Genomic DNA, 49573 nt, shown 5'->3' with positions numbered 1-49573 from the left:
CTTCATAAAGCACCTGGCCCAGAGCGTCTTCGCCTGCGACCTGAAAGACCTGCTTGGCAAGATCGACCGCCACTGTCGTACAGGCCGACACATCGGTTGAAGACAGGGACTGTTTAAGCGTCGTATTCTTTTTCATGGACTCGCCCTCGCTGCCGTTGGCTTCTTAGACTGCCACCGTGGCGCATTGACGCCTCGGCGTGGGCGAGTCCATCCAATTACAGGGGTATCCGGTCATCTGTAGGAGCATGGCTTGCCCGCGATGGGGCCAGAACATATTTAGAAGGAGGGGGCCTGCTGCCGGCGTTTCCACTGACTCAGCCGCTGTTGCAGGTTCTGCGGGCTATGAATCTGCTGCTGCCGCGCCCGGCTGAACAGGATCAATGCCAATTCGGCCGTCGCCAAGGCGTCGGCACTGGCGTTATGTCGTTCGAACACTTGCAGTTTGAACCAGTCGATCCACTCATCCAGCCCGGCGTCTCGAATGTGAGCCTGTGGACACAGCAGCGGGGCGATGTCTGCCACATCCAGAAACGGATGGACCAACTTGTAGCCCAAGTGGTCTTTCAGTGCCCGGCCAAGCATGTGCTGATCGAAGGGTGCATGAAACGCCAGCACCGGGCTGTCGCCGACGAATTCCATGAATTCGAGCAAGGCTTGCGCCGGGTCGCTGCCGGCCGCAATGGCACTTGGGCCCAAGCCATGAATCAGCACGCTGGGTGCGAGCTTCATGTCGGCGCATCGCAGCGTGCGTTCGAACTGCTGGCTGAAGTCGATGGCGCCGTCCTCAATCACCACGGCGCCGATGGACAACACCCGGTCCTTGTTCAGGTTCAGCCCGGTGGTTTCCAGGTCGAGCACCACCCAGCGCTGTTCACGCAAGCTGCATTCACCCAGGTCGGCCACTGCTGGCAAGCGCTTGAGTCGTTGTTGCAACTCTTCCGTCAGGAGTGGGGTGACCGGGCGCAGCCACGAAAACAGGCTCATAGTTGGTACCGCAGGGTCAGGCTGCTTTGCAGGCGTTGCGCCTGGCGCAGGGATTCACGCAGGATCCGTCGGTCTAGATGATTGAGGATGTCCGGATCGACCCGGTTGGAATAGGGCAAGTTCTCCCGGGTCTGTAACTGATGCTGCTGCATGCGGGTTTGCTGAATGAAGTGGTATGCCTCTTCATACGCCGCACCGTCCAGCGGCTGAATGATTTCCTTGGCCACCAGTTGGCGAAATCGCTCCAGGGTATTGTTGGTCTCGATGCCGTGAGCCAATGCCAGTAACCGTGCGCCGTCGACGAAAGGCGTCAACCCCTGAACCTTCAAGTCCAGCGTGGCTTTTTCACCGTTTTTGCGCGCCAGTACGAACTCACGAAAACGCCCCACAGGGGGACGATTGCGCAAGGCGTTCTCGGCCAACATCCGCTGGAACAACCGGTTATCGCCGACCTGATCGAGAATCCCGCGGCGCAATTGCTCGCACTCTTGCTCGTCACCCCAGACCACGCGCAAGTCGAAATAGATGCTCGAACCCAGCAGGTTCTCCGGCGTCGCCTCGCGGATAAACGCCGCAAACCGTCGCGCCCATTCGGCACGCGACAAGCACAGCTCCGGGTTGCCCGCCATGATGTTGCCCTTGCACAGCGTGAAACCGCAGAGCGCCAGGCTCTGGTTAATCTGCTGGGCAATCGGCAACAATTTTCCGCGTATCTCAGCCGCATGCGCGGCGTCCCGTGCCTCGAACAAAATGCCGTTGTCCTGATCGGTGTGCAGTGTCTGTTCGCGACGGCCCTCACTGCCGAAGCACAGCCAACTGAACGGCACACCGGGGTCACCTTTTTCGGCGAGGGTCAACTCGATCACCCGGCACACGGTGTGGTCGTTGAGCAGGGTGATGATGTGAGTGATCTGTGTCGACGACGCGCCGTGCGCCAGCATGCGTTCGACCAGTTGGCCGATCTCGCCGCGCATCAACACCAGGTTTTCCACACGCTGGGCACTGCGAATCGTCCGTGCCAGGTGCACCAGATCAACCCGCTGCAGGGAAAACAGGTCACGCTCCGAGACCACGCCGCACAGGCGGTGATCTTTCACCAGGCAGACGTGGGCGATGTGCCGCTCGGTCATGGCGATGGCCGCGTCGAAAGCGCTGTGGTCCGGCGACAGGAAAAACGGCGCCTGGGTCATGTGCCGCTCGATGGCTTCGTTGAAGTCGTTGTTACCCTCGGCCACGACATGGCGCAGGTCGCGCAGGGTAAAAATCCCCAGCGGGGCTTTGTGCTCATCGACCACGACGATGCTACCGACCTGTTGCTCGTGCATCAGCTTCACCGCTTCACGTAGCGGCGTCGCCGGGCTGCAAGTCACCGGGTGGCGCATGGCCAACTCGCCCAGGCGCGTGTTCAACGAATACTGAGTGCCGAGGGTCTCCACGGCTTTTTGCTGGACTTGCTGGTTGATCTGATCCAGCAAGCTACTGACGCCACGCAGGGCAAAGTCGCGAAAGGTGCTGGAAAGCGCGAACAGTTTGATGAACGCCAGCTTGTTCAGCTGAAGGCAAAAGGTGTCTTCGGCGGCGAGGTGTTCAGTGCGGGTCGCACGCTCACCCAGCAGCGCAGCGAGGGGGAAGCACTCGCCGGTGGTGATTTCGAAGGTGGTTTCGGTGCCGCCCTTGGCGGTGTGCGGGCGCTCACCGACGACGCGGCCCTGTTTGACGATGTAGAAATGCTCAACCGGGCCATCGGCGGGTTTGATAATGCTCTCGCCGGGGGCATAAAAACGCAGCTGACATTGCTCAACCAGATACGCCAGGTGAGCGTGTTCCATCTGATTGAAGGGCGGAAAACGCTGAAGAAATTGCAAAGTGCCCTGGATGTTCTGCAACACCGCGGTTTTCCCTGCCTGTGTGAAGGCGTCCGCTTTACTCATAACCATTACCGCAGTCGTTGGAGTTATTGTTGTCGGATGACCCAGCCATGGTCGGCCCCTGCGCGCAGGGTGCCCATTGGACGTAAGTCTAGGTAGGCAATGCAGGTGTCGGAAGTTAGGAAATGTTTGACACGACTGTGAGAAAAAACACCTACATTGACTATAGGAAAATTTTCCGACGAAGTGCACATTGAAGGTCTGCTTAGCGATATCTGACGGATGTGCTAAGGAATTGAAATGAAAACGTAGAGAACGCCATGTCCGACCACGATATTTTGAGTGATGCCGAGCGCGAAGCGCTGAGTGCCGTCATGCTCGAACCCGATTTGCCGCTGCAACGGGTGCTGATCGTCGATGACGATAAAGACGCGCGCGAGTTGTTGACGCAAATTCTTGGATTGGACGGTATTCGCTGCATCACCGCTGCCAGCGGTGAAAGCGCACTCAAGCTGCTGGTTGCTGAAGAAGAAGTGAAAAAGCTTTCAATCGGTCTGGTGATCACCGACTTGCGTATGGGCAATGTCGATGGCCTGGACCTTATCCGTCAGGTACGTGAGTCGGTTCGGGCGGCCTTGCCGATCATCATCGTCTCTGGTGACGCTGATGTAAAAGACGCCATCGCGGCCATGCATTTGAGCGTTGTGGATTTTCTACTCAAGCCTATAGATCCCGACAAACTGTTGGCGCTGGTCAAACATGAGTTGGGGGCGAAGCCTTAGTTCAGACCTGTCAGGTTTGCACATTCCCCTGTGGGAGCGAGCCTGCTCGCGATGAGGGCGTGTCAGTCGATATGAATGTTTACTGACACACCGTCATCGCGAGCAGGCTCGCTCCCACAAGGGATCACATTCACAAATAAAAAAGCCCTGATCCAAAGATCAGGGCTTTTTCATGTCCGGTGTCAGCGATCAGTTACAGGCCATTGGCAGCCTTGAACTCGCGACGACGACGGTGCAGAACCGGCTCGGTATAGCCGTTCGGCTGTTTAGTGCCTTCGACCACCAGTTCGACCGCCGCCTGGAAGGCGATGTTGCTGTCGAAGTTCGGTGCCAGCGGACGGTACAGCGCGTCATTGGCGTTCTGACGGTCAACCACCGGCGCCATGCGCTTGAGGCTTTCCATCACTTGCTCTTCGGTGACGATGCCATGGCGCAGCCAGTTGGCGATGTGCTGGCTGGAAATACGCAGCGTCGCGCGGTCTTCCATCAGGCCGACGTCGTTGATGTCCGGCACTTTCGAGCAACCGACACCCTGGTCGATCCAGCGCACTACATAACCGAGAATGCCCTGGGCGTTGTTGTCCAGTTCGTTCTTGATCTGCTCTGCGGTCCACTGCGGGTTCACCGCCAATGGAATGCTCAGGATGTCGTCCACCGAAGCACGAGCACGTTTGGCCAGTTCAGCCTGACGGGCGAACACGTCAACCTTGTGGTAGTGCAACGCGTGCAGTGCAGCGGCGGTCGGCGATGGAACCCAGGCGGTGTTGGCGCCGGCCAGCGGGTGAGCGATTTTCTGTTCGAGCATCGCGGCCATCAGGTCGGGCATGGCCCACATGCCTTTGCCGATCTGCGCGCGACCTTGCAGGCCAGTGCTCAAACCGATGTCGACGTTCCAGTTTTCGTAGGCACCAATCCACTTCTCGGCCTTCATGTCGGCCTTGCGCACCATTGGGCCGGCTTCCATGGAGGTGTGGATTTCATCGCCCGTGCGGTCGAGGAAACCGGTGTTGATAAACACTACGCGCTCGCTGGCAGCCTTGATGCAGGCCTTGAGGTTGACCGTTGTGCGGCGCTCCTCGTCCATGATCCCGACTTTCAGCGTGTTGCGCGGCAGACCGAGAACTTCTTCGATGCGACCGAACAGCTCGTTGGTGAACGCGGCTTCTTCCGGGCCGTGCATTTTCGGTTTCACGATGTAAACCGAGCCGGTGCGGCTGTTCTTGCGTGAACTGCTGCCGTTGAGGCTGTGAATCGCCGCGAGGCTGGTCACCAGGCCGTCGAGAATGCCTTCCGGCACTTCATTGCCGTCTTTGTCGACGATGGCGTCGATGGTCATCAGGTGACCGACGTTACGCACGAACAACAGTGAACGACCGTGCAGGCTCAGTTCCTTGCCATCGACACCGGTGTAGGTGCGGTCGGCGTTCATGGTGCGGGTAAAGGTCTGACCTCCCTTGGAGACTTCTTCCGACAGGTCGCCCTTCATCAGGCCGAGCCAGTTGCGGTAGATCACCACTTTGTCATCGGCATCGACGGCGGCGACGGAGTCTTCGCAGTCCATGATGGTGGTCAGCGCGGCTTCCATCAGAATGTCTTTGACGCCGGCAGCGTCGGTCTGGCCGACCGGGGTGCTGGCATCGATCTGGATTTCGAAATGCAGGCCGTTGTTCTTCAGCAGGATCGCGGTCGGAGCGCTAGCGTCGCCGTGGAAACCGATCAGCTGAGCGTCGTTGCGCAGGCCGGTGTTGCTACCACCTTTAAGGGCGACCACCAGTCTGCCGTCAACGATTTTGTAGCCGGTGGAATCGACGTGGGAGCCGGCAGCCAATGGCGCGGCTTCGTCGAGGAAAGCACGGGCGAAGGCAATGACCTTGTCGCCGCGAACCTTGTTGTAGCCTTTGCCTTTCTCCGCGCCGTCAGCTTCGCTGATGGCGTCGGTGCCGTAGAGCGCGTCGTACAGCGAACCCCAACGGGCGTTCGAAGCATTAAGCGCGAAACGGGCATTCATCACCGGAACCACAAGTTGCGGACCGGCCATGCGGGCGATTTCGTCATCGACGTTTTGCGTCGTTGCCTGGAAATCGGCTGCTTCTGGCAGTAGATAACCGATGTCTTGCAGGAAGGCTTTATAGGCCACGGCGTCGTGCGCCTGACCGGCACGCTGTTGGTGCCAGCCATCGATACGAGCCTGGAAATCATCGCGTTTGGCGAGTAGGGCTTTGTTCTTCGGGGCCAGGTCATGAATGACCTTGTCGGCACCGGCCCAGAACTTATCGGCGGTGAGGCCGGTACCGGGAATGGCTTCGTTGTTCACGAAGTCGAACAGGACTTTGGCGACCTGCAGGCCACCGACTTGAACGTGTTCAGTCATTGCTTGCCTCACTCTGCTCAGCTATTTCGCTTTTCAGCTCTTCAATTTTGACAATGAAGCCTATGGCCATTTAAACCACAAACCCGTCCGCCAGTACATGCCCTTGCGGGCGGCTGGGTTCGGTCCGATCAACGGCTTGTAGGCCTTGCTGATGGGGCTTTTCAGGGTTGCGAGTGTGCCTGTGGCAGACATCGATCCAACGTTATGTAGTGCGCGCTGCGGCATACTACATGATGAATTGCGCTTGTGAAAATTAGACTAATTACGTCGTTCTGCGACCCCATGACGCATTGCAGTCACGCTGGGGTGTGGGATGTTCTCAAAAAACTATTGGATTGTTCCAGTTAAATATAAAAAGTTGTACACGATTTGTTGTCGGCAGGTTTATCGGCGGCGCTCCAATCGCGAGCAGGCTCGCTCCCACAGGTGCAGCGCAAGACTTGTGGGAGCGAGCCTGCTCGCGAAGGCGTCAGACGATTCATCGCAGGATCAAGCCTTGCCTATACTTCTGTTTCTATAACAAAAGAGGGCTGCGCCATGGACCACCTCGTACTCACAGTATTTGCTCCAGACAAGGCCGGGCAGGTCGAGCGCATCGCCCAGTGCATTGCCGAGCACGGCGGCAACTGGCTGGAAAGCCGTATGTCGCGCATGGCTGGACAGTTCGCCGGGATTCTTCGAGTGGGCGTACCGGCCGAGGCCTACGATGAATTGGTCGATGCCCTGCAAGCGTTGTCCGCCCAAGGCATTCGCGTGCTGATTGCCGAAAGCGGCATCGAACAGTCCTGCACCTGGAAACCCATTGCGATGGAGTTGGTGGGTAATGATCGCCCGGGAATCGTGCGCGACATCACCCGTCTGCTCAGCGAACAAGGTGTGAACCTGGAAAGGTTGGTCACTGAAGTGCGCCCGGCGCCGATGAGCAGCGAGCCACTGTTTCACGCTGAAGCAATCCTTGCGGTGCCGCTGACCTTGTCGCTGGACGTATTGCAGTCGCGCCTGGAAACCCTGGCAGACGATCTGATGGTCGAGTTGGTGCTGCGTAGTGAACCTTGACAGGGTTATCCAAGTTAAACGTGCACCTGCCTGTGGATAACCTGTAGAGACAGCCCGCCAGCCCACGCCGGCCGGGCTTCTTCAGGATCTGATCAAAAAATCATCAGTTTCAACAAGTTGCGCACATACGACGGGGATCACGCTGTGGATAACCTTGGGAAGGATCGATGCAGGCCACGAGGGACGCGGCCTGTAGAGGTTTGTGTGTTTTTTGATCAGCGGCGGCGGCGCAGACTTATCCACGCATCGACGCTGTAAACCGCCAGGCCCGCCCAAATAAAGATGAACGCCACGAGCGTGCTGGACGACAGGTGTTCGCCAAACAGCAGGACGGCTTGCAACAGCACCAGCGTCGGCGCCAGGTACTGAAGGAATCCCAGTGTCGTGTAGGGAATATGCCTTGCGGCGGCGTTAAAACAGATCAGCGGTACCAGCGTGATCGGACCGGCGGCGACCAGCCACCAGGCTTCGGAGGTGGTCCAGAACTCGGGTTGCGCGCTGGCCGCCGTCGGGTTGAACAGCAGCCACGCGACTGCAATCGGCACCAGCATCCAGGTTTCCACCACAAGACCGGGCAGCGCTTTGACGGGCGCCTGCTTGCGGATCAATCCGTAGAAACCGAAGGACAACGCCAGTACCAGCGACACCCATGGCAGGCTGCCGACTTGCCACACCTGTTGCGCCACGCCGACTGCCGCCAGACCCACGGCGATCCACTGCATGCGCCGCAATCGTTCGCCGAGGATCAGCATGCCCAGCAGGACGTTCACCAGCGGGTTGATGTAGTAGCCGAGGCTGGCTTCGAGCATCCGCCCGTTGTTCACCGCCCACACGTAAGTCAGCCAGTTGGCCGCGATCAGCGTGCCGCTGAGGGCCAGGATCGCCAGGCGTTTGGGGTTGTCACGCAACTCACGCCACCAGCCTGGATGTTTCCAGACCATCAGTAGCAAGGCGCCGAACAGCGCGGACCAAAGCACGCGATGGATGATGATCTCCGCGGCGGGCACGCTGGCGATGGCTTTGAAGTAGATCGGGAAAAGTCCCCAGATGATGTAGGCAGTAAGGCCCAAAATGTACCCGCGACGCGGGTTGGCGGCTTGCATGCAGAATCCTTGCTTAGGCAGCTAACAAAGAGGGGATTGTAAGGAGATTTGTCTTTGAATGTCCTGCCTGAATAGGTTGGGCAATTGTGAACACAATCCCTGTAGGAGTGAGCCTGCTCGCGATGGCGATTTCACATTCAGCACATCAGTGACTGACAGGCCGCTATCGCGAGCAGGCTCGCTCCTACAAGGTGGGCTGTGTGGGTCAGAAGAGTTTTAGCGGTTCTTCATTGAGTGCTGCCAGTTGCTCACGCAACGCCAACACCTGATCACCCCAATACCGCTCACTGCCGAACCACGGAAAACTGTGCGGGAACGCCGGGTCGTCCCAACGACGGGCGAGCCAGGCGCTGTAGTGCATCAGACGCAAAGCGCGCAACGGTTCGATCAACGCCAGTTCTCGCGAATCGAAATCGTGAAATTCGTTGTAGCCGTCCATCAGTTCCGACAACTGCCCGAGACATTCCTGGCGGTCACCGGCCAACATCATCCAGATGTCCTGCACCGCCGGGCCCATGCGGCAGTCGTCGAGGTCGACGATGTGGAACATTTCGTCGCGGCACATCATGTTGCCGGGGTGGCAGTCGCCGTGCATGCGGATGTTCTGGTGCGGCGTCGCCTTGTAGACCTCTTCTACTCGCTTGAGCAGGTCGCGGGCCACGGACTCGTAGGCCGGCAGCAAACTTTTGGGTACAAAATTGCCTTCGAGCAAGGTGGTCAGCGAGTCGTGACCGAAGTTCTTCACGCCCAGCGCTTCACGGTGGTCGAACGGTTTGGTGGAACCCACGGCATGCAGGCGACCCAGCAACTGACCCAGGCGATAGAGCTGATCGAGATTGCCCGGCTCCGGCGCACGGCCACCACGGCGGGGGAACAGGGTGAAACGAAAGCCGTTGTGTTCGTGCAGGCTGGCGCCGTTGTGGATCATCGGCGCGACCACTGGCACGTCGCATTCGGCGAGTTCGAAGGTGAATTGATGCTCTTCGAGAATCGCTTCGTTGGTCCAGCGCTGCGGACGATAGAATTTTGCGATCAGCGGCTCGGAGTCTTCGATACCGACTTGATAGACGCGGTTCTCGTAGCTGTTGAGCGCCAGAATGCGCGCGTCGCTGAGAAAGCCGATGCTTTCGACGGCATCGAGCACGAGGTCTGGGGTGAGGGTTGCAAACGGGTGGGCCATGCTGACTCCTGCGCGCAGCAGGCTGCCGCGTCCGGCCAAGCATGGTAGCGCAGACGGCCGAATATAGGTGGTGACTGTGCGGACGCTTTCGCGAGCAGGCTCGCTCCCACAGGGGATTTGCGATGTGACACAGATCCAGTGTGGGAGCAAGGCTTGCCCGCGATGGGGCTTTATCAGGCGCCGACGATCCCGCCATCTTCACGGGAAATCGCCATCACCGAGGACCGCGGCTTGCCATTCGGCAGATGCTCAGGGAATGTCGACCCACCGTTCTCCCCCGGATGTTGAATCCCGACAAACAGCGTCTTCTGATCCGGCGAAAAGCTGATCCCGGTGACTTCGCAACCAACCGGCCCGACCATGAACCGGCGAATTTCCCCGGTCGCAGGGTCCGCACACAGCATCTGATTGTTGCCCATGCCCGCAAAGTCACCGGCATTGCTCGAATCGCCATCGGTGAGAATCCACAACCGCCCGGCCTTGTCGAAGCCCAAACCATCCGGGCTGTTGAACATATTTTGCGGCGTGATGTTGGACGAGCCACCCTTCGGCGTGCTGGCGTGAACCCCTGGGTTGCCGGCGACCACAAACAGGTCCCAGGCAAAGTTTTTCGAGCCATGATCATCGCGGTCAGTGCGCCAGCGCAGAATCTGCCCGTAGACGTTCTTCTCGCGCGGGTTTGGCCCGCCTACCGGTTGGCCGTCTTCACCACGCTTGGCGTTGTTGGTCAGGGTGCAATACACCTGGCCATCCTTGGGGCTGACGACGATCCATTCCGGACGGTCCATGCGCGTGGCTTTTACTACGCTGGCGGCGAGGCGCGCGTGGATCAGCACTTCGGCCTGATCGGCAAAACCGCTGCTGGCGTCGATGCCGTTTTTGCCGTGAGTCAGTTCGACCCACTCGCCTTGGCCTTTCGGGTGATCGGTATTGCCGTCGCCGGTATCGAAGCGCGCTACATACAAGGTGCCGTGATCCAGCAGGTCGCGGTTGGCCTTGGGGTTTTTATGGTTGATCTTGTCGCGGCTGACGAACTTGTAGATGAACTCGCCACGCTCATCGTCGCCCATGTACACCACTGCGTGGCCGTCATGGGTTTCTGCCAGCGCGGCGTTCTCGTGCTTGAAGCGGCCCAGGGCCGTACGTTTGATCGGGGTCGATTGCGGATCGAACGGGTCGATTTCTACCACCCAGCCGTGACGGTTGAGTTCGTTGGGATTCTTCGCCAGGTCGAATCGCTCATCGTGCTGATGCCAGTTGATCTCTTTGCTGGTTGCCACCGCGCCGTAGCGTTTCTGTGCAGTGTCGAATTTCTGCTCGGCGTTGCTGCTGCCGAAGCAGTCGGTGAAGTTCTCTTCGCACGTCAAGTACGTACCCCACGGCGTCTTGCCATTGGCGCAGTTCTGGAAGGTGCCCAGGACATTCTTGCCGTGGGGGTCGGCGCTGGTTTTCAGCAGTTCATGGCCGGCGGCCGGGCCGCTCAGGCTGATTGGTGCGTTGCCGTGGATACGACGGTTGTAGCGCGAGCCCTGGACGAACTGCCACTGGCCGTTCTTGCGCTGCACTTCGATCACTGTCACGCCTTCGCAAGCCAGCGCCTTGCGCACTTCTTCGGCGGACTGCGGCATGCCGCCATGCGGATAGAGGTAGCGATAGTTGGTGTATTCGTTGTTGATCGCCATCAGCGCCCGGTCTTTTTCACCGGGAAACTCGAACAGGCTCATGCCGTCATTGTTGTCGCCGAACTGGACTTCCTGTTGCTCGGCCGTGCCGTTGCCGCTGGGGTCGAACGCCGGGCCGCTATTTTGCAGGGGCTGGCCCCAGCTGATCAGCACCGAGGATTTGTAGCCCGCCGGCAAGGTAATGGTGTCGCTGGTGGCGGCGGGGATGCTGTCAAAACCCAGCAGTTTGCTGGTGCCGGCGCTGACACTCGCGGCCAGCACGCTGCGGCTCAGCAGGTTGCCACCGAGGAACATGGCGGCACCACAGAGGGCACCGGCGCTGATGAAACCGCGACGGCTGAGGCCGACCATCTTTTCGAGGTCGGTGGACTGGTTTTCTTCTAATAGGCTCACATCAGGCTCCCTGCGGGTTTTTGCAGCCACCTTAAAGAGCATTGATGAAGCTTTTGTTTCAGAGCGGTGTACCGAGCAGCACGTTGGATGGCGCGAACTGCACCAGCACCGGTTTGGCAGCGGTAAGCCCCAGCGTTCTCAAGTGCAGCGGCTCGGCCAGTGCGCAGAGTGTCTGGCCATTGGGCAGGCCGATGCGCACTTCGCTGGGGCCGTCTTCGGCGTCGAGAATGGTTTCGATGATGCCTTTCAAGAAGTTGTTGCCGGGTGTTGCTTGTTGATCGATACCCAACAATTCAAGCCAACCGGCCTTGATCAACGCAACCACTTCGGTTCCGGTTACCAACTCCAGGCGCAGGGTGCTGTCGTGGGTGATCTGCGCATTGATCGTCAAGCCTTCGGCCAGTTCAAGACGGATCCGGTCGTTGCGCCCTTGAGCTTCGATCCCTACCACTGTGCCGTGCAGTTGATTGCGCGCGCTGGTCCGGAGCATCAGGCGGCCGAGCAGGTCCAGATCGCTGGCATCTTCGGCAGCTTCCAGCACCTGGGCCTGCAAAGCTTGCAGCTTTTGATAAAGGCGCAACACGCGCAGGCCTTCGCTGGAGAGTTTGGCGCCACCGCCGCCCTTGCCGCCGACGCTGCGCTCCACCAGCGGCTTTTGCGCCAGGTTGTTCAGCTCGTCGATAGCGTCCCATGCGGCCTTGTAACTCAGGCCCGCGCTTTTCGCGGCGCGGGTGATCGAGCCTTGTTCGGCGATGTGTTGCAGCAACGCAATGCGCTGCGGACGACGGACAATGTGCTGGGACAACAACGTAGGCAAGGACATGGCAGGGCGCTTTGGGCTGTGGCGATGTAGAGGACGTTGGCTTCTGAAAGCCTGGGAGTCAAGTCAGGCCATATCCTTGTGGGAGCGAGCCTGCTCGCGATGGGGCCATCAACTTCACCATAGATGTGACGGATAAACCGTCATCGCGAGCAGGCTCGCTCCCACCCTGAATGCCACTAAATCAGGCCATGTCGCCCGGTTTGGGTGTGCGGGCGAGGCAGTAGACGTCAACCCGCGCAGCGCCTGCGTCCATCAACAGCCGGGCGAGGGCTTGCGCCGTGGCTCCGGTGGTCAGCACATCGTCGACCAACGCCAAATGACGGTCCTTGATGCGTGCGCCGGGCGCCAGGGCAAAGGCGTTGCGCAGATTCTTTTTGCGGGCGTCGGCATTCAAGTCCTGCTGCGCGCTGGTGTCTTGAGTCCTCAACAGCAGCGTTTCGTCGCAAGGCATGTCCAGACAGGCGCCGAGCCAGCGGGCAAGCAGGGTGGCTTGATTGAAACCCCGTTGGCGCAGACGTTTAGAGGCCAGCGGCACCGGAACGAGCGCGTCGGGACGATTCAGGTCTTCGTCGAAGCGATGTTGCAGGAATTGCGCGAGAAGTTCGGCGAGCAGCCGACCAAATGGCCACTTTGCAGAGTGCTTGAAACGTGTGATCAGGGTGTCCACCGGGAAGCTGTAAGTCCACGGTGCGGCGACTTGCTCAAAGGCGGGCGGTTGATTCAGGCACTGGCCGCAGGTCAGCCCGGCGCCCGATAAGGGCAGGGCACAAGTTTGGCAGTGATCCCCAAGCCAGGGCAGCTCCGTCTCGCAAGCCATGCAGATCGGGATGTGTTCATCGGCCGGTTCAGCACAGAGCAGACAGTGCTGTATGTTTTTTAACCAGATGTAAACCGATCCTTCGTAACGTGGTTGACAGCGCATGAGTCTTCCTTAAATATGCCGAACATCCGTGTCGCGTCTGTGGGTATTCCATCCCCCAGACGCTTGCCAAGCATAAAACAAAGGAAACGCCCATGAGCGCCAGCACCTCTGCAACCCTGCGTCATGACTGGTCTTTGGCCGAAGTCAAAGCACTCTTCGTTCAGCCATTCAACGACCTGTTGTTCCAGGCACAGACGGTGCACCGCGCGCATTTCGACGCCAACCGCGTCCAGGTTTCCACGCTGCTCTCGATCAAAACCGGCGCCTGCCCGGAAGATTGCAAATATTGCCCACAGTCCGGTCACTACAACACCGGCCTGGAAAAAGAAAAGCTGATGGAAGTGCAGAAGGTCCTCGAAGAGGCCGCTCGCGCCAAGGCCATCGGTTCGACTCGTTTTTGTATGGGCGCGGCGTGGAAGCACCCGTCGGCCAAAGACATGCCGTACGTGCTGGAAATGGTCAAAGGCGTAAAAGCCATGGGCCTGGAAACCTGCATGACCCTGGGCCGTCTGGACCAGGACCAGACCGAAGCGCTGGCTCAGGCCGGACTCGACTACTACAACCACAACCTCGACACCTCACCGGAGTTCTACGGCAGCATCATCACCACCCGCACCTACAGCGAGCGCCTGCAAACCCTGGCGTACGTGCGTGATTCGGGGATGAAGATCTGCTCGGGCGGTATTCTCGGCATGGGTGAGTCCCTTGATGACCGCGCCAACCTGCTGATCCAGTTGGCCAACTTGCCGGAGCACCCGGAATCGGTGCCGATCAACATGCTGGTGAAAGTCGCCGGTACGCCGCTGGAAAATGCCGAAGAGATCGATCCGTTCGACTTCATCCGCATGCTCGCCGTTGCCCGCATCCTGATGCCGAAATCCCACGTGCGCCTGTCCGCTGGCCGTGAAGCGATGAACGAGCAGATGCAGGCCCTGGCATTCTTCGCCGGCGCCAACTCGATTTTCTACGGCGAAAAACTGCTGACCACTGCCAACCCGCAGGCCGACAAGGACATGCAACTGTTCTCGCGCCTGGGGATTCTGCCGGAAGCGCGCGAGGAGCACGCGGACGAGGTGCATCAGGCCGCCATTGAGCAGGCACTGGTTGAGCAGAAGAGCAGCGAGCAGTTCTACAACGCCGCTGTTTAAGTCCTCTGTCTTGTAGGAGCAAGGCTTGCCCGCGATGGAAACACCTCGGTCTGTCTGAATGACTGCGGCGATCCTATCGCGAGCAAGCTTTGCTCCTACAGGGGCGGTACCCCATTCCCACTCGCGAGGCCTGCATGTCTTTCGATCTCGCCGCACGCCTTGCTGCCCGACGTGCCGAAAATCTCTACCGCCAGCGCCCGTTGCTCGACAGCCCTCAAGGCCCGGAAGTGGTGGTCGATGGCCAGCCGTTGCTGGCGTTCTGTAACAACGATTACCTGGGCCTGGCCAATCACCCGCAAGTGATCGAAGCCTGGCGCGCCGGCGCTGCTCGTTGGGGCGTGGGTGGCGGGGCGTCGCACTTGGTCATCGGCCACAGCACGCCCCATCACGCGCTGGAAGAAGCCTTGGCTGATCTGACCGGCCGCCCGCGTGCGCTGTTGTTCACCACCGGTTACATGGCCAATCTTGGCGCGGTCACGGCGTTGATCGGGCAGGGCGATACGGTGCTGGAAGACCGGCTCAATCACGCCTCGCTACTCGATGCCGGTTTGCTGTCCGGCGCACGCTTCAATCGCTATCTGCACAACGACGCGGTCAGTCTGGCCAAGCGCCTGGAGAAAGCCACCGGTAATACGCTGGTGGTCACCGACGGCGTGTTCAGCATGGACGGCGACATTGCCGACCTGCCGGCGCTGGCCCGCGAAGCCAAGGCTAAAGGCGCGTGGCTGATGGTCGATGACGCTCACGGCTTTGGCCCGCTGGGTGCCAATGGCGGCGGGATCGTCGAGCATTTCGGACTGAGTCAGGAAGACGTGCCGGTTTTGGTCGGAACGCTGGGCAAGGCTTTCGGTACGGCAGGGGCCTTTGTCGCGGGCAGCGAAGAGTTGATCGAAAGCCTGATCCAGTTCGCCCGCCCCTACATTTACACCACCAGCCAGCCACCGGCGCTGGCTTGTGCGACGCTGAAAAGCCTCGAACTGCTGCGCACCGAACATTGGCGACGTGAGCATCTGAAAACGTTGATCCGCCAATTCCGCCAAGGCGCCGAGCAAATCGGTCTGGAACTGATGGACAGCTTCACGCCGATTCAGCCGATCATGATCGGCGATGCCGGGCGTGCGGTTCGCCTGTCGCAGATGCTGCGCGAGCGTGGGCTGATGGTGACTGCGATCCGTCCGCCGACCGTGCCGGCCGGCAGCGCCCGTTTGCGGGTGACCCTGACCGCCGCTCACAGCGAGGCACAGGTGCAACTATTGTTAAACGGACTGGCCGATTGTTTCGCACAACTGAAATCGGAGCCAAGCCATGCGTGATCGACTGATTCTGTTGCCCGGTTGGGGCCTCGGCGTTTCGCCGCTGGAACCTTTGGCGGCAGCTTTGCAGGGGCTGGATGAACACCTGCGAGTCGAGATTGAGCCGTTGCCGGAACTGGAATCGAGCGATCTTCAAGAATGGCTCGATGAACTTGATTCGACAGTGCCGCAGGATGCCTGGCTCGGTGGCTGGTCCTTGGGCGGCATGCTGGCGGCCGAATTGGCGGCGCGTCGGGGTGATCGTTGCTGCGGCTTGCTGACCCTGGCGAGCAGTGCCTCATTTGTCGCTCATGAGCAATGGCCGAACGCGATGCCCGCCGAGACGTTCGATGCGTTCCTGGCCGGCTGCAAGGCAGATCCACGCATGACGCTGAAACGGTTTTCGCTGTTGTGTGCCCAAGGCGCGCAAGACCCTCGCGGGTTGTCGCGGCTATTGCTTGGCGGTGCGCCACAGACTTCTGCCGCGGCGTTGATGAGTGGTCTGGAAGTTCTTGCACAACTGGACACTCGCCAAGCTTTGCAGGCGTTCCGCGGTCCGCAATTACATCTATTCGCAGGCCTCGACGGCCTGGTCCCGGCCGAAGCAGCAGGGGACTTGCTGGCGTTGCTGCCAGATGTCGAAATTGGTCTGATTGAACAGGCCAGTCACGCGTTTCTTCTGGAAGACCCCCACGGTGTGGCGGGGGCGATTCAGGCCTTTTTGCACGAGTCCGGTGATGACTGATTTATCCCTTCCCAGCCTGCCTGGCGGTTTGCCCGACAAGCGCCAGGTGGCAGCCTCCTTTTCTCGCGCGGCGGCGAGCTACGACAGCGTGGCCGAGTTGCAGCGTGATGTTGGCAGCCAGTTGTTGAGTCGTTTGCCGGATGATTTTGTCCCGAGTCGCTGGCTGGACCTGGGCTGCGGCACCGGATATTTCAGTCGCGCGCTGGGTGAGCGGTTTCCGACCGGTCAAGGTGTCGCCCTCGATATCGCCGAAGGCATGCTCAATCACGCCCGGCCATTGGGTGGTGCCAGCCATTTCATCGCGGGCGATGCGGAGCAGTTGCCGCTGCAGGGTTCGACCTGCGATTTGATCTTCTCCAGCCTTGCTGTGCAATGGTGTGCGGATTTTGAATCGGTGCTCAGTGAAGCGAATCGGGTGCTGAAGCCGGGCGGGATTTTCGCGTTTGCTAGTCTGTGTGTAGGGACATTGTTTGAGTTGCGTGACAGTTGGCGTCAGGTGGATGGCATGGTGCACGTCAACCGCTTCCGCGAGTTGGGTGTTTATCAGCAACTGTGTGCGACCAGTGGCTTGAAAACGGTCAGCTTGCAAACGCGTCCTCACGTGTTGCATTACCCGGATGTGCGTAGTCTGACTCATGAACTCAAGGCATTGGGTGCGCACAACTTGAACCCTGGACGACCGGGTGGTTTGACGGGGCGGGCGCGGATCCTTGGCTTGATCGAGGCTTATGAGCAATTTCGTCAGGCCCAAGGATTGCCAGCGACTTACCAGGTGGTTTACGCCGTGTTGGAGAAACCTATATGAGCGCAGCCTATTTCATCACCGGTACTGACACTGACGTCGGCAAGACCACCGTTGCCGCCGGTTTATTGCATGCCGCGCGGTCGGCGGGCTTGAGTACGGCGGCGGGAAAACCGGTGGCCTCTGGCTGCGACGTGACGCCCAAGGGATTGCGTAACGCCGATGCGCTAGCGCTGTTGGCCGAGTGCTCTTTGTCGTTGACGTATGCACAGGTCAACCCGGTCGCGTTCGAGCCGGCCATCGCTCCGCACCTGGCCGCGCGGGAGGCCGGCGTGGCATTGACGGTGCTGTCGCTGTTGACGCCCATGCGCGAGATTCTCGATTTGCAGGCAGATTTCACCTTGATCGAAGGGGCGGGCGGCTGGCGCGTGCCCTTGGCGGATCAGGCCAATCTGTCTGACCTGGCGATAGGGCTGGGTTTGCCCGTGATTCTGGTGGTCGGTGTGCGGTTGGGTTGCATCAATCATGCGCTGCTGACGGCAGAGGCGATTGCCAGGGATGGATTACAGTTGGCGGGCTGGGTAGCCAATATCATTGATCCCAAGACCTCGCGCCTGGAAGAGAACCTTGCGACTCTCGCCGAGCGTATCCCCGCGCCCTGCCTCGGGCGAGTACCGAAACTCAAATCGGTCACGGCAGAATCCGTGGCGGAGCATTTGCAGCTGGATTTGCTGGACTAGGTTTTGCCTATGACAAGGCACTGTGCCATTAGTGTTTTTATCGGGCATTTTGCCATCATGTCTGATTCAATGACCGCTATTGATCCCTTGCAGGACGACGTCTCCCCATGGAAATCTCAGGAAACACCGCTTTTTATGCTGGTCTGAGCACTATTCAGACAGGGCAGAACCGCGTTGATCAAGCGTCCGGGCAGATCGCCAATATCACCATCGAACGTTCAGTGGCCAGCCAGTCTTCCGAGGCTCAGGTGGATCGTCTGCGTTCGGTTGACCGCAGTCAGCAATCCGACCCGGCCAGCAATGTAATCGACATGGCCCAAGGTAAATTTCAGGTTGAAGCGGGTGCCAAAGTGGCCAAGGCTTCGGATGAAATGCTCGGAACGTTGATCGACACATTCGCTTGATCCCTCGCTGAATTGTTCACTCGACGCTGCGACAGTTCGCAGCGTTTTTCTGCGTAAGTCCTTCTCCCTCAACTAATCTTTTCTACACAGCGCCTGGCTTGTTCAGCGGTGGTGCGCTGCTGCGTGTCCGGTAGATCAACGATGTGATGACAAACGGCTAAAGATCGATGCTTGACAAGATTTAGGCGTAAACGTATGTTTCAAACAACTGTTTGACCGCCACAGCAAATCAACGCGGTCGTTCATTCCCGGTTACATCAGCAGAGGTTTTTCGCTATGCCTGACTACAAGGCCCCCTTGCGTGATATTCGCTTCGTTCGTGACGAACTGCTCGGCTACGAAGCGCACTATCAGAGCCTTCCGGCTTGTGCGGACGCAACTCCGGACATGGTTGACGCCATTCTTGAGGAAGGCGCCAAGTTTTGTGAGCAGGTACTGGCCCCGCTGAACCGCGTGGGTGACACCGAAGGCTGCACCTGGAGCGAGTCCGGCGTTAAAACCCCGACTGGCTTCAAAGAAGCCTACAAGCAATTCGTTGAAGGCGGCTGGCCAAGCCTGGCTCACGACGTAGAGCACGGTGGCCAAGGCCTGCCGGAGTCCCTGGGTCTGGCAGTCAGTGAAATGGTTGGCGAAGCCAACTGGTCGTGGGGCATGTACCCAGGCCTGTCCCATGGCGCGATGAACACCATTTCCGAGCACGGTACGCCTGAGCAGCAAGAGGCTTATCTGACCAAACTGGTTTCCGGTGAGTGGACCGGCACCATGTGCCTGACCGAACCGCACTGCGGCACCGACCTGGGCATGTTGCGCACCAAGGCTGAGCCTCAGGCTGACGGTTCCTACAAAGTCTCCGGCACCAAGATCTTCATTTCGGCCGGCGAACACGACATGGCCGACAACATCGTCCACATCGTACTGGCCCGCCTGCCGGATGCACCGGCTGGCACCAAAGGCATTTCGCTGTTCATCGTGCCGAAATTCATGCCGAACGCGGACGGTTCGATCGGCGCACGCAACGCTGTGAGCTGTGGTTCCCTGGAACACAAGATGGGCATCCACGGTAACGCCACTTGCGTGATGAACTTCGACGCGGCCACCGGTTTCCTGATCGGCCCGGCGAACAAAGGCCTGAACTGCATGTTCACCTTTATGAACACCGCACGTCTGGGCACCGCGCTGCAAGGTCTGGCTCACGCCGAGATCGGCTTCCAGGGTGGCCTGAAGTACGCTCGTGATCGCTTGCAAATGCGTTCGCTGACAGGCCCGAAAGCGCCGGAAAAAGCCGCTGACCCGATCATCGTTCACCCAGATGTACGTCGCATGCTGTTGACCATGAAGGCATTCGCCGAAGGCAACCGTGCAATGGTTTACTTCACTGCCAAGCAAGTCGACATCGTCAAGTACGGCGTGGACGAAGAAGAGAAGAAGAAAGCCGACGCACTGCTGGCCTTCATGACGCCAATCGCTAAAGCGTTCATGACTGAAGTCGGTTTTGAATCCGCCAACCATGGCGTGCAAATCTACGGCGGCCACGGCTTCATCGCTGAGTGGGGCATGGAGCAGAACGTTCGCGACAGCCGCATTTCGATGCTGTACGAAGGCACCACCGGTATCCAGGCGCTCGACCTGCTGGGCCGTAAAGTGCTGATGACCCAAGGCGAAGCCCTAAAAGGCTTCACCAAGATCGTCCACAAGTTCTGCCAGACCAACGAAGGCAACGAAGCCGTTCAAGAGTTCGTCGCACCGTTGGCGGCACTGAACAAAGAATGGGGCGAGCTGACCATGAAGGTCGGTATGGCCGCCATGAAAGATCGCGAAGAAGTCGGCGCGGCCTCCGTGGATTACCTGATGTACTCCGGTTACGCTTGCCTGGCCTACTTCTGGGCTGACATGGCGCGTCTGGCGGCCGAGAAACTGGCTGCCGGCACCTCCGAAGAGGCGTTCTACACCGCCAAGCTGCAGACTGCGCGCTTCTACTTCCAGCGTATCCTGCCGCGTACCCGCACTCACGTTGCAACCATGCTGTCGGGTGCCAACAACCTGATGGACATGAAAGAAGAGAACTTCGACCTGGGCTACTAAGCCTTAACGCGGTCCTTCAAAAAAAACCGCCGCTTCCTCTGGGAGCGGCGGTTTTTTTTGCGCTGTGGTCAGGCCTTGATCACCATGGCGTCGGATCCAGGGGGCCGACGCCAGTCGGGGTGCTCACGCCTTCGCCGTTACGTATGAACGGCAGGTGCCAGAAGTCGTTAGGCACCACCGGATCGCCAGGCTTGACGCCTTCCGGAAAGATGAACTCAAACACCGGCGCCACATACTGTCCGGCAATCAGTCCATTGGCGACGGTCAGCCTGCCCGCATTCTGGATGCAACTGTCCACGGCGGTCTGGGATAGGCTCTGCTGTGGAACGCAAAGTGACCGCGCAACGACGCGCAAGGTACGTGTCGGTTGGCTAAGAAGCCCAGAGGGCGCTTTGGTCGCACGTAATCTGGCGCGTTGTGGCTGAGGACCTGTGTTCTGTGTGGTAATACCACCCGAGGCTCCCAGGCAACTGGCCGCAAGGCCCAGCGCAGGGTTGCATTCACCCGTCATCTCATAGGGTGTAACCCAGCGATTGGTTTGCACACCTGTCGATGGATTGACATCTATCAGATAGATGTCGACCGGGGTCTTGATGTCGGTGGTCGAAGCTTCAAGGAAAATCCGGTCCTGCGTCTCTTGGGCTGCACCGCCGATGGCTGTTGCTGCCGGGTCGGCTGTGCCGATGCCAAATTCCCCGATTGCCAGGTAGCTGGGCTGCGAACCAGGTTGAGTGTAGATCCCGACATTCGCCTCGATCGTGTGTGCAGAGATGAAATCCGGGAGGCCCGCTGTTGCTGACTTGAATAGAGTGCCGGACCAACTGATGAAGTCGCCGACTTCGAAGGGTGCCTGTTGTGTCGGGTCGGGGTCCGTCGCCGTGCGGCTAGCATCGCCGAATCTCTTCATGACGTACTGGCTGCAATAGACCTGCCCCACCGCTGGACCCGAGAGCTCCCCACTGGCCGGAGGCGTGACACCAGCCTGGCTGAAATTGCGACAGTTGTTGGTCGTGGTCGGGGTGACCACTTTTGGCCGGTTTTTCTCTGGGCAGAGTGCATCATCCCCGGAAATCGTGCGTGGCACGCACATCGGGTAGCCGGTGGCGGCATGGATGGTCGGGTTGGCATCATCGACGGAGAAGCGCGGGTCGGGGCTTTGGGCGCGGCCAAAACGTCCGTTCGGGTCGTTGATCTGAATGATCGTGGGTTGCGTCGGGTTTCCGCTGTCAACTTCGAGGTTGCCGTTGGTGTAGTCGATCCGGGTGATGAAGCCGCTCCCCGCGTTGACTGATTGCTGGGAGACAAAGATCAGCCCGGCAATCTGCTTGTTGGAGACGCTATTGCCTACCACATGGATCTCGAACGAGGGATAGGCCGCCGCTGATTTTCCGAGCGCCAGGGTTCCACCCCTGACGAAGTCGGCCCAGGTCAGGGTGTTGGCCGGCATCTGCATAACGGTGTTGCAAGGGACAACAATCGTGACGCCGTTCAACTGGACGGTCCCCCCAAAGCGGCCCGGGTCGCTGGTATTGGGGCAATTCGCATTGGAGGTGTCCAGGGTCATGTTTTGGATAAAGCCGGTAACGTCAAACCCATGAATCGCAGTCGGGTCTGTAAAAATCGGATCGGGCAGTGTGGGTGTCGTGAACGGCGAGGGCAAACCCGGGGGCTTGGCAGTCCCGCCACCACCGCCGCCGCCTCCACCGCCAACTCCGTTTTTGGCAAATGCATCTCCACCACCACCAATGGCCAGTGCGACAGCGACGGCACTGGCGAGCAGAGCATGGCGACTGAAGATGCCGTTGAATCGTTTGTGAGGCAGCAGCGGTATGGCGAGCGTTTTTTCGTACAAAGATAAGCTCATGGCTCACTCCAGAATCTTGCAGGACCAATTGCCGGCCGATCGAGATCGCGGATCTGCTGATGCGCTGAATCCTGCGCAGGAAAAACGCAAAGCCGTGAATGTCGAATTGGGGCTCGATCCGGCGGGATAAGTGCCTGTGTACGGTCGACACTTGCCGTTCGGATGCTTTCACCTGCGTTGCGTTGGCCGGTTACGGACGCAAACGCGAGAGACATTTCCTTGAGCCTGAGGAGCTCATAGCAGTAGCCGTGCCTGATTTGCACAATCGCTTGTTAGCCAGCAAACATGCGGGTTGCGCTGAGGTTGGTGATATACACATAGTTATATGTTGTGTGGTTAGTACCGAAGTAGGTGGGGATATACACCCAAGTTTGGAGTGTTTTGAAAAGTTATAGTGGGTGTGACTTATTAGTAGTAGTTGAGAAGTGTTGTCTATTAAATACTACTAAGGTCCTAGGCGTGCAAGAGGGGGCTGAAGAGGATGGCGATAAAACAGTCTTGTATGGGAGGTATAAATAAAAAGGCAATAGCTTGCGCAGTGCAGCTTGCACACGAATGGATTTTTATAATTGATGGATGTTTCTATTGCCTGAAGGTGCGGGTTTAAAGGCGCTGTACGAGCCAGCAAATACTCTGTCAGCTTGCCAAAAACGAAGTCTGGTGGCGTGGCGCCCTTTAAGTGCTGGCTTTTAGAGGTCCTTGGTGATCGCCTGTTGCGGGCTGTTTGGGGAATGACACCCAATAATGGGGCGAAGTTTAACCAGAACTGAGGAATAGCGCGCAGTTGCTGTTATTAGTAGGGTTTCTTGATGTTGATTAAATAAAAATATTGAAATTTTCATGTTGAAATGTTTTGTTGCAGCTAGAGTTTCATCAAGCGCTACCCAGTAGCGCGAAATATCTTTTTTTTAAAAATGCCTGAGCCACGAGAGTGCTTTGCCAGTTAGGTCTCGCATTGCCCATGCAACTTCAAGTTGATGTGGTTACTCAAGCGAGCAGCAAGATTCATGGCGATGAGCTCATCTCGCAACAGGGCAACCGCGGAGCCTGACTACTCCGTACTGAATCGGGAACGTCGTCATGTTTAAGTATTTGAGCATCTTTCGAACCACCTGCTTGCCCCGTGTGATGGTGATGACACTGTTAGCCATTGGCCTGCCCGTCATGAGCGTTTGGGCCGCAGACCCGGTCGAGGTCGTTCCGGCCGTACCGGACGTGCCCAGCCTGCAGTCGCTGCGCGGCATGACGCCACCCGACCCTTCGGGAACCGAAGGCGGGCGCAAAGTCGACCTCATGACTGACTACGTGCTCAATCGCTCAGCGGCGGTTCTCTTGGGCAAGGCGCTGTTCTGGGACATGGAGATCGGCAGTGACGGTTCCACCGCTTGTGCCTCCTGCCACTTCCACGCGGGTGCCGATCACCGCACCACCAACCAGATCAACCCCGGTCAGGCGAACACCAACGCGAACGTCTCGTCGATCTTCAACAAGCCGTTCATCGCCTCGGACATTCCAGGCGACGTGCCGAGCTACACCACCAAATCAGGAGGCAAGGGCGGCCCGAACTACCTGCTGAAGAAAGACGACTTTCCGACCCATGTGCTGGCTGATCCGCTGGATCGCAATTCGGCGATTGTCTATTCGACTGACGATGTGATCGGTTCCCAGGGCGTATTCGACGCCAACTTCGTCAAGCCCCATCAGTCGCGGTTCGACAAGTGCATTCAGCAACCGGACGGCATCTTCCAGGTAGGTGGCATCAATGTTCGCCGCAGCACCGGGCGCAACGCACCCACGGTGATCAATGCCGCGTTCAACGTGCGTAACTTTTGGGATGGCCGCGCCAATAACGTCTTCAACGGCTTCTCTCCATTTGGCAATCGCGACCCTGACGCCGGGATTTTCGTGACCAGCGATCGCAGTGGCGTGGCGACCAAAGTCAGGCTGGCGCTCAAGGATGCTGCCGCCGCTTCGCAAGCGGTAGGGCCTCCCGGCAGTCCGGTGGAAATGTCCTGCGGCGGTCGTACCTTCGCCGATATTGGCCGACGCATGCTCGACACCTTGATGCTCAAGCAGCAACGGATCTCGTCCACCGATTCGGTACTCGGGCCGGTATCCGGTGGTCATCGGCCGACCTACCGTGAACTGATCAAGAACGCGTTCCAGCCGCGCCTGTGGAATGCCACGCAGCAGGTCTCGCTGGGCGGGGCGCCATACACCCAGATGGAGGCGAACTTCCCGCTGTTCTTCGGGCTGGCGATCCAGATGTATGAGTCCACGCTGATCTCGGACCAGGCGCCGCTGGATGCCTATTTGCAGGGCGATCACACAGCCATGAATAACCAGCAGGTCCAGGGCATGAACCTGTTTCTGGGCAAGGGCAAGTGCATCAGTTGCCACGGCGGCGCGGAATTGACCAACGCCGGCAGCCGCTTGCTGTTCCATCCTCAGGAACGGATCGAACGCATGGTCATGGCCGACAACCTGACCACGCTGTATGACAACGGCTTCTACAACACCGGGGTGCGTCCAACGTCGGAAGACCTGGCGCTCGGTGGCTCGGATGCCTGGGGCAATCCATTGTCCTTCACTCGCGAGTACAACACCGTACTCCAGGGCGGCCAGATCCCTGACCCGCTGGATGTCGATGTGTGCACCTTCGAAGCGCGTTTGAGCCCGGCGATCCCTTGTGATGCGACGCTCAAGCCGAATGTCGGTTTCCGCGACGCGGTCGATGGCGCCTTCAAGACGCCGACCCTGCGTAACATCGCGTTGACCGGACCGTATTTCCACAATGGCAGTCGCGCAACGCTGCAACAGGTGATGGAGTTCTACAATCGCGGTGGCGACCGGCGTGGCGAAGATGCCAGCAACACCAGCGGCTTCGAGCACCCGGCGGTCAATCAGCACAATGGCTCAAACCTCGATCCGGATATGACCCGGCTGAACCTCACTCCGGATGAAGTGGATGCGCTGGTCAAATTCATGGAAGTCGGGCTGACCGATCCTCGGGTTGCGTGGGAGCGGGCGCCCTTTGACCATCCGTCGCTGGTACTGCCACAGGGCGAAAAGGGTGATGAAAACTCGGTCGGGCAAAAACCGGCCAGTCCGAAGATCACAACCCGGCAGGCGCAGGACGCCGAAATCCAGCTCAAACCGGTCGGTGCCGAAGGTCGCACAGCGTTGGAAGGGCCGCTGCAATCGTTCAACAACGACCTGTAACAGGTTTTGCCCTTGCGTCACTGGCGGCTGATGGACGCCAGTGACGCCCTTTGTAAATACCGCAGTATTTCACTCAGCAAATCGGGGTTTCTGCCGTTAAAGTGGTGGGCACAATGCCATCTATTTGTCATGACGGACGGAGCTTTACCTTTGCCGCGTTCTTCCGCTGTGCGTTTCAGCCATTTCCTACCATCGTTACTGCTCTTACTTGCGGGGCTTGCGGCTGCCTACATCAAGGAGCTGAACGTTTTCTTCACCTCGCTGTTCAACGTACTGCCAACACTGGTGCTATTGCTCGGCGGTGCTTACTGCGCGGTGTACCGACGCCAACGTGAGCTGTTTCTGATGGTCACGGTGTACATCGCCTATTTTTTGCTCGACACCCAGACCGATTATTACCGCGACAACGGCAAAGTGCGTGATGACGCCGCCGTGGTCTTCCATTTGTGTTGCCTGTTGCTGCCGCTGATGTTTGGCGTGTTCGCCGCTTGGCAGGAACGCACGCACCTGTTTCAGGACATGGTGGCGCGCTTCGCTGTGTTGCTGGCCGTTGGCAGTGTGGCGCTGGCGCTGGAGCAAAGTTACCCACAGGCCTTGTTGGTGTGGTTGTCGGAGATCCGCTGGCCGGCGTTGCATGGCGCCTGGATGAGCCTGATCCAACTGTCTTATCCGGTGTTCATCGCTTCGTTCCTGCTGTTGTGTTGGCAATACTGGCGCAACCCACGACCGCTGCATGCGGCTCAGTTGGTCGGTTTGCTCGGGTTGTTCTGGGCGCTGCCGAAAACCTTCATTCTTCCGTTTACTCTCAACATCATGTGCAGTCAGGTGATGTTGATGATTGCCGCGGCGGTCGCCCACGAGGCCTATCAAATGGCCTTCCGCGACGAACTCACCGGCCTGCCGGGTCGTCGCGCCTTGAACGAACGGATGCAGCGGTTGGGGCGCAATTACGTGCTGGCCATGAGTGACGTCGATCACTTCAAGAAATTCAACGACACCCACGGTCACGATGTCGGTGACCAGGTGTTGCGCCTGGTCGCCAGCAAGCTGTCGAAAATTGGCGGAGGCGGTAGGGCGTATCGCTACGGCGGTGAGGAATTTGCGCTGGTGTTCGCGGGCAAGACGCTCGAAGAATGCATGCCGCACCTGGAAGTCATCCGCGAATCCATCGCCACCTACAATATTCAGCTGCGCAATCAGGACAGCCGGCCTCAGGACGATCAGCAAGGTCGCCAGCGTCGCTCGGGCACGGGAGCATCCAGTGTGTCGGTTACGGTCAGCATCGGTGTCGCCGAACGCGTGGAGCAACGGTCCCCCGAAAAGGTCCTCAAGTCAGCGGATGAAGCGCTCTACAACGCCAAAGGCGCCGGGCGAAACTGCGTGGTGGCGTTCGGTCAGGCGCGCCGTGGCGCGGTGCGCATGGACGCCGCTGCGGGTTGAGTGATGATGGCGCATTCAGCGTTTGGACTGTGATTGTGAGGCGTGGTGGGCGACAGTAGGTTTGAAGCATCTGCTGACGGAGAAACGACCATGCCTGAGTACAAAGCTCCCCTGCGCGATATGCGCTTTCTGATCGACCACGTCTTCGATTTCCACAGCAGCTACGCTGCGCTGGGCGCCACCGACGCCAGCCCGGACATGGTCAACGCGATCCTCGAAGAAGGCGCGAAATTCTGTGAGAACGTTTTGGCCCCGCTGAATCGCAGCGGTGACGAAGAGGGCTGCCATTTCGACAATGGCGTGGTGACAACGCCTGCAGGTTTCAAGCAGGCTTTCGCACAATACGTCGAGGGCGGTTGGCATGGTCTGGCGGCGGATCCAGCGTACGGCGGCCAGGGCTTGCCAAGTTCGCTGGGACTGGTCATCGGTGAGATGGTCGGCTCCAGCAACACGTCCTGGGGCATGTATCCGGGCCTGACCCACGGCGCAATGTCGGCGATCCACGCTCACGGCACCGAAGAACAGAAAAACACCTATCTGAGTAAACTCACTGCGGGCCAATGGACCGGCACCATGTGCTTGACCGAGGCCCATTGCGGCACCGACCTGGGCATGATCAAAACTCGCGCGGTGCCTTCAGCCGATGGCAGCTATGCGATCTCCGGCAGCAAGATTTTTATCTCGGCCGGCGAGCACGATATGAGTGACAACATCATTCATCTGGTGCTGGCGAAACTGCCGGACGCACCGGCCGGTACCCGGGGCATTTCGCTGTTTATCGTGCCCAAGTTCTTGCCCAATGCCGAGGGAGAGGCGGGCGAACGCAACGGCGTTTCCTGCGGTTCGATCGAACACAAAATGGGCATCAAGGCTTCGGCGACCTGCGTACTGAACTTCGATGGTGCCAAAGGTTTCTTGATCGGCGAACTGAACAAAGGCCTGAACTGCATGTTCACTATGATGAACCACGCGCGCCTCGGCACCGGGATGCAGGGGTTGTGTCTGGGTGAGGCAAGCTTTCAGGGCGCAATCAAATACGCCAACGACCGCTTGCAAATGCGCTCGCTGACCGGCCCGAAAGCGCCGGAGAAAGCCGCCGACCCAATCATCGTTCATCCTGACGTGCGCCGGATGTTGTTGACCATGAAAGCCTTCAACGAAGGCAACCGCGCGCTGACCTATTTCACCGCGCAGTTGCTGGACGTGGTGCATCTGAGTCCGGATGCAACCGCACGCCAGGACGCCGAAGACCTGCTGGCCTTCCTGACGCCCATCTGCAAAGCCTTCATGACGGATACCGGGCTGGAAGTGACCAATCACGGCATGCAGGTGTTTGGCGGGCACGGTTTCATTCGTGAGTGGGGCATGGAGCAGTTGGTTCGCGATTGCCGGATTGCGCCGATCTACGAAGGCACCAACGGCATTCAGGCGCTGGACTTGCTCGGGCGCAAAGTGCTCGGCACTCAGGGCAAGCTGCTGCGCGGTTTCACCAAAATCGTGCATAAGTTCTGCGCGGCTAACGCCGAGCATCCGCAACTTGCCAGCTATGTGGCGCAGCTCAACGCACTGAATCAGCAGTGGGGCGAGGTGACCACCAAAGTCGGCATGGCCGCGATGAAGAATGCCGACGAAGTCGGCGCGGCATCGGTGGATTACCTGATGTACAGCGGTTACATCATCCTCGGCTATCTGTGGCTGCGTATGGCGCTGGTGGCTCAGGCGCAACTCGATGCGGGGAGCGCTGATGCCGATTATTGCCAGGGCAAACTCGCGACCAACGAGTTTTACTTCAAGCGTTTGCTGCCACGCACTGCCGCTCATCGGGCGGCCATCGAGGCGGGAAGTGATTGCCTGATGAAGCTGCCGGCGGAGTTGTTTGCGCTTTAGTCTTTAAAATCCGTCACAAGGGAGAACCCGCGTAATTGCGGGTTTTTTAATGACTGAATAGTCGGTGACTAAACATTACAATATGGTCATGGGCTGACCCTATGTGTCGCAAAAGTTGTTGGGTTACACTCGGACCCAACGAAAGCACCACTCCTACGAATCACTTGTTTAGATCTTGCGAGGTTTGCCATGGCTGACTACAAAGCGCCCCTGCGCGATATGCGCTTCGTCCTCAATGAAGTTTTCGAGGTCGCCAAACTCTGGGCCGAGCTGCCTGCGCTGGCTGAGACCGTCGATGCGGAAACCGTCGAAGCCATTCTTGAAGAAGCCGGCAAGGTCACCAGCAAAAGCATCGCGCCATTGAGCCGTGCGGCTGACGAAGAAGGTTGCCATTGGACAGACGGAGCCGTCACCACACCGGCCGGTTTCCCACAGGCTTATCAGACTTACGCGGAAGGCGGCTGGGTCGGTGTCGGTGGTGATCCGACTTACGGCGGCATGGGCATGCCCAAGGCCGTTTCGGCGCAGGTCGAAGAAATGGTCAATTCCGCCAGCCTGTCGTTTGGTCTGTACCCGATGCTGACGGCCGGCGCCTGCCTGTCGATCAACGCCCATGCCAGCGAAGAGCTGAAAGCCGCGTACCTGCCGAACATGTACGCCGGCGTCTGGGCCGGTTCCATGTGCCTGACTGAGCCGCATGCTGGTACTGATCTCGGGATCATTCGCACCAAGGCCGAACCTCAGGCCGACGGTTCCTACAAAGTCAGCGGCACCAAGATCTTCATCACCGGTGGCGAGCACGATCTGACCGAGAACATCATCCACTTGGTGCTGGCCAAGCTGCCGGACGCGCCGGCCGGTCCGAAAGGCATTTCGCTGTTCCTGGTGCCGAAGTTCATGGTTAATGCCGACGGCAGCCTTGGCGCGCGCAACCCAGCGAACTGCGGTTCGATCGAACACAAAATGGGCATCCAGGCATCCGCGACCTGTGTGATGAACTTCGATGAAGCCGTCGGTTACCTGGTCGGCGAGCCGAACAAAGGCCTGGCGGCGATGTTCACCATGATGAACTACGAGCGTCTGGGCGTCGGTATCCAGGGCCTGGCGACTGGCGAGCGCTCTTATCAGAACGCCGTTGAGTACGCTCGCGACCGCCTGCAAAGCCGTTCGCCGACCGGCGCTCAAAACAAAGACAAGGTCGCAGACCCGATCATCGTCCACCCGGACGTGCGTCGCATGCTGTTGACCATGAAAGCCTCGAACGAAGGCGGCCGTGCATTTTCCACTTACGTGGCGATGCAACTGGACACCGCCAAGTTCAGCGAAGACGCGACCACCCGCAAACGTGCTGAAGATCTGGTGGCCTTGTTGACCCCGGTGGCCAAGGCATTCCTGACCGACCTGGGTCTGGAAACCACCGTTCATGGCCAGCAAGTGTTCGGCGGCCACGGTTACATCCGTGAGTGGGGCCAGGAACAACTGGTACGCGACGTGCGTATCACCCAGATCTACGAAGGCACCAACGGCATTCAGGCGCTGGACCTGGTCGGGCGCAAGATCGTCGGCACCGGCGGGGCGTTCTACAACCTGTTCGCAGACGAGATCCGTCACTTCACCGCAACGGCCAGTGCCGATCTGGCGGAGTTCACCAAGCCACTGAACGATGCCGTGACCACCCTCGACGAACTGACCGCCTGGTTGCTGGATCGCGCGAAAAACAACCCGAATGAAATCGGCGCTGCTTCGGTCGAGTACCTGCAAACCTTCGGTTACGTCGCCTACGCCTACATGTGGGCACTGATGGCCAAGGCTGCTTTTGGCAAGGAAGCGCAGGACGATTTCTATGCGAGCAAGTTGGGCACGGCGCGTTTCTATTTCGCCCGTCTGTTGCCACGCATTCACTCGTTGAGCGCATCGGTGAAAGCCGGTAGCGAATCGCTGTTCCTGCTGGATGCTGCACAGTTCTGATAAATATGACGTCATGTAAGCAATCTCTTACATGACGTGCTGCTGTTCTCCCATAGGCGAAGATTGGATCCAGAGTTAATCTTCTTCACATGGACGTCGCGCAGGAAGCGCAAAGCAACAACACGGACACGTAGGATTCTGCCAGGACGGTGGAGTGAAATGGATGTCAGGGAAACAGTCTGCAAAGCCCCGCTTCGGCGGGGTTTTCTTTTGAGTGCAGAAAAGTGATCAGCTCAGCCCTTCGAGGTTTTTCGAGCGGTTCAAGCGTTCATCAGGCTCGTTCATCACGTCCTCCAGCAACGTGCGCAATAAGGCCAGCGAGGCCTGCTGCCGCTGTACATCCCGACACACCAGACCGACTTTCAGCGGCACTCGCGGCTCGGTCAGCGGTTTCCACAGCAGCTCGTTATTGCCGAGCGCCTTTTGCGAGCGTCCGGGCAGTACTGTCGCCAATTGGGTGTGCGGCAGGCTGTCGAGAATCCCCGCCATGTTATTCAGTTCGGCCTGCACCTGTGGACGCCTTCCGAGGCTGGCCAGTTGTGTTTGCCAGATTTGCCGCACCTGGAACTCTTCTCCCAGCAGTAGCATCGGCAATTCGGCAGCCTGACTCATGGAGACTTTTTTGAATTCGCGCAACGGGTGATCGGCGGGGATGACCAGGGTCAGTTCATCTTCATACAGCATCACGCCATGCAACCCGGGCTGACGCGGCGGCAGGTAGCTGATGCCGATGTCCAGCGAGCCGTTAAGCAGGCGTCGCTCGATTTCCAGCCCGGTCAGTTCGTAGATCTGCACCACCAGATGCGGCTGGGCTTTGCGCACCCGTTCGAGCATCTGCGGGACCAGGCTGGTGTGGACCGTCTGCAACACGCCAATCGCCAATGTACGTAGCGCTTGCCCCTTGAAGTTGCCCAGCGCCTCGCGTGCGCGCTGCATGCCGTCCAGCAATGGCACTGCGTGGTTGTACAAAGTGTGAGCAGCTAGCGTGGGCAGCAGGCGTTTGCTGCTGCGTTCAAACAGACTCACATCGAGGTGCTGTTCGAGGTGGCGGATCTGCTGGGACAACGCTGGCTGGGAGATTGAAAGCCGCTCGGCGGCCCGGCCGACGTGGCCTTCTTCGTAGACCGCGACGAAATAACGCAGTTGCTTGAAATCCATAGGAAATACTTATCGAAAATGCTTGGAAATCGAAATAGCCCGAGGCCGTGCCAAAGCCTAGTCTAACTGCATTCACGAGGCTTACAGGGCCAGAACGCTCCATGAATACCGTTTGCAGAGAGGTTATATCCATAGGTAAGGCAAAAAACCTCCATCGAGGCTTTTCCGGATGAATCTGTTCAATTTACGGCGCACCACGCCGAGTCTTGATGATCTGGCGCTCGACACCTTCCAGCCCTCCAGCAACCACCACCATTCCAGCGAATACCTGATGCCCGGCATCGCGCGGCCGAAACAAATTTTCGTCCGAGGCCAGGGCTCCTGGTTGTGGGACAGCGATGACCGCGCTTACCTGGATTTTACCCAAGGTGGCGGGGCCAATAGTCTTGGGCACAGTCCTTCGGTACTGGTCCAGGCGATTGCGCAACAGGCTCAATCACTGATCAATCCCGGTTTTTCCCTGCACAATCGCGGCATGCTCAACCTTGCCGGGCGCCTCTGCACCGCCACGGGTAGTGATCAGGCGTACCTGCTCAACAGTGGCAGCGAAGCCTGTGAAGCAGCGATCAAACTCGCGTGTAAATGGGGCCGACGCTATCGCGGTGGTGCTTCGCGCATCATCGTTGCCAGCAACGGCTGCCATGGCCGTGGTTTCGGGACGATGTCGGATTTGCACCACGTACCCTTCAATGATCTTGCAGCCTTGCACGCGGCGGTCGACGCCCGGACCGTGGCAATCATGCTTGAACCGATTCAGAACGAAGCAGGAGTGATCCCGGCCACCGAGCATTACTTCAAGGGCGTCGAACGGCTGTGTCGTGAGCTGGGCATTCTGTTGATCCTCGACGAGGTGCAAACCGGTATAGGGCGTTGCGGCACCTTGCTCGCCGAACAGTCCTACGGTGTTCGGGCAGATGTCATCGTACTCGGCAAGGGTTTGGGTGGTGGCGTGCCGCTGGCTGCATTGCTGGCGCGGGGCAAGGCCTGCTGTTTCGAAATGGGCGAACCAAGCGGTACCCATCATGGCAATGCCTTGATGTCAGCTGCCGGGCTGGCGGTGCTCGACAGCGTGCAGGACAAGGGTTTTCTTGAACATGTCAGGGACGCCGGTCAACACCTGCGCGAAGGCCTGGGGCGTTTGTCCCATCGCTATGGTCACGGCGAATTGCGCGGTCAAGGGCTGCTCTGGGGGCTGACGCTGTCGGACGATTCGGCTATCGCCGTGGTCAATGCTGCTCTGTACGAAGGCCTGCTGCTCAGTGCCCCGCAACCCGATTGCCTGCGCTTCACTCCCGCACTTACGGTCAGCGACGCGAACATCGACGAAATGCTGTTGCGTTTGACTCGTGCCTTCTCCCGTGTGCGCACCGCGCAATTGCAGTGCCGCAAAGGGATTGCGGTCTGATCAGATCTGTCCCACAAATTCCAGAACCGTCTCGCGGTAATAACGCATCGCCCCACGTTAGATTCTTTTCGCGTGGGGCGTTTTTTTGTCTCTGCATTTTGCCAAATGCATTGCGTGCTTGAGCGGTAGCGGGATTGGTGGCTTTTTAAAAGGACCGGCAAGGAATGCCGTGCCAATGAAACAGTTTTATTGAAGAACTGGTTTTGAAATCTATACCACTGGGTGGTATGTTTTTGGAAGGGATGCCAATGTCACCAAGGTTATTCAAGGCAAAACGCTTTGCGATGCAAGCCGAAAAAGCATGGATCGGTGACGAGGAGCTTCGAGAGGCATTCAGCGAAATGCTCAATGGCCAAGCGGACAATCTTGGCGGCGGGGTCTGGAAGAAACGTTTGAATGCCAACCGGCATCGTTCGATTGTCCTGGCCAGAGGGGCCAGTTACTGCGTTTATCAGTTTCTGTATGCCAAGAAGGACCAGAGCAATATTTGTCAGACAGACCTGATCGCTTTTCGGAAAATGGCGAAGACCTACGAGGGGCTTTCGGATATGCAAGTCCAGCACTTCCTGGATATCAAGGAGTTTGTGGAGATACTTTATGAGTAAGAAATTCAGAAGTGAGGCGTCAGAATCTATTTACGAATCTGCCAATGCCTTGTTTTCCATCGGTGCAATCAGCAAGACCACCTTGCGCGAGTTCGAAGACCTTTGTCTGGCTCCGGTACCTGAGGCTATTGATGCAGAGCAAATCAAAGCGCTACGTGAGCGCAATAACGTCAGCCAGCCGGTGTTCGCGCGATATCTGAACACCAGCGCTTCGACGGTTAAACAATGGGAGTCGGGTTACAAACATCCCAGCGGCATGGCGCTGAAGTTGCTGAGCATCGTCCAGAAACATGGCCTTGAAATACTGGCCTGAGGCATTGCACTGAACCCTGACGAACGGTACAGGTCGATTAGCTATAGTGCTCATACGAGCCTACTTCAATTCAGGAGCTGCCCCATGGACTTTGTTCGAATCATCATCGCCATTCTGTTGCCGCCATTGGGCGTATTTCTGCAAGTCGGTTTCGGCGGGGCGTTCTGGCTGAATATTTTGCTGACGTTGTGCGGGTATATTCCGGGGATCGTGCATGCGGTTTATATCATCGCCAAGCGCTGAGGTTTGCGGGGTTAGATAAACCGCCATCGCGAGCAGGCTCGCTCCCACATTGGATCTAAGGTGTTGCAGAAATCCCTGTGGGAGCGAGCCTGCTCGCGATGGACGCGCCACTAATCAGGCATTGTCCCCAAGCGCCATCACCCGCTGATAAAACAACCATTCCTGCTCCAGCGCATGGGCTTGATTGCCAGCCTTGCGAAAGCCGTGACGTTCGTCCGCGTAGTAATGCGCTTCAACCAGAATGCCGTTGTCCTGCAGCGCCGTGACCATGTCGCGGGTCTGCTGCGGCACGACCACCGCATCCAGTTCACCTTGAAAGAAGATCATCGGCACGCTGATGTTGCTCGCATGCAGCAGAGGCGTTCGCGCGGCATAGCTTTCTGCATCCTGCACCGGATCGCCGATCAACCAGTCCAGATAATCGCCTTCGAATTTGTGAGTGGCACGGCCCAGTGCAACGGGATCGCTGACGCCGTACAAACTGGCGCCGGCGCGGAAGACGTTGTGAAAGGCCAACGCACAAAGGGTGGTGTAGCCACCGGCACTGCCACCGCGAATAAACGCCTTGTCGCCATCGATCAAGCCTCGTTCGGCCAGATGAGCGACGACCGCGCAGGCATCTTCCACATCCACAACGCCCCAGCTCAAATGCAGTGCCTGGCGATAAGCCCGGCCATAGCCGCTGCTGCCTCGATAATTGAGATCGGCCACGGCAAAGCCGCGTTGCGCCCAGTATTGAATGCGTGGATCGAGCATTGGATAACAGGCCGACGTCGGCCCGCCGTGAATGAACACCACCAGCGGCGGTTTCGCATCGCCGGTCATCGCCGGATAGAAAAAACCGTGGGCCTCGCCCGAACCGCTCGGGTAACGCAGGGTTTGCGGGACGCTGATCTGCTCGGCAGGTAAGGGTGCAATCCCACCGGCCAATACCTTGACCTGTCGGCTATCGCGGTCGATGGCAATGACCGCCGCCGAACTGATCGGCGATGCGGCGATGCAGTAAATGAATTGCTCATCCAGTGCGAGATGGCGGAAGCGGCTGTAGGTGCCGGTGAAGTCTTCAGCGGTGTCACCGCAAAGGCCCAATTGGCCAAATCCGTCTTCGGTCCAACTGGCCAGGTATTTGTTTTCAGCGAAAGGCCGCCAGGTACAACCACCCAGTTGCCAGGGCGCTGGCCCATGATCCGCTGCGGCACTTGGTAAAGGGCTCAAACCGTCTAAAGACTCCACCCATGGCTGCCAATAACCGCCACGGTCCGTCAGGCAATACAAACGGCCGCTGCTATCGAAGCGGGGCTGTTGCAGTGACTCCTGAATACCCTCGCCCGCCACGCAGCGCGGCGACGCAAACCCACCATCGCTCTGACGTTCGGCAACCATCAGCCGAGTTGCGCTCCAAGGCTGATCCGGGCGGCTCCATTCGATCCATGCCAAGCGTTGCGAGTCTGGGCTCAGGGTCGGCGCCGCGTAGAAGTCGGCACCTTCCGCCAGCAGATGACGCCCACCATCATTCACATCAATCGCCACCAGCCGATGCCGGTCACGGTTCTCTTCAACCGCCAAAACGAGTCCGTTGGCGAATTGCAGATCGCCGTAACGGTATCCGCTTGAAGTCAGCACTTCAGGCGTTTCACCCTTTAGCGATTGCCGATACAACTGCTGGTCCGCCTCGTTGACGAAAACAATCCCGTCATCGGTCAGACAAAACGCGCCACCGCCATATTCGTACACCCGACTGCGCACACTGAAGCCCGCTGGCGTCAGGCAACGCGCCTGGCCATCAAGCCAATGCCAGATCCGGCAGGCGGCATCTTCGGGCCGATATTCGTTCCAGAACAGGCCATGTTGACCGACCTGCAGTTCGGCAAAATCGACACCGGCAGCGACGGCTTTCGCCGCGCTGAAGGGCTCAGCTTTTTGCGATGAGTCGTGAATTTCGTTCATTGCGAAAGGCCAGTTGTTCAATGATCTGGGTTGCGTGCTCGGCTTCTTCGCGGGCCTTGAGAATCACGCCGTGATGTTCCGACTTGCTGCACACCGGGTCAGCGTTGCTCGCATCGCCAGTGAGCATGAACGCCTGACAGCGGCAGCCGCCAAAATCTTTCTCTTTTTCGTCGCAGGAACGGCAAGGCTCGGGCATCCAGTCGTAACCGCGAAAGCGGTTGAAGCCGAACGAGTCGTACCAGATGTGCTGCATGCTGTGGTCGCGCACGTTGGGAAATTGTACCGGCAGCTGTCGGGCGCCGTGACAGGGCAGGGCGGTGCCGTCCGGGGTGACCGTCAGAAAAATGCTGCCCCAGCCATTCATGCAGGCTTTCGGGCGCTCTTCATAATAGTCCGGTGTGACGAAAATCAACTTGCACGGATGCCCTTCTGCTTCGAGTTTGGCGCGGTATTCGTTGGTGATGCGCTCGGCGCGGACCAGTTGTTCTTTGGTCGGCAACAGGCCGACCCGATTGAGCTGCGCCCATCCGTAAAACTGGCAAGTGGCGAGTTCGACGAAGTCCGCCTCAAGAGCGATGCACAGCTCAATTATCCGGTCGATTTTGTCGATGTTGTGCCGGTGGGTCACGAAATTCAGCACCATCGGGTAGCCGTGAGCCTTCACCGCACGGGCCATTTCCAGCTTCTGTGCAAAGGCCTTTTTCGAGCCGGCCAGCAGATTATTCACTTGCTCGTCGCTGGCCTGAAAGCTGATCTGAATATGATCCAGGCCGGCCTTCTTGAAGTCGCTGATTTTCTGCTCGGTCAGACCGATGCCGGAGGTGATCAGGTTGGTGTAGAAACCCAGCTTGCGCGCCTCGGCAATCAGCTCGGCGAGGTCCTGGCGCACCAGCGGCTCACCACCGGAAAAACCCAACTGCGCCGCGCCCATCTCCCGCGCTTCGCGGAACACTTTCAACCACTGCTCGGTGTTCAGCTCTTTGCCTTGTTCGGCGAAGTCCAGCGGATTGGAGCAGTACGGGCATTGCAGCGGACAGCGGTAGGTCAGCTCGGCGAGCAGCCACAGCGGCAGGCCGATTTCGGGTTTGGGTGGTAACTTGACTGAAGTGGCGTCAGGCAAGTTCGATCCAGTGCTGAGCACGCGCGACCTCCATGAATTGCTCGATGTCTTCACCGAGTTCGGGCACGCCGGGGAACTGCGCGTCCAGTTCGGCAATGATCGCCGCGACATCGCGTTCGCCGTCGATCAAGCCGCCAATCAGTGCGGCGCTTTCATTGAGTTTGATCATGCCTTCCGGGTACAGCAACACATGGCCTTTTTGCGCCGGTTCGTACTGGAAACGGTAGCCCATGCGCCAGGTCGGGGTCTTGCTGCGGTCGAAACTCATAAGGTGATTCCTTTGTGCCAGACCCGTTGCTCGGTCACGCTGTGATATGGCGGGCGTTTCAGTTCGTAGGCCATGCTCATGGCATCGAGCATGCTCCAAAGAATGTCCAGTTTGAACTGGAGAATTTCCAGCATGCGCTCTTGGCCTTCCCGCGTCGTGTAGTGCTGCAAGGTGATGGCTAGACCGTGTTCCACATCGCGGCGCGCCTGGCCCAGACGGGTTTGGAAGTATTCGTAGCCGGCCGGGTCGATCCACGGGTAATGCTGCGGCCAGCTGTCCAGGCGCGATTGGTGGATCTGCGGCGCGAACAGTTCGGTCAGCGAGCTGCTGGCGGCTTCCTGCCAACTGGCCCGGCGAGCGAAGTTGACGTAGGCGTCGACAGCGAAGCGCACGCCGGGCAGAACCAATTCCTGCGAGCGCAGTTGATCCGGGTCGAGGCCAACGGCCTGGCCCAGTCGCAACCAGGCTTCGATGCCACCGTCTTCGCCGAGGGCGCCGTCGTGGTCGAGCAGGCGCTGGATCCACTCGCGACGGATCTCGCGGTCCGGGCAGTTGGCGAGGATCGCGGCATCTTTCAGGGGAATGTTCACCTGATAGTAGAAGCGGTTGGCGACCCAGCCCTGGATCTGTTCGCGGGTCGCCCGGCCTTCATACATCGCCACATGGTAGGGGTGATGGATGTGGTAATAGGCGCCTTTGGCGCGCAGGGCGGCTTCGAATTCGGCGGGGGACATGGCGGTGTCAGTCATTTCGGTTCTCCGGGTACGACCGGTGGATTCTTTGGTGTCAGGACCGGCCTCATCGCCAGCAGGCTGGCTCCCACAGTTGATCGCATTCCCCTGTGGGAGCCAGCCTGCTGGCGATAGACCGCGCAGCGGTCTCGATGTCCTACAACACAATACTCATGCCGTCATACGCCACTTCAACATCCCGCCGAACCAGCTCGGCACGCTCCGGCGAATCCTCATCAAGAATCGGATTGGTGTTGTTGATGTGGATAAGCACCTTGCGCTGTTTCGGCAGTTGCTCCAGCACTTCCAACATCCCGCCCGGGCCATTCTGCGCAAGGTGGCCCATTTCCCGGCCGGTACGGGTGCCGACGCCACGGCGCTGCATTTCATCGTCGTCCCACATCGTGCCGTCCACCAGCAGGCAATCGCTGCCGGCCATGATTTCCAGCAGCGGCGCGTCGACCTTGCCCAGCCCCGGCGCGTAGAACAGTTTGCCGCCGGTGTTCAGGTCTTCGACGATCAGGCCGATGTTGTCGCCGGGGTGAGGGTCGAAGCGGTGCGGTGAATAGGGTGGTGCGGCGCTACGCAGCGGCAGCGGGGTGAAACGCAGGCTCGGGCAGGCAGCAATGGTGAAGCTGTGATCAAGTTCGATCCGGTTCCAGTCCAGCCCGCCATTCCAGTGGGTGAGCATGGTGAACAGCGGGAAGCCGGTGCTCAAGTCTTCATGGACCATGTCGGTGCACCAGACCTGGTGCGGGCAACCTTCGCGCAGGCTGAGCAGGCCAGTGGTGTGATCGATCTGACTGTCCATCAGGATGATCGCGCTGATGCCGGTATCGCGCAGGGCGCGGCCCGGTTGCATCGGGGCAAAGCTTTGAAGCTGGGCGCGGATGTCTGGCGAAGCGTTGCACAGCACCCAGTTCACACCGTTATCTGAGATCGCGATGGACGACTGGGTCCGCGCCTTGGCGTTCAGGCTGCCATCGCGAAAACCGGCACAGTTCACGCAATTGCAATTCCACTGTGGGAAACCGCCGCCGGCGGCGGAACCTAGAATCTGGACAAACATGGCAGCTCCATCATTCGAAACCTGAAAATAAAAACGCCTCGGCGAGCCGAGGCGTAGCACTGCGATACAAAAAGATTAGCGGCTTGCGAAGTACATGGTGACTTCAAAACCGATACGCAGGTCGGTGTAAGCAGGTTTGGACCAGGACATGGGAGCGCTCCTTCAGGTGATGAGACAGTTGAGACCTATACATATAGTCCACCTCCAGGCGGAGATGTTCAGATAGTTAGGTTGCTATGTTACTCAAAATTACAGTGCGGTTGCCCGTGAAACTTTGAGAAAGCTAATTGCAGCGCCTGTAATGATCATTTTGTCACTTGCCAAACCGCACTCGGGGCAGAACCGCTGGCCAGGCAGCGCCAGCCACCGACTGCTTGATTCAATCGCTGCCCGGCGGCCAGTAATGCTTCGCGATCGATCATCAGAATTGTTTCAGGTAGACGCTCCAGATAATCCGACGAGTGGCCAGCCAGTTTGCCCTGCCAGAGCAATTCGGCTGCCTGATGGACGGGCAGGGCGTTCCGGTCGAATTGATCAACCAAGGACTGACGCTGATTGATGAAGGTGGCCTCGTCGATGCCTTCGATTATTCCTGGCAACTCACTCAAAAAGTGTTCGATGTGTTCCAGCAGACCGGCAGGTGCAACGCTCGGTGATTGCACGCCGAACAGAATCCCGGTCTGCCCATGGATCTGACGCAATGCGCTGAACACGGCATAGCCCAGTTGTAAGTCCACCCGCAGGCGCTGGTAGAACGGTGTCTGGCACAGGTGCGCGAGCAAGCGCCAAGCGGCTTCATCGGCGATGTCCGGCGTGGCGATGGGACAGAACAGCAGTAGCGCGTGTTCGCTGGAATCGGTATCGACAGTGCTCCACAGGCGCTGCGAGTTGATCGAGGGCTGCGACGATTGTTGATCCGCAACGCCGGGCACGCGGCTCAGCGCCAATCCCATTACTGCTTGTGTCTGTGACGACAAGCCAACGGCCAGGCCTTCCCAGCGCGCGCTCGACCAAAGTTGCTGCAAGTCCCCTGAGACAACGGCGGGTTCAAGGCACTGATCAGGCAGCGCCTTCAGCAGTTGTTTGATCGGCATCAACGCAACGCTTGGCAGTTCATCCTGTGAGAAACCGGCTCCGGGTGTGGTCAGCTCTTTCAGCGCGTGCTCGAGGACGGCTGGCATCGGTGCCTGTAGCCCCGTCATCTTCAGCAGCCATTCATTGCCTGAGGCACTGAAGGAAAAGTCGACGCCGGCCTGACGCGCATCTTCGCGCAATGACTGCAACTGGTTTTCCAGGGTCGACTGAAGGCTGGCGTGAGGTTTGAAGTCGAGTCGCCAGCGCAGATAAATCGCTCCTTCATCAGTGTTGTCCGGCAAGGCCTGACTGAACTGCATCGGGGAGTTTTCGCGACGACTGCGCGAGCGGTCCTGGGCAAACGTGCGCAGACCACGGTGTTTGCTGGTTTGGCCGCGAATCAGCCCGGCATTGGCAGCGGGTGCTTCAGCGCGCAAAAAAGGGTTAGGCGATGGCAGTTGCCATTCACCATTGAAGTTATCCACAGCTCCGATTTTGTTCAGGAGGTCATTAAGGGCTGCAACGCCTTGCTCGGATAGCCCTATTCCCAGTTGCTCGCTGTCTCGTTGGGCCAGTTGCAAGGGGCCGCTGACTTGCTGCTGGCGTTCAAGCAGGGCGATGTATTCTTCGCGCAAGCCGGCCAAGTCTTGTTGGGAGGCAAAGAAGCCCAGCCAGTCGAGCAACCTCTCGCGGATCACGCTCCCCGGTTGTGTGGTGGTGAATTCGATGTGCAGCAAGGCTTGCCCAGCGAACTGGTAGAGCGGCGCGGCTTTCAGGCTGTCAGCCAGACCCTGTTCACGCAGCTTCGCCATCAGGCCGCCAGGTTTCGCGGTGTTCAACCAATGGCATAGAAACGCCAGCGCTTCATGTGATGACTCAGACAACGCTTCGAACGCGAACAGAAGATCCAGCCGATGTTCGCGAGTCTGTTGATAAGTTTTTTCCGAGGCGTTCATCAGCGCAGCAGGCGATTGTTGCGGGACTCGTTGCCCGACGGGAATCTGGGCACCAAAACGCTGAGCCATCTCACGTAACTTATCGAGACTCTGCGGTCCGGCCAGGCTGAGTGTCATCTGCCCGGTCTGATAATACCGCTGATGGAAATCCTGCAACGCTTGCTGAAACTCAGGCAGCGGCACCGGCAGGCTGTCGCGGTTGCCGGCATGAAACCCGCGCAAGGGATGAGTCGGCGAAAGCCCATCGAACAGCGCTAATTGCTGTTGCGCCGCGGCATCCTGTGACCAGGCGACGAATTCCGCGTGCAGCACTTCTCGTTCCCGCAACTGCTCGTCCGGATTCATACGTGGATGAGCGAGCATGTCTGACAGTCGCTCCAGCCCTCCGGCAAACGCCTGAGTCGGCAGCTCGAAAAAGAAGTCAGTCGTCCGCTCATTGGTCCGCGCGTTGACCTGACCGCCATGACCCTGAACGTAGGCCATCAGTCCCTGGCCCGCAGGAAAACGCTCGGTGCCAAGAAACAGCAAATGCTCAAGAAAGTGCGCCAGACCGGGCCAGGCCAGCGGCACATCGTGACTGCCTGCCGCGACCCGCAGCACCGCCGCGCAGCGCTTCAAATTCGGGGCATGACGAAGCGTCACCCGCAAGCCGTTGGCCAGGGTTTCAGTGTAGGGGCGAGGGTGATTCAGCGCAGGCATGAGCACTTCCAGAACAGAGAAGCGCTAATGCTAGCGGATTACAGAGGATCAGCGCTTGTTAAGGTCGCTGTAAAGCTCGGGACGGCGATCAACGAAGTAGCGATTGGCAGCGCGTGAGTCGACCATCAACTGGCGATCCAACTCGCCGACAATCAGCGCTTCATCCAGGCCGGCCTGGGCGATGCGACTGCCATCCGGCGCGGCGATGCTGCTCTGGCCGCAGTAGTGGATCTCGTCTTCATGGCCGCAGTAGTTGGCATAGGCCACATAACATTGGTTTTCGAAGGCGCGGGCGCGGACGGTGACGTCAGCGATGAAGTCATAGGGAATCATGTTCGCCGTCGGCACCAGGATCAGCTCGGCACCGGCCAGGGCCAAGCGCCGGGCGTTTTCCGGGAACTCCAGGTCGTAGCAAATCAGGAAACCCAGCTTCCAGCCGTTGAGTTCCACCAGCGGAAAGTTATCCTCGCCAGCGCTGAACATCGAGTGATCGAGGTCGCCGAACAGGTGAGTCTTGCGGTAGTTGCACAACCGCTTGCCCTGAGCGTCGATCAACTGCACCGCGTTGTAGATCTGCCCATCCTCGGAGCGCTCCGGGTAGCCATACAAAATGGCAATCCCGGCTGCTTTGGCAATGCGCGCAATCTGCTGCGCCGACTCACCGTTGTGCACCTCCGCGAGGACCCTGACGGCATCGACGCCGATGTTGTAGCCGGTCAGGAACATCTCCGGCACCACCAGCAAATCGGCGCCTTTCGCTTCCTGGGCCAATTGCTGTAGGCGTTGCAGATTGCCGGCGACATCCAGGGGCAGCGGTGGACATTGGTAAAGGGCTACGCGCATTTCGGATTCCTCTTACTCGGGCAGGGCGATCGGACCGATCTCGTTGAACACATCACCTGGACCCGGGTTCTCGGCGTGAGTTTCACCGCCGAAGTGTTTCATGATCCCCCACACCGCATTGAGCGAAGTCTGCACCGCGCCTTCCACCCAGGCTGGGGTCCATGAAACGTCGTCGCCGGCGATGAAAATCCCGCGTTGTTCGGCTGGCATCTCGTCCTGCATGAAGTGCGCGTACATGCGCTGGTTGTAGCGGTAGTGGCCGGGCAGGGCGCCTTTGAAGGCACCGAGGAAATGCGGGTCCGCTTCCCACGATACGGTGATCGGATCGCCGATGATACGTGCGGCGATGTCGACTTTCGGGTAGATCTTCTTCAATGCGTCCAGCGCCAGTTTCACGCGTTTTTCCACCGGCTGCGGGAGCATTTTCAGCGCGTCGCTCATCCACGAGTACGACAGGCAAATCACCCCCGGCTTGTCGTCGCCGTTGTCGAACAGGTAGGTGCCACGGGTCAAACGGTCGGTGAGGGTCATGCTCATCAGGTCGCGGCCGGTTTCCGGGTCCTTGTCCTTCCAGAATGGGCGGTCGACCATCACGAAGGTCTTCGACGATTGCATGTAGCGGGTGCGGTCGAGGGCCATCCACATTTTTTGCGAGAACAGGGTTTCGTCGCACTCGATCTGGGTAGTCAGCAGCCAACTCTGGCAGGTGGTCAACACCGCAGCGTACTCACGGGTATCGCCCCAGTTGTCGGTAACGGCAAAACGGCCGCCTTCGGCATGGGCGATCTTTTTCACCCCGGTACGCGGCGCGCCATTGTGCAGCGAGCTGAGGCTGGTGCCTTCAGGCCAATGCACGCAACGTTCCGGTACATGACGCCAGATACCCTGTGGCACTTGTTCCACACCACCGACCACCAAGTGCTGGTGATCGTCGCAGTTGGTCATAACCACGCGGAAGATTTCCAGCATCGAGTTAGGGAAGTCCGAGTCCCAGCCGCCGGTGCCGAAACCGACTTGTCCAAACACTTCGCGGTGATGAAACGATAGCTTGGCGAAGGCTTTGGAGGTGGCGACGAAGTCGTAGAAGGTGCGGTCGTCCCACAGCGGCACGAGGGTGTTCCACAGCTCCTTGAGGCGGGGTACGTCGCGGTCGCGGATCGCTTGCTGGATATCGGAGAACTGCGAGCCGGCTTCCAGAGCATCGGCCCAGGCGTCAGCCACTTCCTGGAACAACGCAGGAAGATCCGCCAGTTTCTGTGCGTAATGGGTTTTACCTTCCAGATCGATCACGGTGCTGCCCGACGCGGGGGTCAGCGGGTTCGGGAAGGGTTTAGTCTCAAGGCCAAGTTTGTCGACGTAGTGGTAGAACGCGGTGGACGAGACCGGAAAGCGCATGCCGCCGAGCTCGGCGATGATGCCTTCAGCGCCATTGAACGCCTGAGAGCGCAGGCGACCGCCCATTTTCGAGGCTTCATAGACGACCGGTTTCAAGCCCAGTTTCATCAGTTCGTAAGCCGCCACCAGGCCTGCGATGCCAGCGCCGACAATCGCTACTTCGGCACCGTGGTTGTGCGCAGGAATGCTGCCCAGGCCAGCCGGGTGTTCGATCCAGTCGTCGAAGGCGAAAGGAAAGTCCGGGCCGAAAATGGTGACTGGTTTCTTACCGTCTGCAGGATGGCGATTGTTCTTGTTCATGGCTGACCTTGCTGGCGACCCGACGCGGGATGCGCGTCTGAGTATAGGAAAAGATGGCAGCCATTCTAGTGAGCGTAGAACACGTTAATAAGACGCAATGTGTCGTCGTTCTGCAAATTAACCAACCAATGTGACGATACATTGATTAAATCTGACGAAACCCGATCCCTGTGGGAGTGAACCTGCTCGCGAAGAGGCCCTATCAGTCACTAATGTGCATCCAGTCAGAATGTTAAACCGGCTGCCCCCGATCAATCTTGCTACTCAAGATGATCGAGGTCGTCGTCTTCTCCACTCCATCCACACTGCCAATCTGATCCAGCAACTGATCCAGCTGCTCTGGCGAGTCAGTACGCAGCCAAGCCACATAATCAAATTCGCCACTCACTGCACACAACTGCTGAACCTGCGCCATCGCACTGAGCCGGCGCAGCACGTCTTTGCCAGAACGCGGTTGAACCGTGATCCCGACATACGCCTGTAACCCGCCATCCACCACACGTTGCCCCAGGCGCACACCATAACCGGTGATGACCCTGGACTTTTCCAGTCGCGCCAGACGCGAGGTGACGGTCGTACGAGCGATGCCCAATTGCCGGGCCAGCATGGCCACGCTCTCGCGGGCGTTGATCTGCAAAGCTGCGATCAATTGGCGGTCGATTTCATCAAGCACGGGCGGGCGTGTATCAGGCAAGGGGTGGCTCCAGTGGCACGGATCAATGGCTGAACATGTTACAGGCTCGTTCGGCGGGACGCTTGTGGTCGAAATTCGAACTGGGGGTTATGTGATTGCATAGGCATTGCCCAAGTGACGGCTGAATCATCGGCTGCACTTGAGTTTTGCTTTGGACCAGCCCACCTTATCCAACAGTGGCTAGCGCATAAGGTGCGAACCGTGATCTCCACAGGAATACGCAGTATGTCCACACCACCCACTACTCAAACCAGTATTGAGCAGTTGCACCGTGATGTAGCCGCCTTGGCCGAAGAAATGCGTAGCCCGGCCCCCACCGCTACCCAAGCGACCCTGCTGCCGTTTGGGCTTGGTGCTGGTCTTGCTCTGGTGACCTTTATTGTCGTCGCCCTGGTGTTTCGGCTGATCTGATCTCTTGGCCCGAACTCTCACGTGCGACGCCGGCAACTGATTCGAAGTGACGTAGGTTGGTGCCCAACATTTTTCCATTAAAAACATCGGCGACACTGGCTTTCGCTTGGGCAATCGCAGGGCAGCCTGCAACAATCAGTGCTGTGAACAGGCTGGTAGAAATGGCTTTTTTCATCTGCAAATTCCTGTTGTCTCGATTGAGTCGAACGTGCCCTTCGACGATGAGGCGCGACCATACACAACGTTGATAGTGATTGGCCGGTAGTGAGTGCCAGGTCGCGTATCGGCGAATGCGTCACAAAGCTCGTGACGAGGAACTGAAGGCCCCGAATGATCGAGGCGCAATTCTGTTGAGTGCTGTTACTCGGATTCCGTCGCGGTCCGAGCAGGTCGCGGCGTTAGCACCTTCACCACATCATCAATCACCGCCTTACCCATCGCCGTCAGATAATGCGCGGCCCAAGCATGGCGGTCGGTATCTTTTGCGTAGGCGGCATCCTCGGCAAATGATTTGGCGAGAAATAGCAGATCGGAGGCTTGTGACAATGCATCGACGATGGGGGCGCCGGCGCGGACGTTGAACAACGCCTGATCCGAGCAGTAGATGAGCGGGGTGAAACCGATGGTTTTTAGTTCTGAAGTCGTAGACGGATCTGTTTTGGTCATAGTCTTATTCCTGGGTTCGAGAAGCCGCCACATTCGTTTCCAAGCGAATGGGTGGCAGCTGTACGCAGGTTGGAAAACCGGGAACCAAGGAACCGGCACGCCCCGAGGCGTCCCACGCACAGCTGCCATAGCACAGGATTGCAGTCGTAAAAACGCCTGCCGTTGTGGTGGTGTGCTGTTGCGCTAAGGTTCGACGGGTTTCCAAGCCCGATCACTGCATTGGCAGTGACGTCCGGAGAGTATCCCGTCGAACAAAAGCCCAACAAGGCAGCAAAGTGCCCAAATGCACCCATCACACGATTCTCAGATGTTGCCTACAACCCTCGCGGGCGTCATCTGATAGCTGCGACATACAGCTCAAAAAAACCAGCTCGTCGCATACGAAAAAGCCGCGCATTAGCGCGGCTTTTTTGTTTGGTGGGCCCACACGGACTTGAACCGTGGACCAAAGGATTATGAGTCCTCTGCTCTAACCAACTGAGCTATAGGCCCTCAGTAGGCCGCGGATTATAGCTACGGTTTCTCTGCTGTGCTATCCGAAAAATCCGATAAGGCTATACGAAGAAATGTCGCGGCGAATTCTTCGGCGGGAAGAGGTGGGCTCACGATGTAGCCCTGGATCTGTTCGCAGCCTTCTGCGGCGAGGAATTCCTGTTGGGCCTGGGTCTCAACGCCCTCGGCAATGACAGTAAATTGCATGCTGCGGCCCAGCGCGATGATCGCTCGAACAATGGCCGCATCATGCGGATCGTCAGGCAGGCCGCGGACGAACGACTGATCGATCTTGAGAATATCCAGTGGCAGTCGCTTGAGGTAGCTCAAGGACGAGTAGCCGGTACCGAAGTCATCGATGGCTAATTGCACACCCAACTGTTTGAGTTGATGCAGCACCGCCAGCGCTTCTTCGGCCTGGCTCATGATGAAGCTTTCGGTAATCTCCAGTTGCAAAAAGTTGGGTTGGAGGTGGCTATCCTTGAGCAGTTGCTCGATCCGTCCCAGCAGGTTGGGTTGGCGCAGTTGGGCCCCTGCGAGGTTGACCGAGAGCGGGCCGAGGCACTCATATACCTGATTCCACTGATACATCTGGTGGCAGGCGGTCTCAAGTACCCAGTCACCGATTTGCAGAATCATGCCGTTTTCTTCGGCCAAGGGAATGAAGTGTTCAGGCGGCACGGTGCCGAAGGTCGGGTGATTCCAACGAATCAGTGCTTCGGCACCGACCAGTCGATGGTCATCAAGGCTGATTTTCGGTTGGTAGTGCAGCGTCAGCTCGTTGCGCTCGATGGCGCGCCGCAATTCATATTCCAGCGCCACGCGTTCGCTGGCCTGGGCCGTGAGGTCACGGGTGTAGCGTTCAATCCTGTTGCGCCCCTTGGCCTTGGAGCGGTACATCGCGGCGTCGGCGTTTTTGACCAGTGTGGCGACATCGCAACCATCCTTGGGGTACAGGCTGGTGCCGATACTGGCGCTGATAAAAAACTCGTGATCACCCGCCTGGAACGGCGCGGCGAAACAATTGAGCAGCTTGGTCGCGATGTTGTCGGCATCGCTATTCTGTTGCAGGCCCGGTAGCAGGATGATGAATTCGTCACCGCCCAGGCGCGCAACGGTGTCGATATCGCGCAACTGTTCTTTGAGGCGCACGGCGATGCCTTTGAGCAGCAGGTCGCCGACCGGATGGCCGAGGCTGTCATTGATGTGTTTGAAGCGGTCCAGGTCGAGGAACAGCACGGCACCCTGGCCCCCATTTTCCTGTTGGGTGTTGAGCGCGGTCAGCAGTCGGCTCTCGAACAGTGTGCGGTTTGGCAGACCGGTCAGCGGGTCGTGGTGCGCCTGGTAGTCGAGTTTGGCCTGGGCGTGTTTGAGGCTGGAAATGTCCGCGAACACTGCCACGAAGTGGGTGATGAACTTATCCCGGTTACGTACCGCGCTGATGGTCAGCCAGCTGGGGTAGAGCTCGCCATTCTTGCGGCGGTTGGAGATCTCGCCTTGCCAATGTCCTTCGGCCGTCAGTTGGTGCCACATTGCCGCGTAAAACGCGCTGTCGTGAAGGCCCGAAGCGAGCAGGCGCGGGGTATGGCCCAATGCTTCGCTCTCGCAGTAGCCGGTAATTTCGGTAAACGCGCGGTTGACCGCACTGATGTGCTGATGGGTGTCGGTGATCAGAACGCCCTCGGCCGTGCTTTCGAACACGGTGGCGGCCTGTTGTAGCTTCTCCTGCATCAGGTGCCGCTCGGTGATGTCCCGGGCAATGGTCAACATGCAGTCGTCATCGCCGATCGGCAATGGGCGGCTCGACACCTCGCACAGTCGGACCTGTCCATCGCTGCGGCGGATGTGGCAACTGAAATCGCGGACGAAGCCATCCCTGTGCAGCAGCTCGAGCATCTGTTTGCGTTCGTTGAGGTTGACCCATATCCCCAGCTCCAGGGTGGAACGATCAACGGACATAGCGCTGTTGAAGCCAGTAATGCGGCTGAAACCTTCATTGACCTCCAGCAGCAACCCGTCGCTCTGCCGCGACAACAACAAACCGTCCGGGGAGGCGTGGAACGCCTTGGCGAATTTCTCTTCAGAGGTTTGCAGTTGTTGCTGGGTTTCTTTTAGCTTGCTGATATCACGCACCACCACCACGAGGGCAGGGGTCGTGTCGAGATTGAAAGGCTCGGCGGAAATCAGGCCGGTAAACACCTGGCCGTTGCTGCGGCGAAAAGGCATCTCCAGGTTGCGGATGCTGCCGGACTGCAGTCTTTGCAACAGCCCCGGCCCAACGCCGGGGATACCCCAGATATTCAGGTCAGTGGCGGTCTGGCCGATGACTTCTTCGGGCCTGAGGCCGATTTGCTCTACGAACGCTTTGTTCACTTCCAGCAGGCAACCGTCGGACAGTCGCGCGATCGCCAGAATGTCCGGGTTTTGCTGGAAGACCGAGGCGAATTTTTGCTCGGAGAGGCGCAATGCCTCTTCAGTACGCTTGG

Annotated in this window: 42 protein-coding genes and 1 tRNA gene (1 of these 43 only partly in view); 19 read left to right on the top strand and 24 right to left on the bottom strand. The window is 58.7% G+C overall.

Annotation, left to right across the window (positions count from 1 at the left end):
* Positions 1–276 precede the first annotated feature (276 nt).
* Complete coding sequence (locus AC1DWM_RS14725) at positions 277–984, bottom strand: 3'-5' exonuclease (protein ID WP_477795498.1); 708 nt, start codon at positions 982–984, stop codon at positions 277–279.
* Positions 981–2921: a DUF294 nucleotidyltransferase-like domain-containing protein gene (locus tag AC1DWM_RS14720; RefSeq protein WP_223515729.1), complete on the bottom strand. Its 1941-nt coding sequence runs from the start codon at positions 2919–2921 to the stop codon at positions 981–983. Before AC1DWM_RS14720 ends, AC1DWM_RS14725 begins: the two co-directional genes overlap by 4 nt.
* A 251-nt stretch (positions 2922–3172) precedes the next feature.
* Here AC1DWM_RS14720 and AC1DWM_RS14715 point away from each other — a divergent pair, with 251 nt between their 5' ends.
* Positions 3173–3634 carry a response regulator gene (locus AC1DWM_RS14715; RefSeq protein ID WP_223515725.1) on the top strand — a complete coding sequence of 154 codons (462 nt, stop codon included), beginning with the start codon at positions 3173–3175 and terminating at the stop codon, positions 3632–3634.
* Between the two features lie 193 nt (positions 3635–3827).
* Here AC1DWM_RS14715 and AC1DWM_RS14710 read toward each other — a convergent pair whose 3' ends face one another.
* A complete protein-coding gene (locus AC1DWM_RS14710; protein ID WP_477795497.1) occupies positions 3828–6005 on the bottom strand; it encodes a malate synthase G in 2178 nt (725 codons plus the stop codon).
* 537 nt (positions 6006–6542) lie between these two features.
* Here AC1DWM_RS14710 and AC1DWM_RS14705 point away from each other — a divergent pair.
* Positions 6543–7061 carry a glycine cleavage system transcriptional repressor gene (locus AC1DWM_RS14705; protein WP_027926687.1) on the top strand — a complete coding sequence of 173 codons (519 nt, stop codon included), beginning with the start codon at positions 6543–6545 and terminating at the stop codon, positions 7059–7061.
* Between the two features lie 215 nt (positions 7062–7276).
* Here AC1DWM_RS14705 and rarD read toward each other — a convergent pair whose 3' ends face one another.
* The 5 genes from rarD to AC1DWM_RS14680 form a co-directional block, all read right to left on the bottom strand.
* On the bottom strand, positions 7277–8164 hold the full coding sequence (rarD, locus tag AC1DWM_RS14700) for an EamA family transporter RarD (protein ID WP_477795496.1): 888 nt from the start codon (positions 8162–8164) through the stop codon (positions 7277–7279).
* Between the two features lie 205 nt (positions 8165–8369).
* Positions 8370–9344: a serine/threonine protein kinase gene (locus tag AC1DWM_RS14695; protein WP_223521035.1), complete on the bottom strand. Its 975-nt coding sequence runs from the start codon at positions 9342–9344 to the stop codon at positions 8370–8372.
* A 173-nt stretch (positions 9345–9517) separates the two neighbouring features.
* The gene (locus AC1DWM_RS14690; protein ID WP_223521033.1) at positions 9518–11419 is read right to left on the bottom strand and encodes a PhoX family protein; all 1902 of its coding nucleotides are present in this window, start codon (positions 11417–11419) and stop codon (positions 9518–9520) included.
* 58 nt (positions 11420–11477) lie between these two features.
* The gene (locus AC1DWM_RS14685) at positions 11478–12242 is read right to left on the bottom strand and encodes a TOBE domain-containing protein (protein ID WP_477795495.1); all 765 of its coding nucleotides are present in this window, start codon (positions 12240–12242) and stop codon (positions 11478–11480) included.
* Positions 12243–12423: 181 nt separating this feature from the next.
* On the bottom strand, positions 12424–13164 hold the full coding sequence (locus tag AC1DWM_RS14680) for a ComF family protein (protein WP_477795494.1): 741 nt from the start codon (positions 13162–13164) through the stop codon (positions 12424–12426).
* 92 nt (positions 13165–13256) lie between these two features.
* Between AC1DWM_RS14680 and bioB the strand changes: the two genes are divergently transcribed.
* The 7 genes from bioB (at position 13257) to AC1DWM_RS14645 (ending at position 20317) form a co-directional block, all read left to right on the top strand.
* Positions 13257–14312 (top strand): biotin synthase BioB, encoded by a 1056-nt coding sequence (bioB, locus tag AC1DWM_RS14675; RefSeq protein WP_223521027.1) that lies wholly within the window; start codon positions 13257–13259, stop codon positions 14310–14312.
* A gap of 134 nt (positions 14313–14446) precedes the next feature.
* Positions 14447–15625 (top strand): 8-amino-7-oxononanoate synthase, encoded by a 1179-nt coding sequence (gene bioF / locus AC1DWM_RS14670; RefSeq protein WP_223521026.1) that lies wholly within the window; start codon positions 14447–14449, stop codon positions 15623–15625.
* Positions 15618–16349 carry an alpha/beta fold hydrolase gene (locus tag AC1DWM_RS14665; RefSeq protein WP_223521024.1) on the top strand — a complete coding sequence of 244 codons (732 nt, stop codon included), beginning with the start codon at positions 15618–15620 and terminating at the stop codon, positions 16347–16349. The genes bioF and AC1DWM_RS14665 overlap by 8 nt, the downstream gene beginning before the upstream one ends.
* Positions 16342–17154, top strand: coding sequence for a malonyl-ACP O-methyltransferase BioC (gene bioC, locus AC1DWM_RS14660; RefSeq protein ID WP_477795493.1), 813 nt, complete (start codon positions 16342–16344; stop codon positions 17152–17154). Before AC1DWM_RS14665 ends, bioC begins: the two co-directional genes overlap by 8 nt.
* Positions 17151–17831, top strand: a complete 681-nt coding sequence (bioD, locus tag AC1DWM_RS14655) for a dethiobiotin synthase (RefSeq protein ID WP_223521020.1) — start codon at positions 17151–17153, stop codon at positions 17829–17831. The genes bioC and bioD overlap by 4 nt, the downstream gene beginning before the upstream one ends.
* A gap of 107 nt (positions 17832–17938) precedes the next feature.
* Positions 17939–18235 carry a pyrroloquinoline quinone biosynthesis protein PqqE gene (locus AC1DWM_RS14650; RefSeq protein ID WP_477795492.1) on the top strand — a complete coding sequence of 99 codons (297 nt, stop codon included), beginning with the start codon at positions 17939–17941 and terminating at the stop codon, positions 18233–18235.
* A 276-nt stretch (positions 18236–18511) separates the two neighbouring features.
* Entirely contained in the window at positions 18512–20317 is a 1806-nt protein-coding gene (locus tag AC1DWM_RS14645) for a phenylacyl-CoA dehydrogenase (RefSeq protein WP_477789909.1), read from the top strand.
* A 79-nt stretch (positions 20318–20396) separates the two neighbouring features.
* Here AC1DWM_RS14645 and AC1DWM_RS14640 read toward each other — a convergent pair whose 3' ends face one another.
* Positions 20397–22181 carry a hypothetical protein gene (locus AC1DWM_RS14640; protein WP_477795491.1) on the bottom strand — a complete coding sequence of 595 codons (1785 nt, stop codon included), beginning with the start codon at positions 22179–22181 and terminating at the stop codon, positions 20397–20399.
* On the opposite strand from AC1DWM_RS14640, the gene AC1DWM_RS14635 reads away from it, so the two are divergent.
* The 5 genes from AC1DWM_RS14635 (at position 22180) to AC1DWM_RS14615 (ending at position 30698) form a co-directional block, all read left to right on the top strand.
* Positions 22180–22311, top strand: coding sequence for a hypothetical protein (locus AC1DWM_RS14635; protein ID WP_263288232.1), 132 nt, complete (start codon positions 22180–22182; stop codon positions 22309–22311). The two genes, AC1DWM_RS14640 and AC1DWM_RS14635, sit on opposite strands and share 2 nt — an antisense overlap.
* A gap of 950 nt (positions 22312–23261) precedes the next feature.
* The gene (locus tag AC1DWM_RS14630; RefSeq protein WP_477795490.1) at positions 23262–25403 is read left to right on the top strand and encodes a cytochrome-c peroxidase; all 2142 of its coding nucleotides are present in this window, start codon (positions 23262–23264) and stop codon (positions 25401–25403) included.
* A 150-nt stretch (positions 25404–25553) separates the two neighbouring features.
* Positions 25554–26843, top strand: a complete 1290-nt coding sequence (locus tag AC1DWM_RS14625; RefSeq protein ID WP_477795489.1) for a GGDEF domain-containing protein — start codon at positions 25554–25556, stop codon at positions 26841–26843.
* A 90-nt stretch (positions 26844–26933) separates the two neighbouring features.
* A complete protein-coding gene (locus tag AC1DWM_RS14620; RefSeq protein ID WP_477795488.1) occupies positions 26934–28730 on the top strand; it encodes an acyl-CoA dehydrogenase C-terminal domain-containing protein in 1797 nt (598 codons plus the stop codon).
* Positions 28731–28919: 189 nt separating this feature from the next.
* Positions 28920–30698: an acyl-CoA dehydrogenase C-terminal domain-containing protein gene (locus tag AC1DWM_RS14615; protein ID WP_477795487.1), complete on the top strand. Its 1779-nt coding sequence runs from the start codon at positions 28920–28922 to the stop codon at positions 30696–30698.
* A gap of 228 nt (positions 30699–30926) precedes the next feature.
* Here AC1DWM_RS14615 and AC1DWM_RS14610 read toward each other — a convergent pair whose 3' ends face one another.
* Entirely contained in the window at positions 30927–31856 is a 930-nt protein-coding gene (locus AC1DWM_RS14610; RefSeq protein ID WP_223515016.1) for a LysR family transcriptional regulator, read from the bottom strand.
* A gap of 169 nt (positions 31857–32025) precedes the next feature.
* On the opposite strand from AC1DWM_RS14610, the gene AC1DWM_RS14605 reads away from it, so the two are divergent.
* The 4 genes from AC1DWM_RS14605 (at position 32026) to AC1DWM_RS14590 (ending at position 34422) form a co-directional block, all read left to right on the top strand.
* The gene (locus AC1DWM_RS14605; protein WP_477795486.1) at positions 32026–33261 is read left to right on the top strand and encodes an aspartate aminotransferase family protein; all 1236 of its coding nucleotides are present in this window, start codon (positions 32026–32028) and stop codon (positions 33259–33261) included.
* A 248-nt stretch (positions 33262–33509) separates the two neighbouring features.
* On the top strand, positions 33510–33866 hold the full coding sequence (locus tag AC1DWM_RS14600; protein ID WP_223515034.1) for a type II toxin-antitoxin system RelE/ParE family toxin: 357 nt from the start codon (positions 33510–33512) through the stop codon (positions 33864–33866).
* Positions 33859–34179: a helix-turn-helix domain-containing protein gene (locus AC1DWM_RS14595; RefSeq protein WP_223515010.1), complete on the top strand. Its 321-nt coding sequence runs from the start codon at positions 33859–33861 to the stop codon at positions 34177–34179. The genes AC1DWM_RS14600 and AC1DWM_RS14595 overlap by 8 nt, the downstream gene beginning before the upstream one ends.
* A gap of 84 nt (positions 34180–34263) precedes the next feature.
* Complete coding sequence (locus AC1DWM_RS14590; RefSeq protein WP_007947822.1) at positions 34264–34422, top strand: YqaE/Pmp3 family membrane protein; 159 nt, start codon at positions 34264–34266, stop codon at positions 34420–34422.
* Between the two features lie 114 nt (positions 34423–34536).
* Here AC1DWM_RS14590 and AC1DWM_RS14585 read toward each other — a convergent pair whose 3' ends face one another.
* The 10 genes from AC1DWM_RS14585 to AC1DWM_RS14540 form a co-directional block, all read right to left on the bottom strand.
* The gene (locus AC1DWM_RS14585) at positions 34537–36369 is read right to left on the bottom strand and encodes a S9 family peptidase (RefSeq protein WP_477795485.1); all 1833 of its coding nucleotides are present in this window, start codon (positions 36367–36369) and stop codon (positions 34537–34539) included.
* On the bottom strand, positions 36335–37489 hold the full coding sequence (gene pqqE, locus AC1DWM_RS14580; RefSeq protein WP_477795499.1) for a pyrroloquinoline quinone biosynthesis protein PqqE: 1155 nt from the start codon (positions 37487–37489) through the stop codon (positions 36335–36337). Before pqqE ends, AC1DWM_RS14585 begins: the two co-directional genes overlap by 35 nt.
* Positions 37482–37757, bottom strand: coding sequence for a pyrroloquinoline quinone biosynthesis peptide chaperone PqqD (pqqD, locus tag AC1DWM_RS14575; RefSeq protein ID WP_223515004.1), 276 nt, complete (start codon positions 37755–37757; stop codon positions 37482–37484). The genes pqqE and pqqD overlap by 8 nt, the downstream gene beginning before the upstream one ends.
* Positions 37754–38506, bottom strand: a complete 753-nt coding sequence (gene pqqC / locus AC1DWM_RS14570; protein WP_477795484.1) for a pyrroloquinoline-quinone synthase PqqC — start codon at positions 38504–38506, stop codon at positions 37754–37756. The genes pqqD and pqqC overlap by 4 nt, the downstream gene beginning before the upstream one ends.
* Before the next feature lie 139 nt (positions 38507–38645).
* Positions 38646–39557, bottom strand: a complete 912-nt coding sequence (gene pqqB, locus AC1DWM_RS14565) for a pyrroloquinoline quinone biosynthesis protein PqqB (RefSeq protein WP_477795483.1) — start codon at positions 39555–39557, stop codon at positions 38646–38648.
* Positions 39558–39632: 75 nt separating this feature from the next.
* Positions 39633–39707 (bottom strand): pyrroloquinoline quinone precursor peptide PqqA, encoded by a 75-nt coding sequence (gene pqqA / locus AC1DWM_RS14560; RefSeq protein WP_009045898.1) that lies wholly within the window; start codon positions 39705–39707, stop codon positions 39633–39635.
* A gap of 155 nt (positions 39708–39862) precedes the next feature.
* Positions 39863–42286 (bottom strand): pyrroloquinoline quinone biosynthesis protein PqqF, encoded by a 2424-nt coding sequence (gene pqqF, locus AC1DWM_RS14555; protein WP_477795482.1) that lies wholly within the window; start codon positions 42284–42286, stop codon positions 39863–39865.
* A 48-nt stretch (positions 42287–42334) separates the two neighbouring features.
* Positions 42335–43129, bottom strand: a complete 795-nt coding sequence (locus AC1DWM_RS14550; protein WP_477795481.1) for a carbon-nitrogen hydrolase family protein — start codon at positions 43127–43129, stop codon at positions 42335–42337.
* Positions 43130–43141: 12 nt separating this feature from the next.
* On the bottom strand, positions 43142–44824 hold the full coding sequence (locus AC1DWM_RS14545) for a flavin monoamine oxidase family protein (protein WP_452628385.1): 1683 nt from the start codon (positions 44822–44824) through the stop codon (positions 43142–43144).
* A 232-nt stretch (positions 44825–45056) separates the two neighbouring features.
* Complete coding sequence (locus tag AC1DWM_RS14540; RefSeq protein WP_477795480.1) at positions 45057–45518, bottom strand: Lrp/AsnC family transcriptional regulator; 462 nt, start codon at positions 45516–45518, stop codon at positions 45057–45059.
* Positions 45519–45743: 225 nt separating this feature from the next.
* Here AC1DWM_RS14540 and AC1DWM_RS14535 point away from each other — a divergent pair, with 225 nt between their 5' ends.
* Positions 45744–45929 carry a hypothetical protein gene (locus AC1DWM_RS14535; RefSeq protein WP_477795479.1) on the top strand — a complete coding sequence of 62 codons (186 nt, stop codon included), beginning with the start codon at positions 45744–45746 and terminating at the stop codon, positions 45927–45929.
* Here the strand turns inward: AC1DWM_RS14535 and AC1DWM_RS14530 are convergent.
* From AC1DWM_RS14530 to AC1DWM_RS14515, 4 genes are all read right to left on the bottom strand, one after another.
* A complete protein-coding gene (locus tag AC1DWM_RS14530) occupies positions 45895–46104 on the bottom strand; it encodes a hypothetical protein (protein WP_477795478.1) in 210 nt (69 codons plus the stop codon). The genes AC1DWM_RS14535 and AC1DWM_RS14530 overlap by 35 nt on opposite strands.
* A gap of 185 nt (positions 46105–46289) precedes the next feature.
* Complete coding sequence (locus AC1DWM_RS14525) at positions 46290–46595, bottom strand: DUF3077 domain-containing protein (RefSeq protein ID WP_477795477.1); 306 nt, start codon at positions 46593–46595, stop codon at positions 46290–46292.
* A 415-nt stretch (positions 46596–47010) separates the two neighbouring features.
* A tRNA-Ile gene (locus AC1DWM_RS14520) sits at positions 47011–47087 on the bottom strand.
* 21 nt (positions 47088–47108) lie between these two features.
* On the bottom strand, positions 47109–49573 hold the 3' portion of the coding sequence (locus AC1DWM_RS14515; protein ID WP_477795476.1) for an EAL domain-containing protein. 1276 nt of this gene lie beyond the right edge of the window; only the last 2465 of its 3741 coding nucleotides appear in the window; the start codon falls outside the window, past its right edge; it ends in the stop codon at positions 47109–47111.

It is taken from the genome of Pseudomonas sp. P4_C8 (assembly GCF_056401975.1).
Note: the sequence above shows the minus strand (reverse complement) of the source record. Positions and strands in the feature narration are given on the sequence as shown.

Coding starts and splice junctions, on each gene's coding strand:
- AC1DWM_RS14725 (WP_477795498.1), bottom strand. CDS start 984: ATGAGCCTGTTTTCGTGGCTGCGCCCGGTCACCCCACTCCTGACGGAA.
- AC1DWM_RS14720 (WP_223515729.1), bottom strand. CDS start 2,921: ATGGTTATGAGTAAAGCGGACGCCTTCACACAGGCAGGGAAAACCGCG.
- AC1DWM_RS14715 (WP_223515725.1), top strand. CDS start 3,173: ATGTCCGACCACGATATTTTGAGTGATGCCGAGCGCGAAGCGCTGAGT.
- AC1DWM_RS14710 (WP_477795497.1), bottom strand. CDS start 6,005: ATGACTGAACACGTTCAAGTCGGTGGCCTGCAGGTCGCCAAAGTCCTG.
- AC1DWM_RS14705 (WP_027926687.1), top strand. CDS start 6,543: ATGGACCACCTCGTACTCACAGTATTTGCTCCAGACAAGGCCGGGCAG.
- rarD (WP_477795496.1), bottom strand. CDS start 8,164: ATGCAAGCCGCCAACCCGCGTCGCGGGTACATTTTGGGCCTTACTGCC.
- AC1DWM_RS14695 (WP_223521035.1), bottom strand. CDS start 9,344: ATGGCCCACCCGTTTGCAACCCTCACCCCAGACCTCGTGCTCGATGCC.
- AC1DWM_RS14685 (WP_477795495.1), bottom strand. CDS start 12,242: ATGTCCTTGCCTACGTTGTTGTCCCAGCACATTGTCCGTCGTCCGCAG.
- AC1DWM_RS14680 (WP_477795494.1), bottom strand. CDS start 13,164: ATGCGCTGTCAACCACGTTACGAAGGATCGGTTTACATCTGGTTAAAA.
- bioB (WP_223521027.1), top strand. CDS start 13,257: ATGAGCGCCAGCACCTCTGCAACCCTGCGTCATGACTGGTCTTTGGCC.
- bioF (WP_223521026.1), top strand. CDS start 14,447: ATGTCTTTCGATCTCGCCGCACGCCTTGCTGCCCGACGTGCCGAAAAT.
- AC1DWM_RS14665 (WP_223521024.1), top strand. CDS start 15,618: ATGCGTGATCGACTGATTCTGTTGCCCGGTTGGGGCCTCGGCGTTTCG.
- bioC (WP_477795493.1), top strand. CDS start 16,342: ATGACTGATTTATCCCTTCCCAGCCTGCCTGGCGGTTTGCCCGACAAG.
- bioD (WP_223521020.1), top strand. CDS start 17,151: ATGAGCGCAGCCTATTTCATCACCGGTACTGACACTGACGTCGGCAAG.
- AC1DWM_RS14650 (WP_477795492.1), top strand. CDS start 17,939: ATGGAAATCTCAGGAAACACCGCTTTTTATGCTGGTCTGAGCACTATT.
- AC1DWM_RS14645 (WP_477789909.1), top strand. CDS start 18,512: ATGCCTGACTACAAGGCCCCCTTGCGTGATATTCGCTTCGTTCGTGAC.
- AC1DWM_RS14635 (WP_263288232.1), top strand. CDS start 22,180: ATGGCTCACTCCAGAATCTTGCAGGACCAATTGCCGGCCGATCGAGAT.
- AC1DWM_RS14640 (WP_477795491.1), bottom strand. CDS start 22,181: ATGAGCTTATCTTTGTACGAAAAAACGCTCGCCATACCGCTGCTGCCT.
- AC1DWM_RS14630 (WP_477795490.1), top strand. CDS start 23,262: ATGTTTAAGTATTTGAGCATCTTTCGAACCACCTGCTTGCCCCGTGTG.
- AC1DWM_RS14620 (WP_477795488.1), top strand. CDS start 26,934: ATGCCTGAGTACAAAGCTCCCCTGCGCGATATGCGCTTTCTGATCGAC.
- AC1DWM_RS14615 (WP_477795487.1), top strand. CDS start 28,920: ATGGCTGACTACAAAGCGCCCCTGCGCGATATGCGCTTCGTCCTCAAT.
- AC1DWM_RS14610 (WP_223515016.1), bottom strand. CDS start 31,856: ATGGATTTCAAGCAACTGCGTTATTTCGTCGCGGTCTACGAAGAAGGC.
- AC1DWM_RS14605 (WP_477795486.1), top strand. CDS start 32,026: ATGAATCTGTTCAATTTACGGCGCACCACGCCGAGTCTTGATGATCTG.
- AC1DWM_RS14600 (WP_223515034.1), top strand. CDS start 33,510: ATGTCACCAAGGTTATTCAAGGCAAAACGCTTTGCGATGCAAGCCGAA.
- AC1DWM_RS14595 (WP_223515010.1), top strand. CDS start 33,859: ATGAGTAAGAAATTCAGAAGTGAGGCGTCAGAATCTATTTACGAATCT.
- AC1DWM_RS14590 (WP_007947822.1), top strand. CDS start 34,264: ATGGACTTTGTTCGAATCATCATCGCCATTCTGTTGCCGCCATTGGGC.
- AC1DWM_RS14585 (WP_477795485.1), bottom strand. CDS start 36,369: ATGAACGAAATTCACGACTCATCGCAAAAAGCTGAGCCCTTCAGCGCG.
- pqqD (WP_223515004.1), bottom strand. CDS start 37,757: ATGAGTTTCGACCGCAGCAAGACCCCGACCTGGCGCATGGGCTACCGT.
- pqqC (WP_477795484.1), bottom strand. CDS start 38,506: ATGACTGACACCGCCATGTCCCCCGCCGAATTCGAAGCCGCCCTGCGC.
- pqqB (WP_477795483.1), bottom strand. CDS start 39,557: ATGTTTGTCCAGATTCTAGGTTCCGCCGCCGGCGGCGGTTTCCCACAG.
- pqqF (WP_477795482.1), bottom strand. CDS start 42,286: ATGCCTGCGCTGAATCACCCTCGCCCCTACACTGAAACCCTGGCCAAC.
- AC1DWM_RS14550 (WP_477795481.1), bottom strand. CDS start 43,129: ATGCGCGTAGCCCTTTACCAATGTCCACCGCTGCCCCTGGATGTCGCC.
- AC1DWM_RS14545 (WP_452628385.1), bottom strand. CDS start 44,824: ATGAACAAGAACAATCGCCATCCTGCAGACGGTAAGAAACCAGTCACC.
- AC1DWM_RS14535 (WP_477795479.1), top strand. CDS start 45,744: ATGTCCACACCACCCACTACTCAAACCAGTATTGAGCAGTTGCACCGT.
- AC1DWM_RS14530 (WP_477795478.1), bottom strand. CDS start 46,104: ATGAAAAAAGCCATTTCTACCAGCCTGTTCACAGCACTGATTGTTGCA.
- AC1DWM_RS14525 (WP_477795477.1), bottom strand. CDS start 46,595: ATGACCAAAACAGATCCGTCTACGACTTCAGAACTAAAAACCATCGGT.